Origin of the sequence: Rhodococcus sp. Leaf225 (assembly GCF_001426145.1) — a bacterium.
GTDB lineage: Bacteria > Actinomycetota > Actinomycetes > Mycobacteriales > Mycobacteriaceae > Rhodococcoides.
In genome coordinates this window covers 337,529-394,486 of the sequence record NZ_LMRN01000007.1, presented here as the reverse complement: position 1 = coordinate 394,486, position 56,958 = coordinate 337,529, and the positions used below count along the sequence as shown (strand labels likewise).

At 68.9% G+C, this 56,958-nt stretch carries 56 protein-coding genes and 1 tRNA gene (1 of these 57 running past the window's edge); 27 read left to right on the top strand and 30 right to left on the bottom strand.

The annotated features are described in order from the left end of the window. Positions 1 to 900, bottom strand: partial view of an MFS transporter gene (locus ASG69_RS01995; RefSeq protein WP_027504109.1) — the 5' portion only. The gene continues 432 nt to the left of window position 1, outside the view; the window shows 900 of its 1,332 coding nt (coding positions 1-900); its start codon is at positions 898 to 900; the stop codon falls past the left edge of the window. Positions 901 to 1,049: 149 nt separating this feature from the next. On the opposite strand from ASG69_RS01995, the gene ASG69_RS01990 reads away from it, so the two are divergent. Continuing rightward, positions 1,050 to 1,799 (top strand): 8-oxoguanine DNA glycosylase OGG fold protein, encoded by a 750-nt coding sequence (locus tag ASG69_RS01990; RefSeq protein ID WP_156380407.1) that lies wholly within the window; start codon positions 1,050 to 1,052, stop codon positions 1,797 to 1,799. 13 nt (positions 1,800 to 1,812) lie between these two features. Here ASG69_RS01990 and ASG69_RS01985 read toward each other — a convergent pair. The 5 genes from ASG69_RS01985 to ASG69_RS01965 form a co-directional block, all read right to left on the bottom strand. Then, positions 1,813 to 1,888 (bottom strand) — tRNA-Ala (locus ASG69_RS01985). A 62-nt stretch (positions 1,889 to 1,950) separates the two neighbouring features. Further along, positions 1,951 to 2,715 carry a divisome protein SepX/GlpR gene (gene sepX / locus ASG69_RS01980; protein WP_056447538.1) on the bottom strand — a complete coding sequence of 255 codons (765 nt, stop codon included), beginning with the start codon at positions 2,713 to 2,715 and terminating at the stop codon, positions 1,951 to 1,953. Positions 2,716 to 2,923: 208 nt separating this feature from the next. Beyond that, positions 2,924 to 3,574, bottom strand: coding sequence for a GNAT family N-acetyltransferase (locus tag ASG69_RS01975; RefSeq protein ID WP_027504111.1), 651 nt, complete (start codon positions 3,572 to 3,574; stop codon positions 2,924 to 2,926). 31 nt (positions 3,575 to 3,605) lie between these two features. Beyond that, entirely contained in the window at positions 3,606 to 4,862 is a 1,257-nt protein-coding gene (gene glp, locus ASG69_RS01970) for a molybdotransferase-like divisome protein Glp (RefSeq protein ID WP_056447044.1), read from the bottom strand. Between the two features lie 32 nt (positions 4,863 to 4,894). Beyond that, entirely contained in the window at positions 4,895 to 5,851 is a 957-nt protein-coding gene (locus tag ASG69_RS01965; RefSeq protein ID WP_051612960.1) for a UTP--glucose-1-phosphate uridylyltransferase, read from the bottom strand. 63 nt (positions 5,852 to 5,914) lie between these two features. On the opposite strand from ASG69_RS01965, the gene ASG69_RS01960 reads away from it, so the two are divergent. The 4 genes from ASG69_RS01960 to mscL all read left to right on the top strand — a co-directional run bounded on the left by ASG69_RS01960 (position 5,915) and on the right by mscL (position 8,237). After that, a complete protein-coding gene (locus ASG69_RS01960; RefSeq protein ID WP_056695662.1) occupies positions 5,915 to 6,514 on the top strand; it encodes a 5-formyltetrahydrofolate cyclo-ligase in 600 nt (199 codons plus the stop codon). Positions 6,515 to 6,607: 93 nt separating this feature from the next. Next, positions 6,608 to 6,943, top strand: coding sequence for an FmdB family zinc ribbon protein (locus tag ASG69_RS22025; RefSeq protein ID WP_081821044.1), 336 nt, complete (start codon positions 6,608 to 6,610; stop codon positions 6,941 to 6,943). 89 nt (positions 6,944 to 7,032) lie between these two features. Beyond that, on the top strand, positions 7,033 to 7,689 hold the full coding sequence (locus ASG69_RS01955) for an SAF domain-containing protein (protein WP_082544600.1): 657 nt from the start codon (positions 7,033 to 7,035) through the stop codon (positions 7,687 to 7,689). Between the two features lie 101 nt (positions 7,690 to 7,790). Continuing rightward, complete coding sequence (gene mscL, locus ASG69_RS01950; protein WP_037183963.1) at positions 7,791 to 8,237, top strand: large-conductance mechanosensitive channel protein MscL; 447 nt, start codon at positions 7,791 to 7,793, stop codon at positions 8,235 to 8,237. A gap of 80 nt (positions 8,238 to 8,317) precedes the next feature. Here mscL and ASG69_RS01945 read toward each other — a convergent pair whose 3' ends face one another. The 7 genes from ASG69_RS01945 to ASG69_RS01915 form a co-directional block, all read right to left on the bottom strand. After that, on the bottom strand, positions 8,318 to 8,740 hold the full coding sequence (locus ASG69_RS01945) for a hypothetical protein (RefSeq protein ID WP_056447534.1): 423 nt from the start codon (positions 8,738 to 8,740) through the stop codon (positions 8,318 to 8,320). Between the two features lie 247 nt (positions 8,741 to 8,987). After that, positions 8,988 to 9,629, bottom strand: coding sequence for an MspA family porin (locus ASG69_RS01940; protein WP_056447532.1), 642 nt, complete (start codon positions 9,627 to 9,629; stop codon positions 8,988 to 8,990). 803 nt (positions 9,630 to 10,432) lie between these two features. Continuing rightward, positions 10,433 to 10,927, bottom strand: coding sequence for a MogA/MoaB family molybdenum cofactor biosynthesis protein (locus ASG69_RS01935; RefSeq protein WP_197027709.1), 495 nt, complete (start codon positions 10,925 to 10,927; stop codon positions 10,433 to 10,435). A 95-nt stretch (positions 10,928 to 11,022) separates the two neighbouring features. Further along, on the bottom strand, positions 11,023 to 12,381 hold the full coding sequence (locus ASG69_RS01930; protein WP_082544598.1) for a S1C family serine protease: 1,359 nt from the start codon (positions 12,379 to 12,381) through the stop codon (positions 11,023 to 11,025). 41 nt (positions 12,382 to 12,422) lie between these two features. Further along, a complete protein-coding gene (locus ASG69_RS01925) occupies positions 12,423 to 13,895 on the bottom strand; it encodes a HAMP domain-containing sensor histidine kinase (RefSeq protein WP_231476140.1) in 1,473 nt (490 codons plus the stop codon). Between the two features lie 71 nt (positions 13,896 to 13,966). Continuing rightward, positions 13,967 to 14,653, bottom strand: coding sequence for a response regulator transcription factor (locus ASG69_RS01920; RefSeq protein WP_027504120.1), 687 nt, complete (start codon positions 14,651 to 14,653; stop codon positions 13,967 to 13,969). Positions 14,654 to 14,712: 59 nt separating this feature from the next. Further along, on the bottom strand, positions 14,713 to 15,858 hold the full coding sequence (locus ASG69_RS01915; protein WP_414891827.1) for a lipase family protein: 1,146 nt from the start codon (positions 15,856 to 15,858) through the stop codon (positions 14,713 to 14,715). 73 nt (positions 15,859 to 15,931) lie between these two features. On the opposite strand from ASG69_RS01915, the gene ASG69_RS01910 reads away from it, so the two are divergent. Both ASG69_RS01910 and ASG69_RS01905 read left to right on the top strand, forming a co-directional pair. After that, positions 15,932 to 16,171, top strand: coding sequence for a hypothetical protein (locus ASG69_RS01910; protein WP_027504121.1), 240 nt, complete (start codon positions 15,932 to 15,934; stop codon positions 16,169 to 16,171). Positions 16,172 to 16,578: 407 nt separating this feature from the next. After that, positions 16,579 to 18,132 (top strand): HNH endonuclease signature motif containing protein, encoded by a 1,554-nt coding sequence (locus ASG69_RS01905; protein WP_056447034.1) that lies wholly within the window; start codon positions 16,579 to 16,581, stop codon positions 18,130 to 18,132. A 62-nt stretch (positions 18,133 to 18,194) separates the two neighbouring features. Here the strand turns inward: ASG69_RS01905 and ASG69_RS01900 are convergent, their stop codons facing one another. Beyond that, a complete protein-coding gene (locus tag ASG69_RS01900) occupies positions 18,195 to 19,262 on the bottom strand; it encodes a cellulase family glycosylhydrolase (protein WP_235578808.1) in 1,068 nt (355 codons plus the stop codon). Between the two features lie 202 nt (positions 19,263 to 19,464). Between ASG69_RS01900 and ASG69_RS01895 the strand changes: the two genes are divergently transcribed. From ASG69_RS01895 to ASG69_RS01850, 10 genes are all read left to right on the top strand, one after another. Next, on the top strand, positions 19,465 to 20,184 hold the full coding sequence (locus ASG69_RS01895; RefSeq protein ID WP_027504123.1) for a GAF domain-containing protein: 720 nt from the start codon (positions 19,465 to 19,467) through the stop codon (positions 20,182 to 20,184). A gap of 160 nt (positions 20,185 to 20,344) precedes the next feature. Next, a complete protein-coding gene (locus tag ASG69_RS01890) occupies positions 20,345 to 21,826 on the top strand; it encodes a sugar transferase (RefSeq protein WP_268788534.1) in 1,482 nt (493 codons plus the stop codon). Between the two features lie 19 nt (positions 21,827 to 21,845). Next, entirely contained in the window at positions 21,846 to 23,219 is a 1,374-nt protein-coding gene (locus tag ASG69_RS01885) for an O-antigen ligase family protein (protein ID WP_056447025.1), read from the top strand. Continuing rightward, positions 23,129 to 24,181, top strand: a complete 1,053-nt coding sequence (locus ASG69_RS01880) for a glycosyltransferase family 4 protein (RefSeq protein WP_056447022.1) — start codon at positions 23,129 to 23,131, stop codon at positions 24,179 to 24,181. The genes ASG69_RS01885 and ASG69_RS01880 overlap by 91 nt, the downstream gene beginning before the upstream one ends. Further along, a complete protein-coding gene (locus tag ASG69_RS01875) occupies positions 24,181 to 25,731 on the top strand; it encodes a flippase (RefSeq protein ID WP_082544596.1) in 1,551 nt (516 codons plus the stop codon). The genes ASG69_RS01880 and ASG69_RS01875 overlap by 1 nt, the downstream gene beginning before the upstream one ends. Further along, a complete protein-coding gene (locus tag ASG69_RS01870; RefSeq protein WP_056447020.1) occupies positions 25,728 to 26,813 on the top strand; it encodes a glycosyltransferase family 4 protein in 1,086 nt (361 codons plus the stop codon). The genes ASG69_RS01875 and ASG69_RS01870 overlap by 4 nt, the downstream gene beginning before the upstream one ends. 211 nt (positions 26,814 to 27,024) lie before the next feature. Beyond that, the gene (locus tag ASG69_RS01865; protein WP_197027710.1) at positions 27,025 to 28,356 is read left to right on the top strand and encodes a hypothetical protein; all 1,332 of its coding nucleotides are present in this window, start codon (positions 27,025 to 27,027) and stop codon (positions 28,354 to 28,356) included. Continuing rightward, entirely contained in the window at positions 28,343 to 29,455 is a 1,113-nt protein-coding gene (locus ASG69_RS01860; protein WP_027504128.1) for a glycosyltransferase, read from the top strand. Before ASG69_RS01865 ends, ASG69_RS01860 begins: the two co-directional genes overlap by 14 nt. Next, positions 29,442 to 30,734 carry a hypothetical protein gene (locus ASG69_RS01855; RefSeq protein ID WP_056447018.1) on the top strand — a complete coding sequence of 431 codons (1,293 nt, stop codon included), beginning with the start codon at positions 29,442 to 29,444 and terminating at the stop codon, positions 30,732 to 30,734. The genes ASG69_RS01860 and ASG69_RS01855 overlap by 14 nt, the downstream gene beginning before the upstream one ends. Positions 30,735 to 30,740: 6 nt before the next feature. Then, positions 30,741 to 31,949, top strand: a complete 1,209-nt coding sequence (locus ASG69_RS01850; protein ID WP_235578806.1) for a lipase family protein — start codon at positions 30,741 to 30,743, stop codon at positions 31,947 to 31,949. A gap of 1 nt (position 31,950) precedes the next feature. Here the strand turns inward: ASG69_RS01850 and zwf are convergent, their stop codons facing one another. After that, the gene (gene zwf, locus ASG69_RS01845) at positions 31,951 to 33,408 is read right to left on the bottom strand and encodes a glucose-6-phosphate dehydrogenase (protein ID WP_056447015.1); all 1,458 of its coding nucleotides are present in this window, start codon (positions 33,406 to 33,408) and stop codon (positions 31,951 to 31,953) included. 124 nt (positions 33,409 to 33,532) lie between these two features. Between zwf and ASG69_RS01840 the strand changes: the two genes are divergently transcribed. The 3 genes from ASG69_RS01840 (at position 33,533) to ASG69_RS22015 (ending at position 37,863) form a co-directional block, all read left to right on the top strand. Beyond that, entirely contained in the window at positions 33,533 to 34,783 is a 1,251-nt protein-coding gene (locus tag ASG69_RS01840) for a L,D-transpeptidase (protein ID WP_056447012.1), read from the top strand. A gap of 134 nt (positions 34,784 to 34,917) precedes the next feature. Next, on the top strand, positions 34,918 to 37,302 hold the full coding sequence (locus ASG69_RS01835) for an ATP-binding protein (RefSeq protein WP_056447009.1): 2,385 nt from the start codon (positions 34,918 to 34,920) through the stop codon (positions 37,300 to 37,302). Between the two features lie 27 nt (positions 37,303 to 37,329). Then, the gene (locus ASG69_RS22015; protein ID WP_027504133.1) at positions 37,330 to 37,863 is read left to right on the top strand and encodes a J-domain-containing protein; all 534 of its coding nucleotides are present in this window, start codon (positions 37,330 to 37,332) and stop codon (positions 37,861 to 37,863) included. Here the strand turns inward: ASG69_RS22015 and ASG69_RS01830 are convergent. Genes ASG69_RS01830 through mrf form a run of 5 tightly spaced genes read right to left on the bottom strand, consistent with a single transcriptional unit; the run spans position 37,778 to position 41,186 of the window. Next, positions 37,778 to 38,953 carry a cation:proton antiporter gene (locus ASG69_RS01830; protein ID WP_027504134.1) on the bottom strand — a complete coding sequence of 392 codons (1,176 nt, stop codon included), beginning with the start codon at positions 38,951 to 38,953 and terminating at the stop codon, positions 37,778 to 37,780. The genes ASG69_RS22015 and ASG69_RS01830 overlap by 86 nt on opposite strands. Before the next feature lie 3 nt (positions 38,954 to 38,956). Next, complete coding sequence (locus ASG69_RS01825; protein ID WP_027504135.1) at positions 38,957 to 39,436, bottom strand: cation:proton antiporter regulatory subunit; 480 nt, start codon at positions 39,434 to 39,436, stop codon at positions 38,957 to 38,959. A 17-nt stretch (positions 39,437 to 39,453) separates the two neighbouring features. Further along, on the bottom strand, positions 39,454 to 39,630 hold the full coding sequence (gene rpmF, locus ASG69_RS01820; RefSeq protein ID WP_056447007.1) for a 50S ribosomal protein L32: 177 nt from the start codon (positions 39,628 to 39,630) through the stop codon (positions 39,454 to 39,456). A 3-nt stretch (positions 39,631 to 39,633) separates the two neighbouring features. Continuing rightward, positions 39,634 to 39,891: a type B 50S ribosomal protein L31 gene (locus ASG69_RS01815; protein ID WP_027504137.1), complete on the bottom strand. Its 258-nt coding sequence runs from the start codon at positions 39,889 to 39,891 to the stop codon at positions 39,634 to 39,636. Then, entirely contained in the window at positions 39,888 to 41,186 is a 1,299-nt protein-coding gene (mrf, locus tag ASG69_RS01810; RefSeq protein ID WP_056447005.1) for a ribosome hibernation factor-recruiting GTPase MRF, read from the bottom strand. Before mrf ends, ASG69_RS01815 begins: the two co-directional genes overlap by 4 nt. A 148-nt stretch (positions 41,187 to 41,334) precedes the next feature. On the opposite strand from mrf, the gene rpmB reads away from it, so the two are divergent. The 6 genes from rpmB to ASG69_RS01785 are packed head-to-tail and all read left to right on the top strand — an operon-like array spanning position 41,335 to position 43,788. Continuing rightward, on the top strand, positions 41,335 to 41,571 hold the full coding sequence (gene rpmB, locus ASG69_RS01805; RefSeq protein ID WP_027504139.1) for a 50S ribosomal protein L28: 237 nt from the start codon (positions 41,335 to 41,337) through the stop codon (positions 41,569 to 41,571). Between the two features lies 1 nt (position 41,572). Continuing rightward, entirely contained in the window at positions 41,573 to 41,743 is a 171-nt protein-coding gene (gene rpmG / locus ASG69_RS01800) for a 50S ribosomal protein L33 (protein WP_027504140.1), read from the top strand. Continuing rightward, entirely contained in the window at positions 41,743 to 42,048 is a 306-nt protein-coding gene (gene rpsN / locus ASG69_RS22010; RefSeq protein ID WP_082544595.1) for a 30S ribosomal protein S14, read from the top strand. Before rpmG ends, rpsN begins: the two co-directional genes overlap by 1 nt. Before the next feature lie 12 nt (positions 42,049 to 42,060). After that, positions 42,061 to 42,315, top strand: a complete 255-nt coding sequence (gene rpsR / locus ASG69_RS01795) for a 30S ribosomal protein S18 (RefSeq protein WP_027504142.1) — start codon at positions 42,061 to 42,063, stop codon at positions 42,313 to 42,315. 31 nt (positions 42,316 to 42,346) lie between these two features. Further along, positions 42,347 to 43,273, top strand: a complete 927-nt coding sequence (locus ASG69_RS01790) for an AEC family transporter (RefSeq protein ID WP_056447002.1) — start codon at positions 42,347 to 42,349, stop codon at positions 43,271 to 43,273. Between the two features lie 53 nt (positions 43,274 to 43,326). Then, complete coding sequence (locus ASG69_RS01785; RefSeq protein WP_027504144.1) at positions 43,327 to 43,788, top strand: hypothetical protein; 462 nt, start codon at positions 43,327 to 43,329, stop codon at positions 43,786 to 43,788. 6 nt (positions 43,789 to 43,794) lie between these two features. Here the strand turns inward: ASG69_RS01785 and ASG69_RS01780 are convergent, their stop codons facing one another. The 3 genes from ASG69_RS01780 to ASG69_RS01770 are packed head-to-tail and all read right to left on the bottom strand — an operon-like array spanning position 43,795 to position 47,546. Beyond that, positions 43,795 to 45,759: a vWA domain-containing protein gene (locus ASG69_RS01780; protein ID WP_056446995.1), complete on the bottom strand. Its 1,965-nt coding sequence runs from the start codon at positions 45,757 to 45,759 to the stop codon at positions 43,795 to 43,797. Next, positions 45,759 to 47,162, bottom strand: coding sequence for a sigma 54-interacting transcriptional regulator (locus tag ASG69_RS01775; RefSeq protein ID WP_056446992.1), 1,404 nt, complete (start codon positions 47,160 to 47,162; stop codon positions 45,759 to 45,761). Before ASG69_RS01775 ends, ASG69_RS01780 begins: the two co-directional genes overlap by 1 nt. Before the next feature lie 48 nt (positions 47,163 to 47,210). Then, complete coding sequence (locus ASG69_RS01770; protein WP_082544594.1) at positions 47,211 to 47,546, bottom strand: hypothetical protein; 336 nt, start codon at positions 47,544 to 47,546, stop codon at positions 47,211 to 47,213. A gap of 67 nt (positions 47,547 to 47,613) precedes the next feature. On the opposite strand from ASG69_RS01770, the gene ASG69_RS01765 reads away from it, so the two are divergent. After that, on the top strand, positions 47,614 to 48,105 hold the full coding sequence (locus ASG69_RS01765) for a glutathione peroxidase (protein ID WP_027504148.1): 492 nt from the start codon (positions 47,614 to 47,616) through the stop codon (positions 48,103 to 48,105). 56 nt (positions 48,106 to 48,161) lie between these two features. Here ASG69_RS01765 and purH read toward each other — a convergent pair whose 3' ends face one another. The 7 genes from purH to ASG69_RS01730 form a co-directional block, all read right to left on the bottom strand. Beyond that, positions 48,162 to 49,763, bottom strand: coding sequence for a bifunctional phosphoribosylaminoimidazolecarboxamide formyltransferase/IMP cyclohydrolase (gene purH, locus ASG69_RS01760; RefSeq protein WP_051612967.1), 1,602 nt, complete (start codon positions 49,761 to 49,763; stop codon positions 48,162 to 48,164). Next, a complete protein-coding gene (purN, locus tag ASG69_RS01755; protein ID WP_082544624.1) occupies positions 49,732 to 50,376 on the bottom strand; it encodes a phosphoribosylglycinamide formyltransferase in 645 nt (214 codons plus the stop codon). Before purN ends, purH begins: the two co-directional genes overlap by 32 nt. A 106-nt stretch (positions 50,377 to 50,482) precedes the next feature. Then, the gene (locus ASG69_RS01750) at positions 50,483 to 51,931 is read right to left on the bottom strand and encodes a cell division protein PerM (protein ID WP_056446989.1); all 1,449 of its coding nucleotides are present in this window, start codon (positions 51,929 to 51,931) and stop codon (positions 50,483 to 50,485) included. Between the two features lie 59 nt (positions 51,932 to 51,990). Then, a complete protein-coding gene (locus ASG69_RS01745; protein WP_056446986.1) occupies positions 51,991 to 53,244 on the bottom strand; it encodes a DUF5336 domain-containing protein in 1,254 nt (417 codons plus the stop codon). 99 nt (positions 53,245 to 53,343) lie between these two features. Further along, on the bottom strand, positions 53,344 to 54,468 hold the full coding sequence (gene sfnG, locus ASG69_RS01740) for a dimethylsulfone monooxygenase SfnG (RefSeq protein WP_027504151.1): 1,125 nt from the start codon (positions 54,466 to 54,468) through the stop codon (positions 53,344 to 53,346). Between the two features lie 38 nt (positions 54,469 to 54,506). Continuing rightward, complete coding sequence (locus ASG69_RS01735) at positions 54,507 to 55,742, bottom strand: acyl-CoA dehydrogenase family protein (protein ID WP_056447522.1); 1,236 nt, start codon at positions 55,740 to 55,742, stop codon at positions 54,507 to 54,509. A 68-nt stretch (positions 55,743 to 55,810) separates the two neighbouring features. Next, the coding region (locus tag ASG69_RS01730; RefSeq protein ID WP_082546980.1) for an HNH endonuclease signature motif containing protein at positions 55,811 to 56,958 on the bottom strand (1,148 nt) is incomplete at its 5' end.

Sequence of the window (56,958 nt, the reverse complement as noted above, 5' to 3'; positions counted from 1 at the left end):
CTTGTCGCTCAGCAGTCCGCCGAGTGGCTGGATCACCATGAGCAGCACCAGCGCCGCGAGGTTGATCCACGTCGCCGTCATGCCCTGATCGGCGTAGGTGCTCTTGACGATGAGCGGCCCGTTGACGCTGTAGGTGTAGAACGCGACGGTGCCGCCGAGAGTGACGAGGAAGCAGATGAGCAGCTGCTTCGGATACGCGGTGAACAGTTCGGTCATCGAGCCGCTGCGCTTGCCGTCGACCTCGGTCTGCAGGGATTCGTCCATGCTCCGACGCAGGAACAGCACGACCACGGCGCCGAGGGCGCCGATACCGAACGCGATGCGCCATCCGAAGGAGGCGATCTGTTCGTCGGTCAGGACGCTCTGCTGGATCAGCAGTGTGACCTGGGCGAGGACGTGACCGCCCACCAGGGTGACGTACTGGAACGAGGAGAAGAATCCGCGCAGCCCCGGCGTGGCCGCCTCGGACATGTAGGTCGCCGACGTGCCGTACTCGCCACCCGTCGCGAAGCCCTGCAGCAGACGGCAGAGGACGAGCATGACCACGGCGGCCGACCCGATGGACGCGGCCGTCGGGGTCAGCGCGATGAGCAGGGACGAGCCCGCCATGAGCGAGATGCTGAACACCAGCGCGGGACGACGCCCGTGCCGGTCCGCGTACCGACCGAAGAACCACGACCCGATGGGGCGCATCACGAAGGTGATCGCGAAGATGCCCATCGTGTAGATGCCCGCGTTGGGCTCACCGTCGGCGAAGAAGCTCGACTGCAGGTACGACGCGAAGACCGTGTAGACGTACACGTCGTACCACTCGACGAGGTTGCCGAGTGATCCGCGAATGGTGTTGAACACCGCCCGCTTCGTCGAGGGAGGCCCCGCGGGGATGGCTGTCGTGGCCATGGATGGTCACCTTTCGGTCCGGTGCAGGGGATGCACCGAACGAACACTAGGTGTGACCGGCGCCATATGAGGCACGGCTGCGGGCAGTCTTTACAGACACTTTGCAAACCCGACCGAGGCTGTCGGTGGGACCTGCCACCATCGCCGACATGACGACGACGCCGGCGCTACCCGAAGCGTGCCTCGCGTGGTGCAGCACCCGTTCGTACGAGTACGACGTGCTGGGTGATCTCGCGGAGATCGACCTCGACTGGTGGAACAGTCGTCTCACGAGCGCGCGCATCCCGGTGCGGGTCCGCGCCCGAGGTCTGGACGGAGACGTCGTCGAGACCGGCACCGGGTTCCTGCGGCGCGGCGATCTGCAGACCATCGGGAGCGGGTGCGATCTGACCACCGTCTACCACTGCGCCGCATGGCTCGTCGGTCATCGAGACCGAGACCGCGCTCGCCGCTTCCCCGATGCGCGGGACCTCGAGGAGCCGGCCGGCGACCGTCGGCTGCACGGTGTTCGGCAGGCACTGGACGAGTGCCGCCGCGCGCCGGCGCTCATCGACGTCGGTCCGCACCGGGACTGGTCGGGCTGGCCGAGGGCCACGGGATTCGGGCGCGTTCCGATGTCCCTGTACGTGTGGGCGATCGGGTCGGAGAACATGCTGCACCGCCCGCAACTCCTCGACCAGCAGGCGCTGTCGGAACTCGTGCACCTGGGGTGGGTGGACAATCCCTCGGTGTCGGCCATGACCGTGCGGCGCTACCTCGACTACTGCGAGGTGCTCGACGAGTGGGCGAGACTGGGCCGCGTACGGCCCGAGCTCGTCGAGATGTGGCTGGTGCGGTCGTGGCGGATCCGACGGGAGACGCCGTCGCCGTTCCTGGACGAGTTCCGCGATGCGCTGTGACGAGCGTCGAACGTGGTGGAGCTGAGGGGAATCGAACCCCTGACCTTCTCGATGCGAACGAGACGCGCTACCAACTGCGCCACAGCCCCTGACCCGGCGAACCAGGATCGTCTCGAACTCTAGCAGCCCCGCGGGACTGCCAGAAATCCGGTCACTCCCCCGCTGCGCGGCGCATGCGGACGTCGAGGTGGGAGTCGCCGACGCGCTCGTCGTAGTGCTCGAGATGGTCGAACGCCGGGTCCTCGTCGTCCACCTCGAGCACCACGGCGCCGGGGCGACGCAGGCGCTCGGGAGTGAGCTTGAGCTCCGGGTCGGTGCTGGACTCGACACCGAGGCGCGAGCGCTGCAGACGCTGCATACGACGACGACGGATGTCCTCCTCGATGCGCACCTGGCGGCGGAGGTAGAACAGGTAGGACGACAGTCCGACGATGGTGACGGCGAAGACCCACCAGAAGATCGGGCTCGCAAGGAATCCCAGCGCTGCGGACATCGCGATGACGAACACGGAGCCGAGCACCGTGCGCTGACGGAACGCGTAGCGGGCGGCGCGCGCGATGGCGTCGGCCTCGGGATCGAAGCCGCCGCGGCCGCGTCGCTGCGGCACGAAGTCCTCCGAGAAGTACTCGTCGACGTGCTCGTCGCTCTCGTGGCCGTGCTGGGTCTCCATCGGATCCTCCGAAAGCGAGTCGGTCGAGTGCAGGTCGTCGTCGGACGGGCGCCAGTCGGGGTCGCTGCGATGCCCTGCCGCGGGGCCGGGATCGACGCGGAGCCGCGCTCCGCCCCGGTGCAGGACCCGTGTCGCGAGCGCGACGTCGGTGGTGCGGCGGATACGCGGGCGCGATGTGACCACCATCGGCACGAGCACGAACAGCCAGATGGCGACGAGGCCGATCCAGATCACCGAATTGGGCACACCCACCACCTCCTGACGTGAATCACATTCATGTGAGCTTGCACGTCAGCGTAGTGGGGCGCGGTGAACCGCCGACGACGACGCGCCGAACACGAGTGCACTCATGTCACTCCAGTCACAGGCCGAACCTTCCCGCAGTGCTTGCGTGTTCCCGCGGACACTGCAGCACGCGCGGGAACACGGAACCCCTACGGGAACCTCGAGGCAACTACCGAGCCCACGCCGCCCGACCACTGCGCACCAGCACGTCCGCCACCGTCCCGGGCGTCTCCCCCACCGTCATGGCGACGAGGATGTGGTCGCGCCACGCACCGTCCACGTCGAGGTACCTCTGCAGCAGGCCCTCCTGGCGGAACCCGACGTTGCGCAGAACCGCTTGACTGGCAGCGTTTTCCGGCCGCACGGTGGCTTCGAGCCGGTGCAGCCCGGCCGACGAGAAGCAGTGGTCGACGCCGAGTGCGAGTGCTGCCGTGGCGACCCCCTGCCCGCCGACGTCCTTGGCCACCCAGTAGCCGATCCACGCCGATCGAAGGGCTCCGCGAACGATGTTGCCGACAGTCAGCTGCCCGACGAAGGTGCCGTTCAGTTCGATGGCGAAGGGCAGCATCATCCCGCGCCTGGCCTCGGCCTTGAGGCTCGAGAACAGGGGCGGCCACGACGACATCGCGTGCCGCATGTCCCACGGCGCCTCACCGGTGGGCTCCCACGGTTCGAGGTGCGCGCGGTTGTCGATGCGGGTCCGCGACCACACCGCGGCGTCGCGCAGACGCACCGGTCGGACCGTCACCTCGCCCGCGGGAACCACGAGAGGTCCCAGCTTCGCCGGCCATCCGGGATGGCTCGACCACGATCGCGGCATACTTCGAAACCTTAGCGAAGAGGACGGAGCGTCAGCCGCGCTGCGCGAGGAATGCGACGTCGACCTCTTCGCCGGTCCGCACCTCGGTCACCTCGGGGTCGACCATGACCAGGCAGTTGGCCTCCGCCAGCGTCGCCAGCAGGTGCGACGAGCTGCCGGGAGCACCGCCTAGTGCCTGCACGAGGTACTCCCCCGTGCCCTCGTCCCGCATGAGCTGGCCGCGCAGGTAGGCGCGGCGCCCGGCGATGGACGTGATGGGTCCGACGGTGCGGGCGGTGACGATGCGGCGCATGGGCTGGCGTCGACCGAGCGCGATGCGCACGAGCGGCCGCACCATCACCTCGAAGACGACGAGCGCACTCACCGGGTTGGACGGCAACAGGAAGGTGGGTACCTCGTCGCGACCGAGCTGGCCGAAGCCCTGCACCGATCCGGGGTGCATGGCCACGCGGCCGACCTCGATGTCGCCGAAGTCCTCGAGCGCCTCGCGGATCTCCTCGGACGCGCTGCCGCCGACGGCTCCGGCGATGACGACGATCTCGGAGCGGATGAGCTGCCCTTCCACCACCTCGCGCAGCCGCTTCGCGTCACCGCTGACGATGCCGATGCGGTTGACGTCCGCGCCCGCGTCCCGCGCCGCGGCAGCGAGGGCGTAGCTGTTCACGTCGTACACCTGGCCCTGGCCCGGTGTGCGTTCGATGTCGACGAGTTCGCCGCCGATCGAGATGACCGAGAGTCGGGGACGGGGATGCACCAGGACCTTGTCACGGCCCACGGCTGCGAGGAGCCCGACCTGCGCTGCGCCGATGATGGTCCCGGACCGCACGGCGACGTCGCCGGGCTGCACGTCGTCACCGATGCGGCGCACGTACTCCCCGGAACGCACGGGTGCGAGCACCTCGATGCGGCCGCGCGCGAACTTCGCTCGCTCCACGGGAAGAACGGCGTCCGCGAGGGTGGGCAGCGGTGCACCCGTGTCGACGCGCACCGCCTGCCGCGGCTGCAGACGGATGGGCTGACGCGACCCCGCCGCGACCTCGCCCACCACGGGCAGCGAGATGTCGACGGGCGCGCCGTCGTCGTCGGTGGCCGACCCCGCGGCAGCGATGTCCACACTGCGGACCGCGTAGCCGTCGATGGCCGCCTGATCGAACCCGGGCAGCGGGCGCTCGGTCACCACTTCCTCCGCGCAGAGCAGACCCTGCGCCTCGGAGATGGCGACTCGCACCGGCCGGGGGGCAACCGCTGCAGCCGTCACTCTCGACTGCTGCTCCTCAACCGAGCGCATCCGCACCTTCCGTCATCCGTGTCGACCGGGCGTCACTCGTAGGTCGTGAGCTCCGGTGCCCAGCTGTCGCTCAAGCGCTCCTGGAGCCACTCGCGCAATGCCGGACCGTAATCTTCGCGTTCCAGTGCGAAGTCAACCGCAGCGCGGAGGTAACCCCCGGGATTTCCGAGGTCGTGTCTCACTCCGCGGTGCACCACCACATGTACCGGATGACCCTCCTCGATGAGGAGAGCGATGGCGTCGGTGAGCTGCAACTCGCCACCGGCGCCGGGCTGGATGCGTCGCAACGCATCGAAGATGGCCCGGTCCAGAAGGTATCGGCCGGCCGCCGCGTAGTTCGACGGCGCGTCCTCCTTCTTGGGCTTCTCCACCATGCCGTTGACCTTGAGCACGTTGGGGTTCACTGCGTCGGGCACGATCTCGGTGTCGAACACTCCGTACGCGGACACCGCGTCCTCGGGAACCTCGATGGCGCACAACACGGTTCCGCCGCGCTTGGCACGCACCCGCGACATCACGTCGAGCACTCCCCGCGGCATCACCAGGTCGTCCGGGAGCAGCACTGCGATCGCGTCCTCGTCGTCGTCGAGCACCTCCTCGGCGCACGCGACGGCATGTCCGAGACCCAGCGGCTCCGCCTGGATCACCGACTGGACGTCGAGAAGACCGGGCGCGACACGGACCTTCTCGAGCATCTCGAGCTTGCCGCTCGCCTCGAGCTTGTTCTCCAGCACCAGATCCTCGACGAAGTGGGCGACCACACCGTCCTTGCCGGGCGAGGTGACGATGACGAGGCGCTGCGCGCCGGAATCGGCAGCTTCTCCGGCGACGAGCTCGATTCCGGGCGTATCGACCACCGGCAGTAGCTCTTTCGGTACCGTTTTCGTGGCGGGGAGGAAACGTGTTCCCATGCCTGCAGCGGGTACGACGGCCGTACGGAACGACGGCTTCTTGCCACCGGCCACGGACTCACTGTTTGCTGAGCTCATGCGCACACCCTATCCATGTAGACCGCGAATCGTCCTTCGCGAGACACTGGGGTTTCCCCCGTGATCAGTGACGACAAACTCGAGTGGAGGACACGCATACTCACTGCCCGCAAGCAGCGAGACGTCCACGCACGAGAGCGGGCATCAGAGGCACTCTCTCACGCCGTGTCGGTTTTGGCCTCCGATGCGCGGGAGCGCGGCGGCGACACTCTCGCCGCCTACGTACCGGTGGGTAGCGAGCCCGGTGATGCGAGCATGCTCGACTCCGCACTGGCCGCCGGACTGCGAGTGCTGCTGCCTGTCGCGCGTGAACCGGGGCCGCTGTCCTGGGCCGAGTACCGCGGACCCGACTCGCTCGTCGCGGCCGCGTACGGCTTGCGCGAACCGTCCGGCCCGACGCTTCCTCCCGAGACCGTCGCGGACGCGTCGATCGTGTTGGTACCCGCACTCGCCGTCGATCGCAGCGGCGGTCGCCTCGGCCGAGGTGCCGGTTTCTACGACCGGACGCTCGACGCCGTTCGGCCGGACGCCTGGCTGGTGGGCGTGGTGTACGACGACGACCTGGTCGACGCGCTGCCCACCGAGACGCACGACGTGCGGATGACCCACGTGTTGACGCCGCTGTCGGGGCTGCAGCGACTCGTCCGCGACGGTCGCGGCTGAGGAATAGCACCACCTGCACGGACGTTGCCTCGATTGCCGACGCTGGCACTGTCGACTGTAGAGTGCCAGTCAGGGACCGACAGCGGAGGAAACGTGCCTACCTACTCTTATGCGTGCACCGAGTGTGACAACCGGTTCGACATCGTCCAGAAGTTCACGGACGACTCGTTGACGGTCTGCCCCGCGTGCTCCGGCAAGCTTCGCAAGCTGTTCAACACCGTGGGCATCGTCTTCAAGGGCAGCGGCTTCTACCGCAACGACAGCCGCGGCAGTTCGAGCAGCAGCGAGTCGGGCTCGTCCGACTCCGGCAGCTCCTCGGACAGCAAGAGCTCGAGCGAGAAGAAGAGCGACACGAAGTCCGACTCGACCTCGACCACCTCGAGTGAGAAGAAGTCGACCAGCACCTCCACCCCCGCCGCCGCAAGCTGATCGTCCGACCCGGGGAGCGTTGAACCGCTGTCCCCGGGCACCGTGAAACCTGGCGGCGTCCTGCGTCGCCCGCGTTCTACGGTCGCGTCATGTCTCCCACGGTCGATCACCCGCTGAGCGCGCGCCTGTTCGACCGTATCCCGCCTCTCCCTCCGCGTCTGCGGTCATCTGCCGCTCGACGCATCCTCGCCGCTGCTCTCGTGGGGCTCGCTGTCGTCTCGGCCTATCGAACCGATCCGTCGCGGACCGAGGTCCCGGTCGTCGTGACCGCCACGGACGTCGCTCCCGGCACCTCACTCACGGCCGCCGACGTCACGGTGACCCGCGTCGATTCGTCCCTGCTCGCGGACGGAACGCTGCGGTCGGTGGACGACGCGGTGGGACGGACTGTCGCCGGACCCGTCCGATCCGGCGAGGCGCTCACCGATGTCCGACTGCTGGGGCCTCGGCTGGCGTCCGCCACCCTGCCGTCCGGTGATGCCCGCATCGTGCCGATCCGCCTCGCGGACCCCGAGCTGGCGCAACTGCTTCGAGCCGGCGACGTGGTCGACGTCGTGCGGGCGGCGCCGGACGACACGTCCTCGTCCGGGGTGATCGCCGAGAGCGCCACCGTGGTGATGGTCTCCGCCCCGGGCTCGGGCGTGTCTCGACGCGACCAGCTCGTTCTGGTCGCCCTGCGCGCGGACGACGCGTCGGCCGTCGCCGCTGCGTCGCTCTCCGATGCACTGACGGTCCTGCTGCGGTGACCGTCCCCGGGTCCCGGGCTTCGCCGCGCCCATCGAGACGCGCTGGTCGGTTACTCTCGTCGTGGCTCAATCCATGATCGACGAGAGTAGGGGCGGATCGCATGTTGAAGGGCTTCAAGGACTTCCTGCTGCGCGGGAACGTGGTCGACCTCGCGGTCGCAGTGGTCATCGGTGCGGCCTTCACGGCCATCGTCACCGCATTCACCACCAACATCGTGAACCCGTTGATCTCGTCCATCGGGGCGAGCAACGAGCTGGGCTGGGGCTTCCTGATCCGCTCCGGCAACGACGCGACATTCGTGAACATCGGGGCCGTCATCACCGCGGTGATCAACTTCGTCATCATCGCGGCGGTCGTCTACTTCGTGCTCATCCTCCCGGTGAACACCGCGAAGAACCGCTTCGCGACGAAGAAGGAGAAGGCTCTGAGCGATCAGGACATCCTGATCCAGATCCGGGACCTTCTGGCGGAGGGCCGGTCCGACGGCGTCAAGACCACCTCGGACGGCATCACCGGCAACACGACGCCGGGCACCACCACCACGTAGTCACCCGCAGACACGACGAAGGGCTCGTCCTCACCGTGCGGTGAGGACGAGCCCTTCGTCGTCTGTTCGAACGAGCGGGATCAGTTGAACTTGACCAGCGGGAACTCGTCGAGCGTGATCGCGGTGCCGGCCGCGGAGCAGGCATCGACCACGGCCGTCGAGTTGTCGACGAACGCCTGACCGGACGAGCTGTCCGGCTCGGTGAGTTCGAGCGAGTCGGCGGGCAGCGCACCGATGAGAGTGCTGAGCGAGGACTCGACGTCACCGGTGGCGGTGTCCGCGAGCGGCTGGAACTTCTGCATCTCGGCGGTCTTCGCGTCGGTCCAGGTCTGGACGTCCGTGTCGGCCGGGCCGGCCTTGACGAGGGCGGTGAACTGGTCGTACGTGGTCTCGAAATCGGTGCAGGCGGTGGCGTTCTCGGACGAGTCGTCGGACGTCCCGGAATCCCCGCTGCTGCAGGCGGACAGGCCCACCAGGGCCGTGAGGGCGAAAGCTGCAGTCATCACACGAGTCGCGGTACCGGAGTTCATGCCGACCATTCAACAGGATGCGTGGACGTCGGAACGCAGTGGGGCGGTGCACCTTCGGATGCTCGTGACATGCCACCGACCCCTGTCGCACGCCATTGTCACGCTTCACGAACACGACGAAGCCCCACCCGGATGACCCGGATGGGGCTTCGTCTGTGTTCAGATCTGCTGTGGCAGCGGACTACCGATCAGCAGGCAACTGATGCTGGCTGGGCCAGGATCAGTTGAAGCGCCACGGCTTGCCGTAGGTGACTGCGGTGTCGCCATTGCTGGAGACGACCTTCACGTACGGGCGAACCGAGACGTTGCCGGCGATGTTGGTCGCGGTGCCGTGCACGTTCGAGATCTGGATCTCGGTGCGCGCGCCCGAAGCCGAGCCGGTGCCGACCTCGACGTCCTCGATGCCGGGGCCCGGCTCGAGGGTGACCGTGGTGCCGACCTGCGGGAGGATGTCGGACACGGTGCCGCCGCCATCGAAGTCGAGCTCGAGCTGCGGGGTGCTGTAGCTGAAGGTCAGCTCTCCACCCAGCGAAGCCGGGTAGCCGAACTGGTAGCCGAGGGTGATGTCACCCTCGAAGTCGGCGGCGTCGGGGCCGGTGACCTCGACGATGGCGCGACCGTTGTGGAACCACTCACGGGTGAGGGGGCTTCCGTCGAGCGGGAAGACGCTGTTGATGAAGGTGTCGGCCTGCGAGACCGTGATGGTGTTGCCACCACCGTCGACGACGGAGTTCGAATCGTCGACTGCTGCAGATGCCGAGCCGCCACCGACGACCAGGCCGACGACTGCGGCACTGGCGACCACTGCGGTACGCATGGACTTGAGCCCCCGGCTGCGCCGCGGCTTCTGAATTACGGTCATGTACTTCCTCATCATGTTCGTCCCGCGGCGTGTTCGCCTCGGGTGCGCTGTCGGGCTCTGACGTCCTCCCGAGCGGTTCGCTTGCGAGCGAACCGTATCAGGCGGCGACTGCAAGCTCATGGCTTACGCGTCGGGCAGTGCAGGAACACAAGTTGGACGCGTCCTCGTATCGATTCAGCATCCACCGTTGAACCTGAGCGAAACCTTAGAGGGTGATTCGGACCGTGACAATCCCTACGTTCGCGGCGTTGCGTCCGAAAACCGCCGTCCACGTTTCGTGCGTGTGAACGTGCGTCACAAGCGTTTTGGCCGCACGACGCGCCGCAGCTCCAATGGCACGAAACGTCGTCGGACTGTGCTAACCGGGTGCCCGGGTGCCCGTGACGTGGGCGTTATTCGACTCGACCCCGAGCGGAACCACTGCTCGACGAGGGTTGCCAGTCACACCAGTCACATCTACCCTGCGGTAACTCGCGGGGAGGTCGTCCGGATTCAGGCGAATTCGCGGTTAACAGACAGGCAACACCGGGTTCGCACTGTGGTAACTCCCAGTGATGTGGATCACACAAAACTAGTCGTAATGCGGAGGCCTCTGGCTCCTCAACCACTCCTCCGAGCCCGAGGACGAATCACCTCGATGTGGTTCGCCCGACGTTCCGTCGTCTCGAGTCGACTCGGGAAGAACGTCGCCGAACACACGAGCGAGCCGGGCCCGTCGTGCACGGGCCCGGCTCGCAGTGTCCTCGGAGTCCGGATCGACGGGTGATGCGTCGCCGGCTCGAGGGTCGTTCTTCTGGGGGTCGTCAGCCGTCAAGGCTGGACAACTCACCGATGACATGGGCGGCGAGGGGCGTCAGCGTCGCCATTCCGTCGCGGACGGCCGCGCGGCTCCCGGCCAGGTTGACCACCAGCGTGCTGCCGGACACTCCGGCGAGCCCGCGGGACAGACCGGCGTCGAGCGACCCCGCCGCCAGTCCGGAGGAGCGGAGCGCCTCACTGATGCCGAGGAGTTCACGGTCGAGCACCTCGGCCGTCGCGTCCGGAGTGACGTCGCGCGGCGACGTGCCGGTGCCGCCGACGGAGACCACCAGGTCGACGCCGCCGATGACCGCGGTGTTCAGTGCGTTGCGCACGTCCACCTCGTCGTTGCTGACCACGACGACACCGTCGACGAGGAAGCCCGCCTCGGTCAGCAGTTCGTTGACCAGAGGTCCGGTCGAGTCGGCATCTCCGTGAGCCGTGCGATCGTCGACGATCACGACGAGCGCACGTCCGGCCACGGCTGCATCCATAGTCATGTCGCTCACCGTAATGCCCGGGCCCGACGGAGACTCGATGTGCCCGACGATGGGCGTGAGGTGCCCACGGTCACGGACGATCCGGGGTCGCTTCATCAGTTGCCCCCGCTCGGGGCCGTCCCGAGCGTGACCTGCACGGTCTGCTCGTTGCCACCCTGTGTGTAGGTCACCGAGACCTGGTCGCCGGGGGCGTGGGAGCGGACCGCCGCGATGAGTGCGTCGCCGCTGGCGATGACGCGGTCGTCGACCTTGGTGACCACTGCACCGGTCGGGATGCCCGCCTGCGCGGCCGGCCCGCCGTCGGTGACGGCCATGACCGTGGCTCCGTTGGCGTCGTCGCGGCTCGGGACGCTGATGCCGATGATCGCCTGCGTCGCCTTGCCGGTCTGTACCAGCTCGTCGGCGATGCGGCGGGCCTGGTCGACGGGGATGGCGAAGCCGAGGCCGATGGACCCGCTCTGCGACTCGGACGAGCTGGCGCCCGCTCCCAACGTCGCGATGGCGCTGTTGACGCCGACCAGCTTGCCGTTCATGTCCACGAGCGCGCCGCCCGAGTTGCCCGGGTTGATGGCCGCGTCGGTCTGGATCGCATCGATCACCGTGGTCTGGTCCGTCGACTCGCCACTGGTCGCGACCGGGCGGTTGAGCGACGAGATGATGCCGGAGGTCACCGTGCCGGCGAGGCCGAGCGGCGATCCGACGGCCACGACACCCTGACCCACCTGCAGACCGTCCGAGGTGCCGAGCTCGATGGGCGTCAGGTTGCTGCGACCCTGCGCCTTGATCACCGCGATGTCCGAGGACGCGTCCGCACCGACCACCGTCGCCGACGACGTGGATCCGTCGTTGAAGGAGACGGTCAGCTGGGCGTTCGCACCCGCGCCGGACACGACATGGTTGTTCGTCAGGATGAGGCCGTCGGAGGAGAGGATCACGCCGGACCCCTCACCCTCGGCGGTGCGGCCCGCCACCTGGATCTGGACCACGCTGGGGAGCACCTTGCCGGCCACGGCCTGCACCGAACCGTCGGGGGCGTTGGCGGCCGGGTTCGCCTGCGTGACGGGCTGATTGAGGGCGTTGGTCACGCCACCGTTGCCGCCGTCCGCGGCGATGGCGCCGACCGCGCCGCCGACTCCACCGCTCACCAGGGCCAGGGCGATGGCGCCTGCGACGAGGGCTGCACGCCCCGGCTTCCGCGACGTGGTCGCCGGCGCCGTCCCGCCGTAGTACTGCGGCTGCTGGTACGGGTTCTGCTGGTAGGGGTTCTGTCCCTGCTGATGAGGCTGCTGATACGGGTTGTGGGGCTGCTGGTGCTGACCGGCCTGGTGCTGACCGTCCCACCCGGTGTACTGGGGCTGTGTCTGTCCCCCGTACGCGGGCTGCTGCGCGGTGGGCTCCGATGCGCCGTCCCGGCCGTCGCGGCAGGTTTCACCAGTGGTGCGGTCCTCGTTCATGCGTTTCGCTCCATCTCCATGACCGGCTCGCACCGGTCACCTCACGTCGTCCTGATCGACGATGCTCCGCCGGACTGAGAGGGCGCTGAGATCATCGTGTCAGTGGCCTGTGGGTCCTGCGATCCTGTTCCCAGCAGATCCTGCGGACCGGCGGATTCCCCCGGGAGAACGATTCGAATCAGGGTGCCGCCGGTGACCGAGTCCTCGACCGCGATGGTTCCGCCGTGCTTGAGCACCACCTGGCGCACGATCGCCAGACCCAGTCCCGATCCGGGCATCGACCGCGACGCGGTGGACCGGTAGAAGCGTTCGAACACCAGCTCTCGTTCCTCGGGCGCGATACCCGGACCCGCGTCGGACACGGTGAGTTCGAGCAGGCCGTCGGGCCGGGCGATCATCGCCACGTGCACGGTGGCGCCCGACGGACTCCACTTGGCCGCGTTGTCGAGCACGTTGAGGACGGCGCGGGACAGACCTGCCTGGTCGCCGTACAGGATCCACGGTGTGGTCATCGAGTCGAAGTCGATCTCGTTGCGACGCCTGCGAACTCGCTCCAGGCTGCGTTCGACGACATCCGCCATGTCGACACGTTCGAAGACGTTCTCCGGGGCGTCCTCACGTGCCAGGTCGACCAGATCGCCGACGAGCGTGGACAGTTCCTCGATCTGCGCCACCACGTCGAGACGCAGCTCCGCCATGTCCTGCTCCGGGATACGCGGCGCACCCGGCCGACTCGACGCGATCAGCAGTTCCATGTTGGTGCGCAACGACGTCAGCGGGGTCCGCAGTTCGTGACCCGCGTCCGCCACGAGTCGACTCTGCCGCGCCCGCGACTCGGCGAGCGCCCGCAGCATCGTGTTGAAACTGTCGGTGAGGCGGGCGAGTTCGTCGTTGCCCGTCACCGGAATGGGCGTCAGGTCGTCGGTTCGGGCGACACGCTCGGCCGCCGCCGTCAGCCGTCCGATGGGTCGCAGACCGGTGCGTCCCACCGCCGTGCCGGCCACCGCCGCGAGGACGACGCCACAGCCGCCCACGACGAACAGCACCCAGGCCAGTCGATCCAGGACCTGGCCGGTGGGAGCGAGCCGCTGTGCGATCACCAGCGTGCTCCCGGTCTGCGTGCGCTCCGCGAGAACGCGAGCTCCCGAAGTGGTGCGCAGCGACGAGGTCGACTGTCCCAGCGCGACGTCCATCTCCGGGTCACCGATGGGCACGATCGAACCCGGCGGGATGTACTTCGTCAGGTCCGGAAAGATCAGCGCGACACTGACATCGGTGCTGTAGAGCGTGGCGCCCGCGACGTACCGGGGATCGAAGGCGACGAGGTTGGTCTCGATCAGCGCACTAGCCCGGGTACGCAGCTGGTTGTCGACGTCGCCGTACAGCGCGCGGGACACCACCGCGTACGCGGCGATCGCCATGACGGCGACCGCGATGGCCACCACGGACGCCGCGAGCAGCGTGACACGCCACCGCAGGGACACCGAGCGGGTGAGGGGCATCGGAGGACGCATGAGTCCGTCCTGTGCCGCGCGCCCCTTGTCGGTCCCGGCCTCGCCCCGCCGGCGGCCGAAGGGAGCAACCATCACGGAGGCGTTTCCCGCAGCACGTAACCCACACCGCGGACGGTGTGGATGAGACGAGTCTCGCCGTCGGCCTCGGTCTTGCGCCGCAGATACCCGACGTACACCTCGAGGGCGTTGCCCGACGTCGGGAAGTCGTAGCCCCACACCTCCTCGAGGATGCGGCTCCGGCTGAGCACCCGTCGGGGGTTGGCGAGCAGCATCTCGAGCAACGAGAACTCGGTGCGGGTCAGGCTGATGGGCCGTTCGCCCCGTCGCACCTCGCGCGTGACGGGGTCGAGTGACAGATCGGCGAACGTCATGGCCTCGCTGTCCGGACCCAGTTCCCCACCGGTGCGTCGCAACAGTGCACGCAGCCGTGCCAGCAGCTCCTCGAGCGCGAACGGTTTGGGCAGGTAGTCGTCCGCCCCGGCATCGAGACCCGCCACCCGCTCGGACACGGAGTCACGAGCCGTCAGGACCAGGATCGGCAGGTCGTCTCCGGTGCTGCGCAGGCGACGGCACACCTCGAGCCCGTCGAGCCGGGGCATCATGACGTCGAGGACCAGCGCGTCCGGTCGCTCGGCCGCGACCTTCTCGAGGGCGTCGAGACCGTCGGTGGCCAGGTCCACGGTGTACCCGTTGAACGTCAGCGACCGTCGCAGCGATTCTCGGACGGCACGATCGTCGTCGGTCACCAGTACACGCATGGGAACAGTGTCGCCCCGACGACTGAGACGCTGCTGAGAGGACACAGGGGCGGCCGGTGTCAGCGCCCGAACAGCCGGTCGACGAACGCGATCGCATCGGGCTGCGAGTCACGGAACGTCTGACTGTGGTCGCCCGGGTAGGTCCGGAAGGTCAGCGGTTCGCCGTTGGCCGTCATGGCCGCCGCGAGCGACAGGGCGGACGGTGCCGGCACATCGACGTCCCGCAGACCCTGGCCGATGAAGACGGGACGGTCGAACCCGGAGGTGGGCACACCCATGTAGTCGTTCAGCAGTCCGTACACGTTCGGGATCTGCGCCAATGGCCGCGAGAACATGTCGCCCAGTCGCAACCCGGACACCGCATCGTGGAACGGGTTCGCGCACTGCGTCTCGGCGGTGTCCACCCACTGCCGGCCGAGCGGAGTCAGGTAGGAGTTCAGATCGATCTCCGGATGGGCGGCACGCAACCCCGCCAGGATGTAGAAGACGTACGACGTCAGACCGTCCGGAATCGCGACGGGCGGGACTCCGGGCCCGAGCGGAAGCAGAACGAGTTCGATGTTGGCGGGCACGCCGGTCCCGACGGCGCCGAGGTAGTCCAGGCCGTCGCCGCCGTACTCGGTGGCGTACCGCGCGGTGGTCACCGCGGCGCCGCCGCCCTGGGACTGGCCGATCGCGACCCAGCGATTCGACAGCGTCGGCTCCAGTTCCCTTGCAGCAGCGACACTGTCGACGACGCTGTGCGCCTGCACCTTGCCGTCCAGGTACGGCATCACTCCGGGGGTACCGAGTCCCACGTAGTCCGTGGCGACGATCGCGTAGCCGCGGTTCAGCCACGTCTGGAGGTACGGGAAGTCGCGGTCCGGCAACGTGGGGCCGACGACCGACGGAGCGCAGTCGTCGCCGAGCCCGGACGTGCCGTGGGCCCACGCGATGACAGGCCAGCCACCTTCGGGCGCCTCGCCGGGCGGCAGATAGACGCCACCGGCACTCAGGGCCGGCTCGTTCTGCGAGCCCACCGACCAGTAGGTGATGCGCCGGGCGTCGACACTTCCCGGAATCGGGGCCGGTGATGCCGTCGATCCGACGAGAGCGCCCGGATGACGGTCCTGCGCCTGCGCCACACCCGTGAGGGTCAGCGCGACGGACGTCGTGGCGGTCAGGGTCACCAAGGCGCGCAGCAGGCGGCGGGAGCGGTTCGGCACGGCGTCACCGTACCGCTCCCGCACAAGATTCCGGACTAGAACATACGTTCGATCACGGCTACGCTCTTCAGTCATGGACGAGGTGGGTGCGACGCAGAGTTCGGTGAACGACAAGGTGCTCGAGCTGCGCGCGGTCGCGGACGAGCTCCGGGCTCTCGACGACCATCGAGTGGCCCTCGGCGACAAGCTGGTGGACCTCGAACACTGGTTCCGACGGGTGGGGTGCCTGGAGTTGTCCGACCACGCGCTCGACGTCTTCGTCTCCCGCTACGTGGGCCGGGTCTTCGAGCTGGCGGACGGCCTACGCGAGTAGCCGTGACCTCGTGTCACACTCAGTTGTGACCGCCGTCGCCCCGATCGGCACCACGTGGGGTGCCCCTCATTCCGGTGGAAACCACCTCGCAGCGGGCAATCATGGAGCACGGCGGGACACGCTCCCGCCGGGGCCGGTCAGGGGAACCGACCTCAGCACGATCGGAGGAAACACATGATGATCACACTGACACTCGTCGGCGCGGCAGCACTCGCGGTCGCACTGTTGTCCGGCGGACGCGACCTGGACTTCCGGGGACGCCAGATGTCGCACAGCTACCGTTCGCGCTGACACCGACGCACACCGACGACTGCCCACCGTTCACCTGTGAACGGTGGGCAGTTCTCTGTCCGTATTCGGTGACATCTACTATCGAACATATGTTCTAATTCATGTAGTCTGAAGTCATGGAATCGGGGGATCCAGGGTCGGCCTGGCAGGTGCAGATGGGCCGACGTGTCGGCGCGCTGCCTGCTGTGGCCGCACCTGTCGACGATCCCCGCGTGTGCGCGCTACTCGCCCAGCTCGGCTCCGCGGTCGAGGGCATCGCCATGCTCGACGCGTCGACGCTCACCAGCGAGGACCGACTGGCGCTGGTCTGCGGGGCCGAGAACACCCGGCGCCTGCTCACCGGCGCGTCACACACCTGGCTCAACGGCCTGGTGGCCGGCTCGGGATTCGACTCGGTGCTCGGTGCGATCGGCGCGAGCGGTGTTCCGCACGCACTGGCGCACATGCTGCGCATCACCACGGCTGCCGCGGCATCCCGCCTTGCCGTGGCACGCGATCTCGGCACCGGAACGACCATGACGGGTGAGACGCTCGATCCGCCGTTGACCCACACGGCCGCGGCAGCGCGGGACGGCGCGCTGGCCGACGCACACGTCTCGATCATCCGCTCGTTCCTGAAGAAGCTCCCTCACGCCGTCGATGCCGAGACGCGCGACGCCGCCGAGCAGACTCTCGCCGACCTTGCGCGCACGGTCGGACCGGAGGAGCTCACGGCCATCGCGACGCGCCTCACCGAATACCTCGATCCCGACGGAGCGGAGCCCGACGATCGCGACCGCGCCAGGAAGCGCTTCTTCGAGATCGACCCCCAGGGCCCCGATTCGATGTCGACCGGCCGCTTCTGCGTCGACCCGGTGCTGCGCGCCCTCCTCGACGCGTTCCTCGCCAAGTTCGCGGTACCCGGAACGAACGCTCCCGACGGTTCAGTCGATCTCGACGCCCCGCCCCCGAACGATGACACGACCCCCACCGACGCTGTCCCGTCCGGCGACGCAGGACAACCGGCCGACAGCGCGGAAGGGTCGGACGACCGCGAGGCCGAGTGGGACCACCGCACCCCCGGCCAGCGCAATCACGATGCACTGACCTACCTCCTGAAGGACGTGCTGGCCTCGGGTCGACACGGACAGCATCGTGGTCTGCCCCTGTCCGTGGTCGTGTCGGTGTCACTCGACCAGCTCACCGCCGCAGCGGGTCTCGGGCTCACCGCCACCGGATCCACAATGCCCGTGCCAGACGTGGTGCGCATGGCGGCCGAGGCGCACCACTACCTCCGCGTCTTCGACGGGGCCACCGGCAGCACGCTGCACTTCGCCCGAGCCCGCCGGTGCGCGAGCACCGACCAGCGGCTCGCCCTGTTCGCCCGCGACCGCGGCTGCACCGGGCCGGGATGCTCGGCCCCCGCGTCACGGTGCGAGGCCCACCATGTCGACGACTGGGCGGCGGGCGGCCTCACCGACATCGACGACCTCGCGCTGGCGTGCGACGTCCACCATCCGCTCGTCGGCGAACGTGCCGGCCAGTGGGCCACCAGCACCGCTCCCCCGAGCCATCCGTACCCGGGAACAGTGCTGTGGCATCCGCCTGCCGTCATCGACGAGGGTCGGCGCGGCATCCCGAACCACCTGAACTTCCCGGAACGGCACCTCGCGCCGCCCCCGGACGACTGATCGAATCCGAGACGGTGAGCCGAGGGCGACCTCAGGTTCGACACTGCGCCGGCCTGGCTCCGTCAGCCGGAATGTTCCGCCGTGAATTCCGTGATCTCGGCGAGCGCAGGCTTGGGCGAGAAATCGCGGCGCACCATTCCGAAATTCTGCTCCGTGTCGGACTCGTCGCTGCCCGAGTCACGCATGCTGTAGACGTACGCGGGCCCGAGCCAGGAATTGCCGAGAAGGGCATTGAGCATGATGCCGATGGACTCGGCCTGCCCCTCCTCGCTCATGGCATTCGCGTTCGTTCCCGTGGGGGCGCCCATCTCGGTGATCCAGATCTGCTTGCCGCCGTCACCCTCGGCGCTCATGACATCGTGCATCGACCACATCGCCATCGCCGTGTTCCACGGCGCCGTCGACAGATCGTTCGGAAGGAACGGCCACGTGTACGGGTGAACGTTGAAGGCATCGAAATAACGATTCGCTCCGAGGGTGTAGAGCGACGAGAGGAAAGCGGTCGGCGAGATGTTGGTGCCGTTGTTCACCGCGGGCGCCATACCGCCGGCGAGCACCAGCGCCTCCGGTTGCACCTTTTTGATGGCGCGGTACGTCGCGCGCAGCATCAGCGCGTACACCGTCGGGTCGGGCAGCGGCGTGAAGTAGGTGGTGATGTTCGGCTCGTTCCACACCTCCCACAACACGATTCGGTCGCGGTACCGCTCCGCGGCGAGTGCTGCGAAAGCCCCGAACGCGTCCGGACTCGCCGGCCGGGCGTAGGGCTGATCCCGAGCCGTCGCCACACGCGCCCAGGCAGGTGCGTAGGTCACGATGGCGTACGGGCACATGCCCCGAGCGACGATGGCGTCGACCACTCGGTCCGTCGACGACCAGTCGCGTCGACCGGGCTGCGGCTCCACCACCGACCAGTCGATGTCGATCCGGACCGAGAACATGCCGGCGTTCTTCGCGATGTCGAGTTCGCGTCCGAGGTCCTCGTCCGACAGGAACCCGAAGGAGCCGCCGGGTGATCCGCCCACCTGAACGCCGTCGGACGCTGCGACGCACCGCGGTACCTCGCCCGACGGAGCGCCGGACGCCGGTGTCGGCACACCGACGAGAACGAGAAGGACAGCGGCGCCGGACACGCTGCATCGCCGAAGAAACCCGACACCGGCTGCGCGCCGAGTCGGCCTCGAACGCGAAACAGACCGATCGGTGAGCACCGGCCCAGGCTAACAGCGGCGGCCGCGCGGGGCGTACCAGCGAAAACGGACACCGGCGAGGCTCCGGCTGCGATGATTCTCCACATCGCTCGATCCCGTACAAGCCTGCATTAGTATCGGCGAAATGACGACGGGAAACGACGGCTTCGACGCCCGCCTCAACGAGGTTCTGGAACAGCAGGCCGTGAGGGTGGGCGAGACGGTGCCCGCCTATGTTCGGCGCGCCGTCATGACACGCCTGGTGAAAGAACTTGCCGAGGCGGACGACACCGATCTCGGCCATCTGCTCAAGCGCCTCGAGTCGACGGCGGATCCGGTGCCCGACACGCCCGCGTCCACACCTCCGGCGGCATCCGACATGCCCGCGATCGTCACCGATCCCGATCGCGTGCGCGCCGTCGAGGCCACCGGGCTGCTCGACACCCCGTCCGAACCGGCCTACGACCGCATCGTGGCCATGGCCGCGGACGCGTTGTCCACGCCGGGCGCCTCGATCTCCTTGATCGACAAGGACCGACAGTTCATCAAGAGCGCTGTCGGTTTCGGGCCGGAGGAGGAACGACCTCGGGAGATTCCCCTCGAGGCCGGAATGTGCCGCCACACGGTGGCCCTGGGTGAACCACTGCTGGTGGAGGACGCCCGCCTCGACGAGAAGTTCATGAACCACCCCGGCGTGCTGGACAAGACCTTCATCTCCTACCTCGGCATCCCTTTGGTGGACGACGGCGGTCACGCGGTGGGCACGCTGTGCGTCTGGGACGCCGAGCCACGTCAGTGGACGACGGGGCACGTACAGGTACTGAAGGACATCGCGTGGATGGTTCGCGAGCGAATTTTCGAGTGAGCGAACCATTCCGGGCGTGATCTACATTTTCGCCTCGTTAGTCTGTCCATCGGTCGCTTTTCCGTAATGGCGCCGTGACCATTCTGAGAAGACAACTCCAAAGAATGGTCTAGTGTTGACCTCGGTCGGTCAACCACTAGGTCCGTACGGAGTGAATCCTGTGTCCGAAACACTGGAATCGCGAGATACGTTGCTACGCAACGCCCCTGCCACGAGGGTGTCCAATGAACGTGGAATAGCGGACCGTCTTCGCGTCGATCCCGCACACACGGTGGTCACCATCGCGGCAGACGCGACGGCAGCGATCGTGGCTGTTGCCGTGGCGAGGTTCTGGCCGGGAACGGGCGGCATCGACTACGGCTGGGTGCCGTGGTTGTTCGTGCCGCTGGTTCTGCTCATCCTGGCGTCCCGCTCGCTCTACCGACGCGGACTCCGCCGGAACTTCCTCGACGAGATCGGTCCCGTCGAGACGTCCGTCGCGCTCGCCACTCTGCTGGTGCTGACGATCTTGCTGGTCATCGGCACGGAGTACCGGCCCGGCCTCTTCATGGTCCGGGTGTGGATCGCCGCGGCGATCCTGGTGGCGGTGGCGCGGTTCCTGCGCACCGCGATCCAGCGGTACCTGCGGGTGAACCACAAGTCGGCGGCTCCGACGCTCATCATCGGCGGCGGTCCGATCGCCCACCAGCTGGCGTCGCGCATGCACCAGTTCCCCGAGTACGGCCTCGACCCCGTGGGCGTGCTCGACAAGGCACCCGCGGTCGATCCGCAGCCTGACACTTCCGAGGCACTGACCGTCCCCTACATGGGCACACCGTCCCAGCTCGCGCAAGCCATCGAGCAGACCGGCGCCGAGGAGCTCGTCATCGGGTTCTCGGACGTTCCGACCGAGAGTCTGGTCAAGGCCATCCGCACCGCCCACTCGAACGGAATGCGAGTGTGGTTGGTACCGCGCCTGTTCGACACCGTCGGCGTGCGGACCCGCGTCGAGCATCTCGGCGGGTTGCCCCTGATGGTGCTGCCGCACACCGACCCCAAGGGCTGGCAGTTCGTCGTCAAGGGCGTCATGGACCGCACCCTGGCCGGACTGGGCGTGCTGGTCCTGTCCCCCGTCTTCCTGGTGCTCGCGCTGCTGGTCAAGACGAGCTCCCCCGGACCCATCTTCTTCTCCCAGGAGCGCATCGGCCGTGACGGAAAACCGTTCGGCTGCCTGAAGTTCCGGTCGATGCGTCCGCCGCGTGCCTCGGACGCCGAGTTCACTCGCGTCGAGGGCGCCGCTCCGGGCGGCGTCGAGGGCGTGGATCGCCGGACCCGTATCGGCAAGATCATGCGCCAGACGTCGCTGGACGAGCTGCCCCAGCTCCTCAACGTCGTTCGCGGCGACATGAGCCTCGTGGGTCCCCGACCGGAGCGCCCCGCGTACGTGGATCTGTTCGAGATGCAGATCCGCCGCTACGGTGAGCGCCACCGGGTGAAGGCCGGTGTCACCGGGTGGGCGCAGGTGCACGGACTGCGCGGACAGACGTCCATCGCCGACCGCGCCGAGTGGGACAACTACTACATCGAGAACTGGTCGCTGTCCCTCGACATCAAGATCCTGTTCCTCACCATCGCCGCGGTCCTGAAGAAGGCGGAAGACTGACCGTGTCGGCGGTCCCGTCATGCTGATCGTCCTCGAGGGTCTCGCCGCGGTCGTCGTGCTGGTCGTCGCGTTCCTGGTGGCACGCGCGGTCTTTCACCGACCGCAGCTCGGGGTGCTGCTGCTGGCCGCGTTCGTCCCGCTGAACGGTCTCCTCGCCATCCTTCCGCTGCCCGGCTTGGTCGCCGGCTGGAAGGAGGGCCTGGTGATCTTCACGCTCGGCAGCGCCTGGATCCGGCGCAGTCGAGCGCTGGGCCCGCGTCGTCCGACACTGCTGATGCCCTGGTGGCCGGCCGCAGCCCTGTTCGTGGTGTTCGGGACCGCGTCGGCACTGCTGTCGTTCGGGGTCATCGGCTTCGTCGGCATTAAAGTGACGTTCTTCTACCTGCTGCTGGTGGCGATCCTGTGGCTCGCGCCGTTCGACGCCCGCGACCGGGACCACCTCGTCACCATCCTCATGGGCATGGGCGCGTTCACGTCCCTGGTCGGCATCGCCCAGCTGCTCGCGGGACCGGCGGCGCTCGTGGCGATCGGGTACGAGTACGGCACCCAGGTCCGGACGTCTGGCGGGCTGCTCCGCACGTTCAGCACGTTCAACCTGCCGTTCCCGTTCGGGCTCTACGTGATGCTGTCGCTGCTCGTCGGCGGAGCCGTGGCGCTCGCGAACCCCATGCGCCGGCGCAACCTGCTGTTCCTGTGCGCGAGCCCGTTCATGGTGGTCGCCATGTCGAGTGCCATCGTGCGAGCGGCGCTGCTCGGACTTGCAGTCGGGCTGATCTACATGACCATCATCCGGTTCCGTGCACTCGGCGGTCTGCTCGTGATCCTGGCGGCGCTCGTCGGCGCGATCCTGCCGTTCGTCCCCAAGATCACGTCGGTCTTCTTCTCGTCGAGCAGCCTGAACGAACGCGGCGGCAGGTGGAACGAGGTCATCGAGAAGGTGCGCACCCACTGGCTCGGCGAGGGGCTCGGGTCGAGTGGTGCGGCAGCGGACCGGATCTCGTCGGCGCAGGGTGAGAACATCACCGGGTCGCTCGGGCTGTCCACCAACTACCAGCCCGACAACTACTACGTGAAGACGGCTCTCGAACTCGGTCCGATCGGACTGTGGGCCGTCCTCGCGCTCCTGGTGACCGCCCTGATCTGGTGCACGCGACTCTCCCGCACCCTCCCCGGTCAGGACGGCGCGCTGACACTCGGTGTCGGCGCTTCCATCGTCGCGGCGATGTTCGCGTCGCTGGTGGCCACCTATTTCGAGATCTTCCCTATCGACGTCTATTTCTGGCTCTTGTTAGGAGTTGTGGGATGCGCAGCAGCACAACACGAATCGTTTTCGGGGCCCTCGCCCTCCGTCCCGGCGGCAGCGGCGTCCAGACGTACATCCGTGAGCTCCTGAGGGAGCTGCCCGGCCGTCTCCCCGGAACGGACCTCGCCGCCGTCGTCCAGAAGGACGCGATCGGCGAGCTGCCGACGGGCGTCGACGCGCTCCCCCGGCCGGTGTCCGGCGGTGCCGTCCGCGCGGTGCTCGGTGCGCTCCCGGTCGGATCGCACGACGTGGTCCACGGGCTCGACGTCGATCTTCCCCTCGTCGGCCGGGGCGCCACCGTCGCCACGGTGCACGACATCTCGGTCATCGACATGCCGTCCGCGTCGAGTCGCTTCCGCGCCGCCGGCGAACAGCGCCTCGTGCGACGGTCGCTGCGCAAGGCCGACCTGCTCATCGCCGTCTCGCAGTTCACCGCCGACCGCATCAAGGCCGTCAGCGGCCGCGACGCCGCGGTCGTCGAACTCGCCCCGGCAGCCTGGGCCGTTCCCCCGGAGGACGGCGCGGTGGAGACGGTGCGCGCGAAGTACGGTCTACCCGAACGCTTCGTCATGCAGGTGGGCACCGTGGAGCCGCGCAAGAACGTGCAGTTGGTCGCCGACGCCGCCGAGAAGCTGGGCGTGCCCTTCTTCCTGGCGGGCGCGGGGTCCACGGGCCCGGACGCACCCCGCTACGCGAACGGGCTCGGCTACGTCGACGTGGAGGACCTGCCCGCGCTGTACGCGGCGGCGACCGTCACCGCGTACGCGTCGCGCTACGAGGGCTTCGGGCTGCCCCCCGTCGAAGCGATGGCGTGCGGCGGCGCCGTGGTCGCGAGCGCGGTGGGCGCCCTGCCCGAGGTGGTCGGCAAGGGCGCCGTGCTGCTCGACAACGAGCGGGTCGACGACTGGGCGGAGGCACTGAGCCCGTTGATGTTCGACGAGACGGCGCGCGCGGACCTGGTGACCGAGGCCCTGCACGCGATGGCCGACCTGACGTGGGCCCGGACCGCCGAGCGCACCGCGGACGCCTATCGGGACGCAGGCCTGCTCTGATGGACGACGACATCACCGTCGAGGGTGCCGTGATCCCCGAACCCGAGACCCCCGAACCTGAGACGACGGCACCTGAGACCACTGCACCCGACTATCGCGCGCTCGCCGCCGATCCGAAGGCGGCGGCGCGGGCGACCGCGGCGGTGCTGATCTCCCGCGTGATCGTGGCGGGACTCGGCTGGGTGGGCAGCGTCATCGTGGCCCGCTCGCTGAGCCCCGAGGGGTGGGGTCAGTTCAGCTTCGTCTTCGCGCTGCTCGGACTCATGTCCGTCGTCACCGACCTCGGCGTCGGCCGCGTCGTCCTGGGCCGACTGATGGACGACGACGCCGAGGAGATCGGCCGCACCGCCTCGTCGTTCCTCGCACTGCGCACCGTGCTCGGACTCGTGGGGTACGTGCTCGCCGTCGGCTACGTCGTGGTGCTGCAGTACCCGGGTGAGGTCATCGCGGCGACCGCTCTGGGCGGCCTCGTCGTGGTGTTCGCGACGCCGTCCCACGCACTCTCCGTGCTGTTCCAGGCTCGCCATCGACTGTTGCTGGTCGCGGTCATCGAGAGCCTGGGCCAGGGCCTGCAGTTGGTGCTCACGATCCTCGCCGCCGTCTTCGCGCCGGTGCTGCTGATCTTCGTGCTGCCGGCCGTGCTCAACGAGGCGTTCCGCGCGGTCGGCAAGGGTCTCGCGGTGCGGCGGCGGTCGGTGGGCTTGCGCCCGTCTCGTCACATCGACGTCCACCGGTGGGGTGCCTACCTCCGCGAGGCGATTCCCCTCGCGATCGGCTTCGCGCTGACCATCGCGATGCTGAAGATCGACGTCCTGATGCTGAGCCTTCTCGACACCTTCGACGCGGTCGGCCTGTACTCCATCGGCTACAAGTTCTCCGACATGATGGACACCATCGCGCTGGCCGCCGTGGCGCCGGTGAGCACCCTCCTCGTGGCGGCCTGGCCGAGCGAGACGGCCACGTTCCGCGCCCGATCCCGTTCCGCGGGACTGTACTTCGCGACCTTCGGCGCCGTCGCCGTCGCCGGCTTCTGGCCCTCTGCCGAGCCGCTCATCCGCCTGCTCTACGGCGAGCGCTTCGCTCCCGGTTCCGACGCGGCACGGCTCCTCGTCCTCGGTGCCGCGATCATGTCGCTCATCCTGCTCGGCATCTTCCTGCTCGCCTCCGCGGGGATGCAGCGGCACTACCCGCTCGTCGCGCTGTTCGGCCTCGCTCTCAACATCGGCCTCAACGTCGCGCTCATTCCGAGGTTGTCCTACAACGGATCCGCCATCGCCACCGTCGTCACGTTCGGTGTCACGGTGATCATGCTGTGGGTCGTGATCGAGCGCAGCATGCCCATGTCGGGGCTGCTCGCCGTGTCGCCGATCCTCGTGCTCGCCGCCGTCACGGCCGCGGTGACGGTCGGGGCGACACTGCTCGTCGACGCGGCACCGTCCCTGTGGTTCCTGATCTCGGTCGTCGCGGCGCTCCTGGTCGCTGCGTGCGGGTTCCTCCTGACCAAGCGTGACTCGCGCAGCAACTCTCCTGCCCCGGAGGTCGCCTCGTGACTCCGGATCGCACCACCGTGTTCGTCGCGCACACCGCGAACATCTCGGGTGCCGAGAAGATGCTGCTGTCGCTGGTGTCCGAGGCACTGCGGGGGCCGGGCGGCGTCACCGTCGTCTGTCCCGTCGGGGCGCTGTCCGAGGCGCTGCCCGACGCCGCGGTGCACGTCGCGATCCCCGAGCTGGGCCTGGGCGGAGAGCAGGGAGTCGCCCGCATCGGCGCCGCGGCGAGGATGGCGGCGCGGTGGGTGTCGGCGGCACGGACGCTGCGTGCGGTGACGCGACGGCCGGCGACCCACACCGTCGTCAACTCGCTGTTCGCCCTGCCCGCAGCGCGACTCGCCCGGCCACCGCACGGTGTCGCCTGGCTGGTGCACGATGCGATCGCGGCGGGACGCCAGCGCGCCGTGGCATCGGCGAGTCGAGGCGCCGTCCGCCGCGCGGTCGCGTGCACGTCCGCCGCGGCGGCACCGGTACGCGACCTCGGCATCGAGGTGGAGATCGTGCCCTACGGCGTGCCGTGGCCCGTGGAGGATTTCGCCGCCCCCACGCACTCGCCGCCCGTCGTGGGCATGCTCGCGCTCCTCACTCCGTGGAAGGGGCACCTCGTCCTGCTCGACGCGGTCGCGAAGCTCGACGACGTGATGGTCGAACTTGCGGGCGGCAGCTTCTCCGGCGATCAGGCGTACGTCGACGAACTGCACACGCGGGCAGCACGTCCCGATCTCGCGGGACGTGTCCGCTTCCTCGGGCACGTCGATCCCGACAGCGCGCTGCGCCGGTGGGACGTCGTGGTGTCGGCCAGCGTTCTCCCCGAGGCGGGGCCCCTGTCCGTCCTCGAGGCCATGTCCCACGGGGTGCCGGTGGTGGCCACCGATCACGGCGGTCCCACCGAGTTCCTCGCTCGCGGGGAGGGCGTGCTGGTCCCGCCGGGTGACGCGGCGGCACTGGCCGACGCTCTGCGAAGGGTGCTCGGCGACGACGCGGCGCGCGCGGACATGGGAGCACGCGCGCGGGACACCGTCGCGACGCGTCACGACATCTCGATCACCCTCCCCCGACTGTTGACGGAATTGACCGCATGAATGCCACGACAGAAAGAGCCATCAGCCATTCCTCACGCGCCCAGAATGGGTACCGCGTCGGTTTCACGACGGCCCGCGAACCGATCTCCCGAACGGTGACACACGGCAATTCACCTACGCAGGAATGGTCTCCGTCCCTGCGTAGTATCGAATGGGACATGCCGTCGACCGGGCATGACCGCACGCGCACCAGCAACTCGAGGAGATTCGGTTGGCGCCCGTAGACGACCCCGTGCACCGCGGAGACGTACCTCCGCCGATAGATCTCGCCGGGCACATGCGGGAACTGGGACGCGCGTTCCTTCCCGCTCTGATCATCGCGCTGATCGTCGGCGCCGGCGTCTTCGCCCTCCGCGAGTACGGCACCGAGAAGCAGTACGCGGCATCCGTCGTGACGGAGATCCGGGCGACCGGCGAGGTGATCCCCGGCGACGCGTTCATCGAGCAGCTGCGCGCCCCGTTCATCGGGCTGGCCGCGGACAACGACGTGCTCGATCAGGTGCTGTCGCAGGTCGACACAGGCTGGGACGCCGGTGAGCTCGCCTCCCACCTCGAGCTCGCCCCGGGAACGTCGCCGGCGCTGCTCACCTTCACCGTCACCGCGGACTCCCCCGAGCTCGCCCTCGAGGTCGCCCGCACCACGGTGACCACGGTGTCGCAGGCGTCGTCGGCCAACGCCGCCCGCAACGCACAGGGGCAGCTCGAGCAGGTTCAAGCCTCGATCGCGGCCGAGGAAGCCCGCAACTCCCAGCTCATCCCGGGCGACCCCGCCCGCTCCGCGTCGGACCAGTCGCTCGCCGACCTCCGCGACCAGCTGACACAGCTCCAGAGCACGGGCGGCGGGAACCAGCTGGTGGTGCTCGCCGTGCCCGAGCAGAGCACCGCCCCCGTCTCACCGATGCCGGCCTCGGAGGCCTCCGTCGCGGGTCTGGTGGCGTTCATCGTCGCCGCCGAGCTGATCGTGTTGCTGCGCAGTCGACTCGGGCGTCGTCCGCGGCCCGCGTGGGCCCGCCGCGTCGCTCGCAAGTACCAGGCCGACTTCGATCCGAAGGTGACCACGGGCCTGCCGCCCATCGTCGCCGCGACGGTGGCCGCGTCGGACCGGGGCGCGTCGTCGTCCAACGGGAACGGCAGCAACGGCAACGGCACCCGGTCGGCCGGCGCTCGCCACGCCGCTCACGGTCGCATCGAGCAGAACGTGCTGGTACTCGTCGGTGACGACGCCGTGTATCCGGCTCCCACCTCCCTCTCCACGGGCGGGCAGCCCCGCCACCCGGACGCACTCGTCGGGGCCGACCTCACGAGCGAGTGGTGGACCTTCGTCGACGTGCACGACGTCGAGACCGCGGTGGTACTACTGTCGTCCGGTGGACGCGACCGCCGAGCTGCCGAGGGAGTGCTGAAGCAGCTGCGGACGTTCGGCATCCACACTCACCTCGTCGTGCAACCGTCCGGCCGCAAGCGCCGGTCCGATCCCGCCCCGGGTGGACGCACGGCCTCCCAGCGCCCCGAGGAACAGGTCGGACACAATGCCAGACACTGACAAGATCGCGATCGTCCACGAGCGCTTCACCGAGATCGCCGGATCCGAGCACGTCGTCGAACAGCTCGCTCTGCAGTGGCCGGGCGCGCGCGTGTACGCACCCATCGCCCGTCCCGAGGGAACTCCCGCCGGGCTGACCACGCCGCCGAACACCACGTGGCTCAACTCGATCTACAACGGCATCGGTCAGCGGTCCTACGCCCCGGTCCTGCCGCTGATGCCGACGGCGTTCCGTCGTCTGCCGTTGCGCGACGCCGAGGCCGTCGTCGTGAGCCACCACGCCTTCGCGACGCAGGCCGTGCACGCGACCGACGCTCCCGTCATCGCCTACGTGCACAGCCCGGCGCGTTGGGCGTGGGATCCGGAACTGCGGGCGGGTGAGGGCGGCGGCCGCGCAGGTGCCGCGATCCTCACGGCACTGTCGGCCGTCGCACGGCGCTGCGAGACAGGAGCCGCGCCGCGTCTGACCACCGTCGTCGCCAACTCGACCGCCGTCGCGGACCGCATCTCGCGCTGGTGGGGACGAGACGACGCCGTGGTGGTGCACCCACCCGTCGACACCGAGGGCTTCACTCCCGATCCGACGGTGGAGCGTGAGGACTTCTTCCTGCTCGCCGGTCGCCTGGTGCCGTACAAGCGTCCCGACATCGCGATCCGTGCGGCAGCCCTGGCGGACGTACCGCTCATCGTCGCCGGCGACGGCCGCGCGATGGAGCAGTGCCGCGCCCTCGCCGGACCGAAGACGGTGTTCCTCGGCCGCGTCTCGCACGAGAAGCTGCTCGAGCTCCACCGCTCCACGCGTGCACTGCTGATGCCCGGCATCGAGGACTTCGGCATCGTTCCCGTCGAGTCGATGGCCACCGGTACCCCGGTCATCGCGCTCGGTGAGGGTGGTGCCGTCGACTCGGTCATCCACGGCACCACCGGATTGCACGTGCAGCCCGGTACCGACGACGAGATCGTCACCGGTTTCGCCGACGCCATGACGTCGTTCGACCCGGCCCAGTTCGATCGAGCGCAGATCCGCGTCTGGGCGGAAGGCTTCTCGCGAGCCAACTTCCGCTCACGAATGCAGGAGGTGATCGATGCCGCAGTCTGAGTACCCGTCGACCGAACTCGACCGCACCTTCGCGTCCGCGCAGACCCTCGCCGTCGTCGGGCCGACGGCGGGTCTCGACGTCGACGCCGCGCGGGCGATGCTCGCCGCGGCGGAGAACGCGTCCCCCACCTCCCGCATCCGGCTCGATCCCCGCTCGGACAGTCGGAACTGGGCGTACCGCACCGACATCGGCGCCGGCACTGCCGTCACCAGCAGACCGGATCTGGCCACCGACGACCTCGGTGAACTGATGGACCGGGTGCGCACCCGCGACGGTGTACGCGCCCCCGTGGAGATCGTGCTGTGCGGTGACTACGCCGTGGTCCACTACTCCCACGGCGTGGGCGACGGTCAGCTCGGTGTACTGCTGGTCGGCGCCGCCGCGTGCGACCCCGGCTTCGCGATCGCACGCAGCATGGCGCCGTCGCTGCCGAGAAGCGCCACGTGGAGTGCTCTGCGGCGGCACTACCGATCCAACCCTCGTGCCCTGCAGGACTTCCGGCGCCTACGCGCCGTCCACAAACGGCGTGACGCGACTGCCGACGGGGCGCCGACGCGCCGTATCGAGCACTGGGAATCGTCGAAGACCACGCGCGCGGCCTACATGCGTCCCGAGCAGGTGGCGGAACTGCGATCGTGGTCGAAGGCGAACGCGCCGGGCGCCACCGGCGCGTCGGTGTCGGTCGCTCTGCTCGTCGCCGCTCTGCGCTCCGAGGGTGTCCCCCTCGACGAGCACGTCATGATCCTCTTCAACTGCCGCCGGTACCTCGACGAGAAGCACCGCGCGGAACACGGCAACTTCGCGATCGGTATCCCGGTCCGCCTGCCCGTGCTGCCGACGCCGGGTGACGTCGCCGGTGTCATGAAGCAGGTCATCGACTCCGGCTGGCCCATCGCCGTGCTCGGAATGGCCGATGCCCGAGCAACTCTCAAGGGTCACCGGACGGCCCCGGCACCGGCGCCGAGCGAGGACGTCGTCACGGTGCCCGACCGACCGCGACTCGCGGTGAGCGACCTGGGCACCCTCTCGATCTACGACCACCTTCCCTGGCTCGACGACGGTCGGCCCCGTCAGATGACGGCTTCTCTCGAACCCGACGGCCCGGACGGCATCTCGATCCTCGTCTCGCAGGTCCAGGGCGGACGTTCGTACTCGGCGTCGTTCTGCAGCGGCATGATCGAGACCGAGACGGTCGACCGTGCCCTCGCCCGCGCGTGTGCCGATCCTGTCGGTTTGCTGAGCCGGAACACGGCCGACCTGCGCTCCGACGGGGAGTGACGTGCGGTGGCCGCGATCATCGGGACGACGACCGCGCGCCGCCAGGTCGCGCTGACCTGGCTGTCGGTGCTGGCCGTCCTCTGCGCGAGTTGCGCTGGGCTGCCGGGAGAGTCGGCCCCGGAGACGGCCGTCGACTCTCTCACCGACGTCGCCGCGGGCTCACTGCTGGGCACCCCTCGTGACTTCGCGGGCTATCCCGCACTCGCCACCCTGACAGCGGTGTCGAAGACGGTGCTCTACCGTTCGACCTCCGGCATCGACGGCTCCGCCACCGAGGTGAGCGGGCTGGTCCTCGTTCCTCGCGGCGACCCACCGGCGGGTGGGTGGCCGGTCGTCGCCGTCGGCCACGCGACCACCGGTACCGACAGTCGGTGCGCGCCGTCCACCCACATCGGGCTGCTGGGGGCGCTCACCACCGTGATCCCCTTCCTCGCCAACGGTTACGTGGTCGCCATGACCGACTACGAGGGCCTGGGCACCCCGGGTCCGCACCCGTACCTCGATGCCGCCACGGCCGGCAACAACGTGATAGACGCGGTGCGCGCAGCGCGCGAGGTGGAACCGACGGCGTCCGACTCCTGGATCGGCTACGGCGTCTCCCAGGGCGGGCAGGCGGTGTGGGCCGCCAACGAACGGGCCGCCGACTACGGCGAGGGACTCCGCCTCGTCGGCACGATCAGCATGTCCCCCGCGACCGACCTGAGCCCGCTCGTCGACGCGATGGTGGCCGGAACACTCACCGCCGAACAGGTCGCGCTGGTGCCGTCGGTCCTGACAGGGCTGTCCGTCGCGCACCCCGACCTCCAGGTGACCGACTACCTCCGCGGTGTGCTGTACGAACGCCGGGACGTCTTCGCCGCCTGCGAGGGCGAGAACGACGGGCTCGAGAGCGCGATCGCCGAGTCCGTCACACCGGCGGACTACGCACCGGTGGACGAGGCCGCCGCAGATCGTCTGCGCGCGTGGCTCACCGAGGCCGGAGTGCCGGGCGCCGCGGCGACCGCGCCCATGTTCGTCGGCTACGGCGAACTGGATCGACTCGCACTCCCGGAGTGGACGGTGGCCGCGGTGCAGCGAGCGTGCACACTCGGCGACACCATCGAGCTCCGCGAGGCACCGGGGCAGGGCCACGGCATCCTGAACCTCGGAAGTGCGCCGGCGGAATGGCTGGACGGCCGGTTCGCCGGGACACCGGCGCCGAGTACCTGCAACTAGGTCACTCCCCGCGCCACTCGCGCTCGAACGGCAGCCGCCACGCATCGGGCGCGACCAGACTGTGGATCGCGTTGGGACCCCACGATCCCGGCGCGTAGGACCGGACGGGCGGCGGGTCCTCGAGCAGCGGTGCCGAGACCTCCCACAGCCGCTCGATGCCCTCGGACGTGGTGAACAGCGTGTGATCCCCGTGCATCGCATCGAGGATCAGCCGCTCGTACGCCTCCAGAACGTCTGCGGCACTCTCCGTCTCGTGCAGCGCGAACTGCATGCTGAGCTTGTCCAGGCGCATGCCCGGGCCCGGCCGCTTACCGTAGAAGGAGAGCGACACCTTCGACGAGTCGGTGAGGTCGAAGGTCAGGTGGTCCGGCCCCTGGGCGCCGACGCCGGAGCCCGCCGGGAACATCGACTTGGGCGGCTCCCGGAACGCGATCGAGATGATGCGCTGCCCCTCGGCCAGCTTCTTGCCGGTCCGGAGATAGAACGGCACACCCGCCCACCGCCAGTTGTCGATGTGGCACTTCAGGGCGACGAAGGTGTCGGTGTCCGAGTCGGGGGCGATGTCCTTCTCGCTGCGGTAGCCGGAGTACTGGCCGCGCACGACGTTCCGCGGATCGAGGGGAAGCATGGAGCGGAAGACCTTGTTCTTCTCCTCCTTGATCGCCTCGGGTTCCAGCGCGGTGGGCGGTTCCATGGCCGTGAAGGCCAGTACCTGGAACAGGTGGGTCACCACCATGTCCTTGAAGGCACCCGTCGACTCGTAGAAGCCGGCGCGGCCGTCCAGTCCCAGAGTCTCGGGCACGTCGATCTGCACGTGTTGGATGAACGTGCGGTTCCAGATCGGCTCGAAGAGACCGTTGGCGAAGCGGAACGCGAGGATGTTCTGCGCCGGCTCCTTGCCGAGGAAGTGGTCGATGCGAAAGATCTGCTCCTCGGCGAAGGTCTCGTGCACAGCCGCGTTGAGCGCGACCGCGCTGGCGAGATCGGTGCCGAACGGCTTCTCCATGATGATGCGGGCCCGCTCGACGAGCGTCGCCTCGGAGAGCATGTCGATGACGGCGAGCGCCGCGGACGGCGGTACCGACAGATAGTGCAGCCGCTGCACGCCGTCCCCGAGTTCCTTCTCCGCCGCTGCCACCGCGTCCGACAACGCCTGCGGGCCGGCGGTCTGGGGCACGTAGGTCAGGCGAGTCGCGAAGCGATCCCACTCGTCCTCCGTCGGTGTGCGCGTGGAGAACTGCTCGATCGCCTCCTTCGCCATCGCCCGGAACTCGTCCGACGTCATCTCCTGCAACGACGTACCGACGACGCGCATCCGCGGCGCCAGTTCGGACAGGACGAGGTGCATCATCCCCGAGAGCAGCTTGCGTTTGGCCAGGTCTCCGGTGGCACCGAAGAGGACGACCACCTGGGGCGGCAACGCGTCCGGGACGGAGGATCGGCGGCGAGTCGTGGTCATGCCCGCGATGCTTCCATCGAACCCGCACTCCCGCTCGGCGGGGGTGAGCGCCGCGCACGCGCTACCGTGGTGGTCAGCGCCGTGTCGTCGCGCTGCCCGATTCCGCACCTTACGGAGCACCCGCATGTCGTCCCGTCCTGCCCTTCTCCGCACCGTTCTCCTGGCGTGCCTCGCGTTCGTGATGCTGCTGGCCTCGGCCTGCACCATCGGATCGAGTGACGGCGGCTCGGGAGGTGATTCCGGCGGCGCGCCGGAGACGACGCAGGCCGCACCCGCGCCGACCCTCACCCTCGACCCGCCGGACGGCGCGGCCGACGTCAACCCGCTCGCGCCGGTGAGCGTGACGGCGTCGAACGGCACCATCACCGCGGTGCGGATGACGAACGCGGACGGTGTCGTCGTCGACGGGGTCGTGACACCCGACGGATCCACCTGGAAGCCGGCCACCACGCTCGGCTACGGGAAGCAGTACTCACTGGAGATCGACACCGAGGCGACCGACGGCACCGCGCACGAGCAGACGAGCACGTTCACGACCGTGGAGCCGGACAACTACACGCTGCCGTCCTTCGTGACGTCGGGCGGCAACCTGCTCACGGACGGGGGCACCTTCGGCGTCGGCATCGTCGCGGTGGTGCACTTCGACGAGCCCATCGGTGACCGCGCCGCCGCCGAGCGCACGCTGTCCGTCCAGACCACGCCCACCGTGACCGGATCCTGGTACTGGGCCGACGACCAGAACGTCCACTGGCGGCCGGAGAATTACTACACGCCCGGAACCGCGGTGACCATCTCCGCGAAGGTGTACGGCGTCGAGGTCGGTGAGGGCCTCTTCGGACAGGAGGACGTCACCACGTCGTTCACCATCGGCGACTCGCACGTCTCCGTCGCCGACGACGACACCAAGCAGGTCGAGGTGTACGAGAACGGCACGCTCGTGCGCACCATGCCCACGTCGATGGGCATGGGAGGCAGCGAGACCGTCGGTGGCCAGACGTTGACGTTCTGGACTCAGCCCGGCGTGTACACCGTGCTGGACAAGGCGAACCCGGTGATCATGGACTCCTCGACGTACGGGCTGCCGGTGAACTCGCGCCTCGGGTACAAGGAGTCGATCAACTACGCGACGCGCATCAGCAACGACGGCATCTACCTGCACGAACTCGAGGACACCGTGTGGGCGCAGGGCAACACCAACGTCTCGCACGGCTGCCTCAACCTGAGCCGGGCCAACGCGTCCTGGTTCTACGACTTCTCGGTGCCCGGCGACGTCGTCGAGGTGCGCGACACCGGCGGTGCACCGCTGCAGCAGTGGCAGAACGGTGACTGGAGCGTCCCGTGGTCCGAGTGGCTCGCCGGGAGTGCGCTGGCCTGATCCGCTCGAAGTCGTCACCACCCCGCGCGCACCTTTACACTGTACGGAGACGCGAGGAAGGTTCATCAGGAATGCCGGGGACGACGACAGCACACAGCGCATGACGGGTGTGCTCGCATGATGCACGTGGTCGCGTGACGACCCGCGACGAGCTGTTCCCCGGCACGGACGCCACCTCGACCGCCCATCGCGAGTTCGACTGGTCGACGACGTCACTCGGACCGGTCGAGAACTGGCCGGACGCACTGGTGACCGCCATCCGCACGCTGTTCCCGTCCGAGGTGGGACAGCTCGTGTGGTGGGGCGAGGATCTGGTCCAGCTCTTCAACCACGCCTACACCCCGATGGCAGGCGACCTGTTTCCCGAGGCCGTGGGCCAGCGCGCCGCGGACTGCTGGCGCGTCGGCTGGGAGCAGCTCGGCCCGTTGGCGCACGACGCCCTGCGCGGCACCGCCGTCCATCGCACCCGTCAGCGCGTCCTGCTGGACCGTTTCGGCTACCTCGAGGAAACGTTCTTCACGTTCTCCTACAGCCCGATCCTCGGTTCCGGCGACACGGTGAACGGGGTCTTCGTCGCCACCACCGACGTGACCCAGCAGGTGCTGGCGGAGCGCCGCATGTCGGTGCTGCACGAGCTGGGCTCGATCTCCGTGGCCTCCCGCGACATCGACGACGTCTGCCGGGCGTCACTGGACCTGCTCGCCGGCAACGAGGCCGACGTGCCGTTCGCGTCCATCCACCTCCGCACCACCCACGACGCGGAACTCGGCGAGATCCGTCCCGTCGCCTCGACGTCCGCGACGCTCCCCGGTCGGCCGCACACCGCCACGACCGTCGATCGCGGCGTGATCGATCGCGTCAGCACGAGCGGTGTCGGCGAGATCGTGGGCACGACCGCCGTCGTGCTCCCCCTGCACGCGTCGTCGGGCCGACCCGTCGGCGTTCTCGTGGCCGGCATCAGCGCGTTGCGGCGCTTCGACGAGCCGTACCGCGTGTTCCTCGATCTGGTGGCCGGACGCATCTCGACGGCGCTGACGGATGCGTACTCGTATGCGGCAGAACGCCGCCGGGCTCGCGACCTGGAAGAGCTGGATGCTGCCAAGACCCGGTTCTTCGAGAACGTCAGCCACGAGTTCCGCACCCCGCTGACACTGCTCCTGGGTCCGTTGGGCGACGTGGTGGACGACCAGGAGAACCCACTGCCGCCGCACCGGGTGCGATCGCTGCAGACCGCGCGGCGCGCGGCACTGCGACTGCAGCGACTGGTGGACACCCTGCTCGACGTCGCCCGCGGCGATGCCGACGGATTCGTCGTGTCTCTCGAACCGACCGACATCGTCTCGCTCACCACGGACTGCGCCTCGATGTTCCGCGACGCGACGGCGCGGGCCGGCGTGGAACTGCACCTCGCACTCGACGGCGTCACCCACCGCTTCGCCGAGATGGACCGCACGATGTGGACTCACGTGGTGATGAACCTGGTGTCCAACGCGGTCAAGTTCACGACGGCGGGATCGGTGACCGTGAGCCTGCGAGACGACGCGGACACGGTGACGTTGACGGTCACGGACACGGGACCGGGTGTCCCCGAGGCCGACCGAGCGAAGATCTTCGACCGGTTCTATCAGGTCGCGGCCGCCGCCGGTCGCAGCCGCGAGGGGTCCGGCGTCGGACTCTCCCTGGTGCGCGACCTCGTGGCCGCCCTGCACGGCACCATCGACGTGAGCGACGGCCCGGACGGCACGGGATCCACGTTCACCGTGACGCTTCCCCGCACGGTGGCGTCCGCGCCGCCCGCCTCCGACGCCACCACACAGGAGGTCGCGGAAGCGTTGGGCGCCGGGTACATCGGTGAAGCCGACACCTGGCGACCGCTGGACGGCGTCCGGACCGATCCGACACCCGATCAGCGCCAGGTGGTGCTCGTCGAGGACAACGCCGACATGCGCGACTACCTCGTCGGACTGCTCCGCGAACAGAACTGGCACGTGACCATGTTCGCCGATGTCGACTCCGCGATGGCGCACGCCCGCGCCCACCCGCCGGACGTCATCCTCAGCGACATCATGCTGCCGGGACGCTCCGGTCTCTCGCTCGTCGACGAGGCGAGGTCCGACGGCCGGCTGGTGCGCGTCCCGATCGTGTTGCTCAGTGCACGTGCGGGATCCGAGTCGGTCGTCGAAGGCCTCCGCCTCGGTGCGGACGACTACGTGACCAAGCCGTTCCAGCCGGCGGAGCTCGTCGCACGTGTCCGGGTGCACCTCGAGCTCGCCCGGTTGCGGGAGCAGCTGCTCGGCAGCGCGCAACGCGAGGTGTCCTCGCTGCGCACGGCGCTCGACAGCCGCAGTGTCCTGAGTCAGGCAGTGGGCCTGCTGATGGTCACGCAGCGGATGTCGCCGGAGGCGGCCTTCGACCACATCGCGACGATGAGTCAGGCCGCCAACGTCAAGGCTCGGGTGATCGCGGAGCAACTGGTCCGCGACTTCGTGGAGGAGCTCGGGTCCGACCCCGTCGGATAGGCACAGCAGCGCAGGAGGTCTCGTCGCATGACGGAACGCAAGCCGTCGGACATCAGTGTCCAGACGTGGGTGGACCGGCAGATCGCGTCCGCTCAGGAGAACGGCGCCTTCGAGAACCTGCCGGGCCTCGGCAAGCCGATCCCGCCGTCGAGCACCGACGAGTTGTCCTGGGTGCGGGGGTATCTGAAGCGCGAGAACCTCTCGGGCGATGCTCTTCTGCCGACGCCGCTCCGCCTGCGCAAGGAGGTCGAGCGTCTCCCGGAGGCGCTGCGGGACGTACGGTCCGAGGACGCGGTCCGTGCGATCGTCAAGGATCTGAACGCGCGCATCATGGACTGGCTGCGGGCGCCCGTGGGACCTCAGGTACCCATCGGCCGCGTCGACGCCGACGAGGTGGTCGCGCAGTGGACCCGGGACCGGTCAGCGGCTCGGGCAGCGCTCGCGGCGAAGAAGGCATCGCTGCAACAGGCCGGTCTCATGACGTCGGACCCCGCGCCGCCAGCACGCGCAGCGTCACGGGCTCGACGACCCTGGCTGCGATGGGTCCGGCGACGGCCATGATCAGCACGTAGGCCGTGGCGAGTGCGGCCAGCTCGCTCTCCACGGCGCCGGCCGCGACGGCCAGACCCGCGATGACGATGGAGAACTCGCCGCGCGCGATCAGTGCTGCCCCGGCACGCATCCGGCCCAGCTGTCCCACGCCGATCTGCTTCGCGGCCCACGCGCCGGTGGCCACCTTGGTCACCGCGGTGATGACCGCGAGCAGCACCGCGTACCCGAGGACGGGCGGGATCGAGCGCGGGTCGGTGTTGAACCCGAACACGACGAAGAAGATGGCCGCGAACAGGTCACGCAAGGGCTCGAGCACCCGGGTGGCGGCCTGGGCGGTGGATCCCGAGATGGCGATCCCGAGCAGGAACGCCCCCACGGCCGCGGACACCTGCATCGCCGACGCGATTCCGGCCACCAGGAGGGCGAGCCCGAAGACTTTCAGCAGCACCACCTCTCGGTCCCGGCTGGCGACCACCTTCGACACCACCCACCCGTACCGCAGTGCGACGACCAGCACGACGGCGACGACCAACAGGGAGATCCCCACGGCCTCGGCGCCGCCGAGAATGCTGACGCCGCCGAGCACCGCGGTGAGGATCGGCAGATAGAGCGCCATCATGAGGTCCTCGAACACCAGGATGGACAGCACGACGGGCGTCTCGCGGTTGCCCAGTCGGCCCAGGTCACCGAGCACCTTGGCGACGATGCCGGACGACGAGATGTAGGTGACACCGCCGAGCACCAGGGCGCCGATCGGTCCCCAGCCGAGAATCAGCGCTGTCACCGCACCGGGCACGAAGTTCAGCACCAGGTCGACCAGGCCCGCGGTCCACGACCGTTGCAGCCCGGTGACCAGTTCGTTCGCGGTGTACTCGAGTCCGAGGAGCAGGAGCAGCAGCACCACGCCGATCTCGCTCGCGAGATGGGTGAAGTCGTCGATGCCGTCGAGCTCGACGATGCCGCCGTTGCCGAAGAACAACCCGGCGAGCAGATAGAACGGGATGGGGGACATGCCGATCCGCGAAGCGAGCCTGGCGAGCAACCCCAGCGCGAAGAAGACAGCGCCCAGCTCGGTCAGTCCGAGCGCAGTCTCTCCCACCCGTCAGCTACCGAGGATCTTCGCTGCGTGATCGAGACCGTCGCTCGTTCCGACGACGACGAGCAGGTCGCCCGAGACGAGGGTGAAGTTCGGCGGCGGCGACGGCTGGACCTGCCCCGCCCGCATGACCGCCACGATGGACACCCCGGTCTTGGTCCGCATGGCGGTGTCGCCGAGAAGTCGGCCGTCGAAGCGGGATCCCTCGTGGATCGGCAACTGCCGGGTCCGGATACCGGGGAGGTCGCGGTGCTCCTCCCCCAGCTGCGCGACGAGTTGCGGCGTGCCCAGCAGGTTGCCGAGCGCCGCCGCCTCCTCGTTCGTCAGCGTGATTGACGCCTGCGTCGAGTCCGGGTCCTCCTTCTTCGACACGATCAGCTCGTTCGTGCCGTCCTTGCGCGTGATGACCCCGATGCGTCGCCCCGTGGACAGCGCGAAATCCTTGCGTACCCCGATGCCGGGAAGCAGGGTGACGTCGACGTTCATGCGGCGATGCTAGCCCCTCAGGTCAGTCGTGACGGGTCCAACAGTCCCGTCTGCACCGCCTTCACCAGCCGACGCGGCACCCGGTGCGTCACGCCGCCGACGGTGACGGACACCAGATCCGGCGGCGTCGCCTTCCACTGCGAGCGTCGACTGCGCGTGTTCGAGCGGGACATCTTCCTCTTGGGAACAGCCACGGGTCAGGCCTTTCTCGTGCGGGTGCCGTAGCGACGCTCGAACTTCTCGACGCGTCCCTGCGTGTCCATCACCCGCGCCGCGCCGGTCCAGAACGGGTGCGACTCGTTGGTGACGTCGACGACCACCAGCGGATATGTGCGACCGTCCGAGTACTCGACGGTGCGATCGCTGGTGACGGTCGACCTCGTCAGGAACATCGATCCCGTCCCGGAGTCCTGGAATACGACCGGATGGTAGTCCGGATGTACGTTCTTCTTCACTGTGCAGCCCTTCTGTCGTCGTCCGCCCCGACGGCGGAACTGTCTGTCTCGCAGGGATCTTCGTGGTACTGCCCGAAAGGGTCGGCCCACTCGGCCCAGAGCTCGGGAGTCTCGAGCTCGTCCGGCGTGAGCAGCGCGTCGGACAGCGCCGCGTACACGTGCTCGGGATCTGCCTCGTGCACCAGCACCACCAGCGACTGCGCGCGGTCCCCGTACTCCTCGTCCCATGCGAGTGCGGCGAGAGCGCGGCGGGCGGTGGGCGCCTCCTCGTAGTCGTCCGGTGCCATGGCCGCGAGCCACGAGCCCGCGGAGGCAACCCGGAGCCCACCGCCGGCGGACTCGAGCCACAGCACGGCGTCGGGTTGCGTGGCCACCCACAGCCGACCGCGGGTGGCGACGACACCGTCGAGGAGAACATCGATCGCGTCGTGCAGCCGGCCCGGGTGGAACGGCCGTCGGTCCGTGAACTCGACCAGGGTGACGCCGCACTCCGCCGACAGCGGCGGCTGCCCGTCGAGCAGTGGCGCGTGGGCGTCGTCGACGAGTCCTCGCCGCGCCGTCGCCGGAACGCGGGCCAGCAGGTCTCGCGGACGTTCGCCCGGCAGGATCCAGACCCGCGGCGCGCGTGGTGCGAGCCGCGCCAGTACCGCGTCTAGGCGCGCGGCGTCCCACCGATCGACTCCGGTGTCCGCGACGACCAGCAGATCGGACCCTCGAACGGTGCCGACGGCGACCTGCGCGACGGTGCGGTCGTCGAGAAGATCCACGACCTGACCGCCGTCGGGCCCGGGCGGGAACGCCCGTTCGCCGACGAGCTCGTCGCCGGTGGCGTCGGACAACCAGGTCGCGCCGTCGACGCAGCCGACGACCGCCTCGATGCGCACGTCTCGCGACGCCGTGGCGTCCACCCGGCCGACCATGCCGGTGACGACGGTGTTCTCGATCGCCCAGCAGATCGCCTCGACCTCCAGCGAGGGATCGACCCGGACGACGATGCGTCGCACGGACGAGTCCGCGGAGACCGATCGCAGCAGGGGGAGCAGATCCTCCCGCAGCAGGCAGGAGACGCAGCACCCGAGACCCGCCAGGTCGACGACCCGGGTGGTCGGCGTGGCGTCGTCGTCCACCCGGACCGTCCGCCGCCGCACGACACCGACGGTGGCGTCGGAGAGGTCGTGGTGCAGGACGATCGTGCCCGGCTCCTGGAACGTCGCGCTCACCGCGGCGCCGAGATCCTCCGGCCCGCACACCACGACCAGGGGCGTTCTCCTGTCGGGCGCCTCGAGGTTCTCCATCGGCACTGCACGTCCTTTCGGTTCTTCGAGTTGTCGACAACGATTGTCAGTTACCGGCGTCCGAGCGTACAGTTCCGATACAGCGCTTGTCGACAACTGTTGTCGATAAAGTCACCGGTCACCAGTCGACAGAGAGGAAGGGTTCGCGATGTCCGCGCACTGCGACGTCACAGGACGGGTCCCGAGCTTCGGGAAGTCCGTCTCGCACTCCCACCACCGCACGAGTCGGAGGTGGAACCCCAACGTGCAGCACAAGACCTACTTCGTACCGAGCCTCGGCCGACGAGTGCGGCTGACGGTCTCGGCGAAGGGGATCAAGACCATCGACCGCGACGGCATCGACTCCGTCGTCACGCGGCTCGTCGCGGCCGGAAAGAAGTTCTGACATGGCGAGCAAGAGCACCGACGTCCGGCCGATCGTGAAACTGACGTCGACCGCCGGCACCGGCCACACGTACGTCACCCGGAAGAACCGGCGCAACGATCCCGACCGACTGGTCCTGCGCAAGTACGACCCCGTCGTGCGTCGACACGTCGATTTCCGGGAGGAACGCTGATGGCCAAGAAGTCGAAGATCGCCCGCAACACCCGGCGGGCCGAGATCGTCGCCCGCCACGCGGCACGTCGCCACGAGCTGAAAGAGCTGATCCGGAGGCCCTCGACGAGCGACGAGGACCGGTTCGCGGCGCAGCGGGCTCTCCAGCGTCTACCGCGCGATGCGAGTCCGGTAAGATTGCGCAATCGAGACGCTGCGGACGGTCGCCCGCGCGGGTACCTCCGAAAATTCGGACTCTCCCGCATCGGCGTTCGAGAGAGAGCACATCGCGGGGAACTTCCCGGCGTCCACAAGAGCAGTTGGTGAGATGGAGAACTCATGGCAGTGAAGAGGGGCCCGTCCAAGAAGGATCGGGTCGAGAAGGATCGCAAGCCCAAGAAGAACCCGCTCATCGCGGCGGGCATCACCGAGGTCGACTACAAGGACGTGAACCTGCTGCGTCAGTTCATCTCCGATCGCGGCAAGATCCGTAGCCGCCGTGTCACCGGGCTGACCCCCCAGCAGCAGCGTCAGGTCGCCACCGCCGTGCGCAACGCACGCGAGATGGCGCTCCTTCCGTTCACCACCCGCTGAGTGTCGACCGGTAGGGGCTGACAGGCCCCCCGTGTCAGGAGTTCTCGCCGGATTCACCGTCATCTTCGTGGTCGTCTTCATCGGCTACGTCGTCGCCCGTACGGGCGTACTCGGTGAGTCCGGCGGACTCGTTCTGGGGCGGATGGTGTTCTTCGTCGCCACTCCGGCGCTGCTGTTCGACACCCTCGCCCGCGCCGACCTGTCGGTGATCTTCTCCCCCACACTCGCCATCACGGCCGTGGGGGCTCTGCTGGTCGGAGCCCTGTATCTGGTGATCGCCCTGACGATCACGAAGCGCACGGTCCCCGAGGCCACCATCGGGGCACTCGCCGCGTCCTACGTCAACGCGGCCAACCTCGGCATCCCCATCGCCGTGTACGTCCTGGGCGACGCCTCGTTCGTCGCGCCGCTGCTGCTCTTCCAGATCATGATCTACTCGCCGCTGGCCCTGACGATCCTGGACGTCTCGACGTCGTCGCGCGGCACCTCGCTGGTCGGTGTCGTGGCAGCCCCGTTCACCAACCCGATCGTCCTCGCCGGCCTCGCCGGACTGGCGCTCGCCGTGACGGGTCTGAGCCTGCCGGACCCCGTGATGCAGCCGTTCGCACTGCTCGGCGGCGCCAGCGTTCCCGGCGCCCTTCTCGCCTTCGGCATGTCGTTGCAGGGCGTACGCGTGCTCGAGCGGGGAGCCGGACCGCGCCGCGACGTCGCGCTGGCGACCTTTCTCAAGATGGCCGTGCTGCCCGTCCTCACCTACGTCCTGGCGCGGTGGGTGTGGCGCATCGACGGCCACGACCTCTTCGCCGTGGTGGTCATCGCAGCGCTTCCCACCGCGCAGAACGTGTTCATCTACGCCACCCGCTACGGCCGCGGAACCGTGCTGGCACGCGACACCGCGTTCGTCACGACGCTGGTGTCCGTTCCCGTCATCGCCCTCGTCGCCGCGCTGCTCGCGTGACCGTGGGAGCGAGCTCGGCCGGGCCCGCGCGCGGCCGCGCTACCGTGGAGGTCATGAGGTCGTTCGCCCTGGGGCTGCTGTTGTGTGTCGCACTCGGCGGATGCGGCTCCTCCGACCCCGGCGACGCCGGCGACCTCGAGACCGGCGCGGCGTCCCCCACCGACCTCGTGCCCGTCCCCGGCTCACCGCCGGTTCCCCACGAGGTGGCCGCGGACCAGGTGGGCACCGAGTTCACACCCGGCGCGTCGCTGGTGATGGCGCAGTCCACGCCGTTCGAGGCGTGGACCGCGCTGCCGGGCAACCGGATCGCGGTGCACTTCGTCACCGGCACTCCCGAATGCTACGGCGCCGACGCGACCGTGGAGGAGACCGAGGAGACGGTGGTGGTCACCGTCCGGACCGGCACCCTCGAATCCGCGAAGGACAAGTCCTGCATCATGATCGCCGTGTACGGGACCATGGAGCTGCAGCTCGCGGCCCCGGTGGGCACCCGCACGGTGCTCAACGGGACCTGAGCCGGCTCAGCGCTTCCTGCGGGCGCTCAGATAGTCGCTCACCACCGCGGCACCGAGTCCGTCCAGATCGGGTGCGACGACCCGCCCGCCCACGCGCTGGGCCATCCGGTCCACGACGCGGGCCAGACCGGGATCGTCTCCCAGCCGGAAGATCGTCACCTGCGCACCGATCTTCGCCAGGGTGTCGAGCTCCCTGACCGTCAACCCGAGGGTCCGCGGATGCGGCGGATAATCGAAGAAGGCGTGGCCGTCCGGTTCGAGATGGGCGGTCGGCTCGCCGTCCGTGACGATGAGCACCACGGGTTGGGCGTTGGGATTGCGCCGCAGGTGCGCCGTGGCCAGCATCAGCGCGTGGTGCAGGTTGGTGCCCTGGTCCCACGCGCCGTCGAGCCCCGCCAGTTCCGACGGTGTGAGCGTCTGCGCGTGTCGTCCGAAACCGATCATCGTCAGATCGTCGCCGCGGAACCGCGTGCTGACGAGGTGATTCAACGCCAGCGCCGTCCGCTTCATCGGAACCCAGCGACCCTCCATCACCATGGAGAACGACGTGTCCACCAGCAGGGCCACCACGGCCTGTGACCGTAGCTCGGTCTCGCTGATCTCGACGTCGGTGACGGCCAGACGCACTCCGGTCTCGCCGTCTCCGCGAGGTTCCGTCGCGGTGCGCAGGACGGCGTTGGTCACCGTCCGGACGACGTCCCACGGCTCGGTGTCGCCGAACTCCCAGGCGCGCGACGCACCGGTGGGCTCGCCCATCGCGCCCGCTCGGCGGGTGTCACGCTCACCGCGGCGCGATGCCATGCCGCCCGCGACGTCCTTCAGAGCCGATTGCCCCAACTGCCGCATGGCCTTCGGGGACAGGCGCCACTGTCCGTCGGCCCCCTTGTCGAGGAAACCCTCCTGCTGCAACGCCTTCTCCAGGTCCGCCAACGTCCGCGCGTCCGCGGCCGCCTCCGGACCCAGTTGGCGCAGCAACGCATCGGCGTCGATGTCGTCGAGCGCCGCACCGTTGTACTGCTGCGAGAGCTGGTCCCCCAGCTCCTCGAGTTCGGCGATGTCCTGCAGCACACCGGTCCCGTCGCCGAGTCCCATGCCCTCCTGACCGCGGAACTTCTGGGCGGAGTCCCAGTCCTCCCCCGGCCGGGCCGACTGCAGATTCGCGTCGAGTCGCGACAGCTGGTCCATCAGGTCCTGGCTGCCGAAGGCCTGCTGCGCCAACGCGTCCAGCTCGGCACGCTGCTCCGCGGAGAGCGAGTTCCGCAGCCTCTGCGCTGCCGCGGACCGCTCCGCGAGAGCATCGATCAGGTCGTCGATGGTCTCGGGATTCTCGGGGAAGAACTCACCGTGATCGCGCATGAACTTCTCGAACTGCTCGTCGGTGTTCTCCCCGCGCGCATGGGCGTCGAGCATGTCGTTGAGATCGGACAGCATCTCGGCGACCCGAGCACGGTCCTCCTCGGTGGCCCCCTCGAGTGCCTGCTTCATGCCCTTGAATCGTTGATCGAGCACCTCGCGGCCGAGCAGATCCTTGATCTTCTCGTAGTTCTCCCGCGCCTCGCTGCTGCGCCAGTCGTAGTCGGCGAGCTCCTGCACGGCCTGCGCCGTCGACGGAGGCAGTTCGGCGATCTGCATCTCCTGGAAGCGGGCGTCGTCGTCCAGCGCACGGGCCAGGGTCTTGCGCTCCTCGAGGACCGCCTCGTCCAACAGCTCGCGCACCTCCTGCAGGGTGCCGTCGAGGTTCTTGTTCTTCAGCAGTTCCCGCCGACGACGGTTCGCCCGCGCGGCGAGATCGTCCAGGCCGCGCATGTTCTTCGTCCCGCGACGCAACATCTCCTGCATCGCGCGGCGCGGCGACGCACCTTCGAGAACGTCCTGACCGATCGCGTCGAGCGCCTCCCGCAGATCGACGGGTGGCGCCAGCGGATCCGGACCGTCGACGTACGGCCCGTACCGGGAGTTGTGGCCCGCCATCAGCTGTACACCGTCTGCCCGTCGTCGCCGGTGTCCTTGCCGATGCGACGTGCGAGGTAGAGACCCTCGAGCGCGAGCTCGACAGCCGCGGCGCGCTCACCGTCGGAGGTCGCGCCCAGACGCTCGGCGATCTCGTCGATGACAGGAAGATCCGGCAACTCGTTCAGGAGCACCTTCGCGGTGACTCGATCACCGGTGATCACGGGCTCACCCTGCTCGACGGCCGTGACGAGAGGGCCCAGGTCGATACCGCCGAGCGAGTCCCGTGCGGTGTCGGCTGTGGCCCGCCGCAGCAGGTGGTTCAGAACCTCGATCTCCCGTCCCTCCTCGCCCGACTCGAACTCCACCTTGCCCCGCAGGACGTCGACGATCGTCTGGGTGTCGACGGGTCGAGCCACCGGATCGGACTCGCCCAGCACGGCGGCACGGTGCACGGCGGCCGCGCCGACGGTCTCGGCGGCGGCGACGGCGAACCGAGCCGAGACGCCGGAACGCTGGTCGACCGACGGCGATTCACGCAGCAGCCGGGTGAACCGCGCCAGCACCTCGAGCACGTGCGGCGGCACGACTGCGGTGAGGTCGGCCTCCTGCTCGATGACCGCGATCTCGTCGGTCAGCAGGATCGGATAGTGGGTGCGGATCTCGGCGCCGAACCGGTCCTTCAGCGGAGTGATGATCCGACCGCGGTTGGTGTAGTCCTCCGGGTTCGCACTCGCGACGAGGAGCACGTCGAGGGGCAACCGCACCGTGTAGCCACGGATCTGGATGTCGCGCTCCTCCATCACGTTGAGCAACGACACCTGGATGCGCTCGGCGAGGTCGGGCAGCTCGTTGATCGCCACGATTCCGCGGTGGGTACGCGGCACGAGGCCGAAGTGGATTGTCTCCGGATCGCCCAGGCTGCGGCCCTCGGCGACCTTCACGGGGTCGACGTCGCCGACGAGGTCGGCCACCGACGTGTCCGGGGTCGCCAGCTTCTCCGAGTACCGCTCGGAGCGATGGCGCCAGGACACCGGCAGATCGTCGCCGAGTTCGGCTGCCCGGCGGATCGAGGCGGGGGTGATGGGGTCGTAGGGATGCTCACCGAGCTCGGAGCCGTCGATGACGGGCGTCCACTCGTCGAGCAGCGTGGCGAGGGTTCGGAGCAGGCGGGTCTTGCCCTGCCCGCGCTCGCCGAGGAGAACGACGTCGTGCTGGGCGAGGAGTGCGCGTTCGATCTGCGGAAGGACGGTGCTCTCGAATCCGAGAATGCCGGGCCATGCGTCGCGGCCCTCGCGCAGGGCGTCGAGCAGGTTGTCGCGGAGTTCGTTCTTGACTGTCTTCTGGACGTGTCCCGACGCGCGGAGTTCACCGAGGGTGGTCGCGCGCGGGTGTGGATCTCGACTACTGGGAGACTGGGTCACCCTTCCAACGTACGAGCGTCGAGCCGTTTCGGCACGTGCACAGCTCGATCAGTGCCCCGACGGGTCCGTCAGGTCCTTGCCCTCGGCGTTCTTGACGCGCTTGCGTTCGAGCAGGATCAACGTCAGACCGGCGGCCCAGAGGATCACGGTGGCCGGGAACAGGATCATCACCCACCCCTCGAAACCGCCTCCTGCGGCAGTGAGCCCGAGACCCATGGCCCCGAGGCCCAGTGCGATGAGGAAGTAGCCGGGCCAGTTCCGGGCATCGGCGATGGCCTCGCCGGCGTGTGCGCGGAAGGTCCGCTCGTCGTCGCGAGGCTCGCGCTCCGAGCTGCCCTCCTTCATTCCGCCGTCCGGGTCGCCGTCACGGTGGTCCTGAGTCATGGCCCGCGTCTACCCTCGCCGAGAACAGACCAAACACGATGTGGCCTCCTGCCGGTAGCGTCGAGCGGTGACCGAGACCAGTGCATACGACTTCACCGCCACGACCATCGACGGCGAGCCCGTCGACCTCGCCGCCTACAAGGGCAAGCCGCTCCTCATCGTCAACACCGCTTCGCAGTGCGGATTCACGCCGCAGTACGAGGGCCTCGAGGTGCTGAACAAGACGTACGGGCCGCAGGGGCTGGTGGTTCTCGGCTTCCCGTGCGATCAGTTCGGGCACCAGGAGCCCGGCGACGCCGACGAGATCAAGAACTTCTGCTCGCTGCGGTACGACGTCACGTTCCCGATGCACGAGAAGATCGAGGTGAACGGCGACGGCGCGCACCCGCTCTACAAGTGGCTGCGCGACCAGAAGTCGGGCGTGCTGGGCAGCCGGATCAAGTGGAACTTCACCAAGTTCCTCATCGACGCCGACGGCAAGGTGGTCGACCGTTTCGGGCCGACCACCAAGCCGGAGAAGCTCGCGAAGCCGATCGAGAAGGTCCTCGCGAAGAACTGAGCCAGGGGGGTCGAAGTTCGGGGGGTCGAAGTTCGGGGGGTCGAGGTTGGGAGAGGTCAGTGTGCGAAGTGGCGTGACCCGGTCAGGTACATGGTCACGCCCGCCTCGCGCGCTGCCTCCACGACCTCGGTGTCGCGGATCGATCCGCCGGGCTGCACCACCGCCGCCACCCCCGCTGCGGCGAGGATCTGGAAGCCGTCGGGGAACGGGAAGAAGGCGTCCGACGCGGCCACGGCGCCCGTGGTGCGGTCGCCGGCGCGGCGCACGGCCAGTTCGGCGGAATCGACCCGATTGACCTGTCCCATGCCCACTCCCACGGACGCACCGTCCGCGGCGATGAGGATGGCGTTGGACTTGACGGCGCGGCACGCCTTCCAGGCGAACTCGAGGTCGGCCAGCACTGCCTCGTCGGCGGGCTCGCCCACGGCCAGGGTCCACCCCGACGGATCGTCGCCCGCGGCGTCGAGACGGTCACGGTCCTGCAGCAGCAGGCCGCCCGAGATCTGCTTGATCTCCGGCACCGCCGTCGGCGGCTCGCACACGAGGACGCGGATGTTCTTCTTGCGCTGCAGCACTCCCAGCGCGCCGTCGGCGTAGGACGGGGCGATGATGACCTCGGTGAAGATCTCGGCGACCTGCTCGGCCATCTCGACGGTGATCTCGCGGTTGGACGCGATGACGCCGCCGTACGCGCTCACCGGATCGCAGGCGTGCGCCTTGCGATGCGCCTCGGCGATGGAGCCGGACGCCGACACCGCGATGCCACACGGGTTGGCGTGCTTGATGATCGCCACGCACGGGAGATCGTGGTCGAACGCGGCACGCCAGGCGGCGTCACCGTCGGTGTAGTTGTTGTACGACATCTCCTTGCCGTGCACCTGCTCCGCCTGCGCGATGCCGGCGGGAGCGGACGGGTCGACGTACAGAGCGCCGGCCTGGTGCGGATTCTCGCCGTAGCGCAGAACCGAGGCGCGCTCGTAGGTCGCGCCCATCCATGCCGGGAAGTGCTCGGACTCGTCGGAACCGCCGGCGACGAGGACGTCGGTCATCCAGGACGCCACCGCGACGTCGTATGCTGCGGTGTGCTGGAACGCCGTGGCGGCCAGCGCGATTCGCTGCTCGAGCGTGAAGCCGCCACCCTGCACCGCGGTCAGCACGTCGGCGTAGCGAGCGGGATCCACCACGACCGCCACCGACGGATGGTTCTTCGCCGCGGCGCGGACCATGGACGGGCCACCGATGTCGATCTGCTCCACGCACTCGTCCGGACTCGCACCGGACGCCACCGTCTCGGTGAACGGGTAGAGGTTGACGATGACGAGCTCGAACGGAGCGACGCCCAACTCGTCGAGCTGCGCGAGGTGTTCCGGCTTGCGCGTGTCCGCCAGGACGCCGGCGTGCACGCGCGGATGCAGCGTCTTCACGCGGCCGTCCAGGGTCTCGGGGAAGCCGGTGAGGTCTTCGACCCGAGTCACCGGTACGCCCGCCGCGGCGATGCGCCCGGCGGTCGATCCGGTGGACACGATCTCCACCCCGGCGGCGTGAAGGCCCACGGCCAGCTCGTCCAGACCGGTCTTGTCGTAGACGCTGACGAGTGCGCGCGAGACGGCGCGCGTGTTCTCTGGGTTAGTCACTGGGGATCTGGGCCTTTCGTCCATCGGTGATGACTCCGCGTGTGGCGACGGCGGCGACCACGTCGATCAGCAGCCGTCGTTCGACGATCTTGATGCGCTCGTGCAGCGACTCCTCGGTGTCGCCGTCGAGCACCGGAACAGCTTCCTGCGCCACGATGGGCCCGGTGTCCACACCGTCGTCCACAAGGTGGACGGTGGACCCGCTGACCTTCACACCGTGGGCGAGGGCGTCGGCCACCGCGTGCGCGCCCGGGAACGACGGCAGCAGTGCGGGGTGGGTGTTGACGATGCGGCCACCGAAGCGTGCGAGGAACACCGGCCCGAGGATCCGCATGAATCCCGCACTCACGACGAGATCCGGTGACCAGGAGTCCACGACCTCGGTGAGGGCGGCATCCCACTCCGCACGCGAACCGTGGTCCGACACGGCCACTCGCCGGGACGGCAGCCCTGCGCCCTCGGCGCCGCACGGGCGATCCACCACCACGGCGACGACCTCGGCCGGGAACTCGGGAGCGGACGCGGCCTCGACCAACGATCCGAGCAGTGATCCGACCCCCGAGGCGAGGACGACGACGCGGGCCGGGAGGTCCCGCCCGGGTGTCGAACGCGGGGCAGACAGCGTGCTTCTCCTCAGCTGCTCGGGCGGGTCAGGTGCTCTGTCGGCGTGGGATCACGCCGACAGGAAGCCTAGACGGCCGCCGTTCGCCTCCTCGATCGGCCTCACTCGGGGAGGACGCGCGTCAGGGAGCGGTGTCGGTGCCGCCGGGCTTCTCGGGCTCGGCCGACTCGTCCGGCAGGTCGACGATCTCGGCGTCGACGACGTCCGCCTCCACGGCATCGTCTTCGGTCTCGACGGTGTCGGTGTCGGTGGTCTCGGCTTCGGTCTCGGCTTCCACGATGTCCGTGTCCGTCGGCGCGGCGTCCGGGGCTGCGGGGAGGGCGGCCGGCTCACCGAGCATCGATGTGCCCGCGGAGTCGTCGGATTCACTCTCCTCGGCTTCGTTGTCCTCGTGCCATCCGTGGATGTCGTGGCGCCGCATCGACCAGGCGGTGACGGCCGCGGTGAGCGCGCCCACCACGAGGCACCACGCGAAGGTGGTGACGCCGAGGAGCGGCGCGTCGACACCGAGATGGCCGAACGTTCCCACCGAGCCACCGGCGACGACGCCGATCAGGACGGCCGCCACGCTCACGCAGACCGCGGCGGCGGCGGCACTGCGCACCGCGTCCGCCAGGGACGTCGTCGCACGAGCACACGCACGCCCGAGCACCACGGCGGCGAGTGCGGGGACGACGAGCATGACCGGCCACCACACCTGGGCCGACGATTCGGGCATGACTGCCAGCACCGGGACGGCAGGAAGCTGACCGCCGGTCGTCTCGGTGACGGAGACCATCGCCGCGCCCACGTGGGCGGACGACCCGGTGACGACCGACGACGCCGCCACCACGATGTTGGGCAGATACAGCACCGAGGTCGCGGTCAGACCCAGCGCTCCGCCGATCCCGCCGCCGGACTCGAGCAGCGTGCCGAGCGTGGAGAAGGACAGCACGAGAGAGGTGGCGACGACGACGGCGCCACCGGCGAGCAGCACCGCGCCGGCACGCGCCGCCGGAGCGAAGGACGCTGCGAGCCACGGCGGCAGGACCACCGTGCGCATGAGTGCGGGCCAGGTACCGCGGATGCAGCCGATCGCCGCACCGATGCCGTGCACGAGGATGACCCACCCGAAGGTGGCGAGTGCGTTGGGCGTGCTCAGGGCGATGACGGTGGACGCGTCGTGAATCATCGCGAGCATCACCGCCGCCATCGCGAGCGGACCCGCGATCGCCGCGCCGACGACCCATCCGATGTCGCGACGGGTGGAGGCGTCGGTCAGTGGCCGCGCGACCGCCGACGACACCGCGTGCACCAGCACGAGAGTGGGCAGCAGCGGAAGGATCGACAACGTCGCACCGGCGATGCCCAGCGGCACCTGATGCACGGCCAGCCACGTGGCGGCCAACGCGCCGAACGTCCCCGTCAGGTCGCTGTTCGCGGAGACGAGCGTCACCAGCACCACGGCCGTGACGACGGCCAGGAGTAGCCCGACGGGCCGGAACGCCACGGTGAGCAGCATTCGAGCCTCGTCGGGACTCGGACCGAAACGGCCCCGCGTGTGCGGTTCGCGATCGAGTAGTGAGGTCATCACCGATCAGGTTCTCACCGTCGGCGCGGTGGAGAACCTAGGCGCGCCGACGACGTGGTTCAGCGGCGGTCGTCCGACCGATCGCCGAAGTCGAGTGCGCGGGTGGCTTCCGGTGCCTGCTGCTCGGGCGCCTGCTGCTCGGGTGCCTGTTGCTCGGGTGCCTGTTGCTCGGGTGCGTGCCCCTCCGTGCTCGGCTGCTGCGCGGACGACTGCTCACCGGTGGGAGGTGTCGCGGACTCCGCCGATGCGGCGTGCGCGGGGGCGGTGTCCGCGGCGATCTGGCCGACCGGCTGCCCGTAGCGCTCGGTCGGGGCGCTGTAGGGCGATCCGTAGCCCTGCGGCTGGCCGTACCCCTGCTGACCGTAGGCGCCGGGCTGCGCCTGACCCTGCTGGCCGTATCCCTGCGGCTGCCCGTAGGCACCCGGCTGGCCGTAACCCTGGGGCTGCCCGTAACCCTGCGGCTGCCCGTATCCCTGCGGCTGCCCGTAGGTACCCGGCTGCCCGTACCCCTGGGGCTGGCCGTAACCCTGCGGCTGGCCATAGCTCTGCGGCTGCCCGTAACCCTGCTGGCCATAGGCGCCCTGCTGGCCGTATGCCTGTTGGCCGTATGCCTGCTGCCCGTAGTTCTGCTGGCCGGGACCCTGCTGTCCCGGGCCACCCGGCTGGCCGAACTGCTGCTGCTTCGGACGCGGCGCCGGAACCGTCACGACTCCCGAGTCGACGAGAAGCGCACCGACGGCCGCGGCCACCTGCACGATGGCCAGGATCAGCACCAGGATCGACCCGATGCCGATACCGACGCGGACGGTCTCACCGAAGGCGGTGAACGCCGCCCCGCGGTTCACCAGCTGGAAGATCAGCGTGAGCAACGCGGTGACGGACAGCGCCGCGACCAGTCCCCGCGACGTCGTCTGCCGCGGCAGGAGGCCCGCGGCCGTGACGAGCGCAGCGAGGAGGAGCAGCGCCACGGACGTCGGGTCGCCCAGCTCGCGTTCGAAGAAGTTGGAGGACTCACCGCCGAGCGCGAACTGCGCGGACAGACCGAGCAGGAACGCGAGGACACCGGTGCCGATGACGACGTACGACGCGATACGGGCGACCTGCGTCGTGCGCGCCGCGATCTGCTCGGTCGTGTTGTCGTCGGCGCCGGCCGCGTCCGCGTCGACGGACGGGGTCGCAGCGCCGTCAGTGCGGTCGATCGACGCTGAACGGTCGTCGACCTGCCCGGTCTCCGTGGACGGGTCTCCGAAGGTGGTCGTCCGCGGGTCCGTCCGGCCGTGGTCGTGGTCGGGTCCCCCTGGTGAGAAGGTCATCTCGATTCCTCTTCCTCGGTGCTGGTCGTCGGTCGGCCGCCGACTGCGGCGGCCGCGCCGCTCACCAACACTACGGACCCGCGGTGAGTGACTCCTCGCTCAGGCGACGCCGACGGGTTCGCGGTCACTCGCCCGCGCGGCCTCGATCTCCCGCACCAACGGCAGAATCTTCGCTCCGAAGTACTCGATCTCCTCCTGGAAGTGCAGGAAACCGCCGAGGATGAGGTCCACGCCGCGGTCGCGGTAGTCGACGATGCGCGTCGCCACCTGTTCGGGCGTACCGATCAGCTGGGTCTTGAAGCCGTCGTTGTACTGCACGAGGTCCTCGAAGCTCGAGTCGGCCCACATGCCCTTCTTGTCCGACGTCGAACTGCCGGCCTGCTGCACGGCACCGCGGAACCCCTCGACTGCTGGCTTGTTCGCCTTCTCGATGATCTCGCGGAGGGTGTCCCTCGCCTCCTTCTCGGTGTCGCGGGCGATGATGAAGCCGTTGAGACCGAACTTCACTTCACGCTGATGGGCCTGTGCGACGCGCCGCACGTCGTCGATCTGCTCGGTGATGCCGTCGAAGTCCTTGCCGTTGGAGAAGTACCAGTCGGAGTACCGACCTGCGTTCTCCCGTGCCGCCGACGAATTACCACCCTGGAACAGTTCGGGATTGGGACGCGCGGGCGTGTTGAGCGGTTTCGGCTTGAGCGTGAAGTCGTGGATGCGGTAGAAGTCGCCGCGGAAATCGACGTCGTCCTCGGTCCAGATCTTGCGCAGCACCTGCAGGAATTCGGCGCTGCGTCGGTAACGCTCGTCGTGTTCGAGCCAGGGCTCACCGAGATGCGTGAACTCGTCTTTGAACCATCCACTCACCACATTGACGGCGAAGCGTCCGTTGGACAGATGGTCTGCTGTCGCACCGAGTTTCGCGAGCACGGCCGGTTGCCAGAGCCCGGGATGCACGGCGGCGATGACCTTGAGGCGCTCGGTCGCGAGGAGCAGTCCCAGACTGAAACTCGTGGACTCGTGTTGAAACTCGGCTCCGTAGCTGGCCTCGTACCGGACCTGGCTCAGCGCGTACTCGAACCCGTTGTTCTCCGCCGTCTGCGCGAGCTTCTTGTTGTACTCGAACTCCCAGCTGGTGCGTTGCTCGATGTCGCTGGTGACGAGGCCACCACTGACGTTGGGCACCCAGTAGGCGAACTTCACTTCGTCGGCGATCTTCTCTGTACTCATGCAGTCCTCGGTTCGATAATAGTGCGCGACATATGATTTCAGGAGTACCAGGTGGGCTGGGGCAACTCGCCGGTGAGCACGTGGCGGCCGACCTCGCGGCGCTTGTAGGCCACCGGATCGTGCAACGTGTGCGTGCGCACGTTGCGCCAGAAACGGTCGAAACCGTGACTCGACGCGGTGGCGCGGGCGCCGAGCCCCTCGAAGATGCCCGACGTGATCTCCAGGGCGACCTCCGTGGCGCGTGCCTTCGCCGCGGCGACGCGCACCTCGTGCTCGCCGCGCTCGTGCTCGGTGACAGTCCAGGCGTTCTCGTGGATCCGCTGCTGCTCCGCGGCCACGGCGTCCGCGAGAGCCTCTGCGGCCCAGAGCTTCGCGGTCAGGTCTCCGTACAGGTCGATGATGTAGGGCTCGTCGAGCGCGTTGTCCACGGTGCTGTGCAGCCACGCTCGCGTGGTGGTGCGCGTGTAGTCGGCAGCGGTCTCGAGGGCTCCGCGTGCGATGCCGAGGTAGAAGTTGACGAACACCAGCTGGATGATCGGGACGTTGAGGGTGTTGTAGACCCGCGGCTCGAACGCCTTGTTCGCGAATCCGGCGGCCGAGCTCCAGTCGGTGCGGACGTGATCGATGGTGACACTGCCACTCTCGGTGCGACGCTGACCGATGTTGTCCCAGTCGTCGTGGAATGTCAGGCCCTCGGAGTTCGACGGAACGATGGCGAAGACGTGGGTGTCGGTACCGGCGAGCACCCCCTCGAGCACGGTCACGTCGGAGACACGACTGCCCGTGGAGAACGTCTTGGCACCGTTGTAGACGATCGTGTCGCCCTCGTCGGTGATCTCGACGTCGTTGTCGCGCGGGTTGACCGCGCCGCCGAAGAACCAGGTGTTCTCGGTGGCGGCTTGTTCGACGGCAGCGATCTGCTCCTTCGTCCCGACCAGACGTGCCGCCCAGAACCACAGCAGGTGGTAGCCGAGCAGCTGTCCGATCGACCCGTCGGCGGCGGCCACGGCGCGGATCACCTGGTAGGCGGTCTCCCAGGTCTGCCCGCCACCACCGAACTCGGTCGGCCCGAGGATCGTGACCAGACCGGACTCCTTCAACAACGTCACCTCCTCGTGCGGCGCCTCGGTGGCGCGATCACGGGCGACGGCGTCGACGGCGAGGATCGCGGCCACCTCGTGGGCACGGTCGATCCATTCCGCGGACGTCGTGGGAGCGGTGGTCCAGCGCGGTTCGGTGGCGGCGCCGGCGGGGCGGGTGTCGGTGATCGTCATGCCCGGAAGTACATCGCCCGGGTCGATGCGGAACCACCGTTGCGCTCTGGGTGATTCGAACGGTTCGCTCACTCGCCGGGTGCGGTGAGGTAGTCGGTGCCGTGCGAGTCGCGGACATGGACGATCCCGTCCCGGAGCATGCGGTGGTGCCACTGCCGCCGGGTCTTCAGGCCGTGGTGCCGACGGCACAGCGGCGCGAGGTTGCCGGTGACGGTCCAGCCGCCTCTCTCCGGGTCGGTGTGGTCGAACGGGACGACGTGGTCGAGGTCGCAGTCCTCTTTGGGTACCGCGCATGCCGGGTGGACGCACGTCGGATACAGCGCTGTCACCAGCGCCGCGACCGCCTCGGACGGCCGGTAGGTCAACGCCCCGGCCGGGGGCACGGCGAAGCCCCCATGTCCGTCGGGGTTGGCGACGGCACGGTCCACCGCCGATGGTGGGAGCGTGCGAAGATAGTCGACCTGCTCCCTGGCTTTGCGGGCTGTCGTGCTGCCCAGTTTCCCGGTGGTCGGTGTCCAGCCTGCGGGCATGCGGGGGGTGCGGCGGACTTCCCGCCCGGCGGCGGGCACCGGCGGGCCCGGTGGTTCGGAGTCGGTCCGTGGGTCGTGTTGTGGGCATCGGCAGCTGCACCCCGCCCGCGGTTCAGTTCCGCGGGCTGCGGTGATGAGTGCCTGCCACGTCGCATCCCCGGCGATCCTCCGTGCCACGTCCGCAGGAACCGGACCCCAGCCGACGAGGTGACCGGGTTCCCCTGCCAACCCCGCCGCCGTGGCGGCGTCGAGGACGATGACGGCATGATGGGCCGGTGCGGGCGGCGACGGCGCGTGGGCGCAACTCTCGTCAACGCAGTCGCACGGCAGAGGTGTGCCGGTGATGATCGCGTGCGCAGCGTCGAACAACCGCGCCGGCAGCGAACTCGGATCGGTCACCCCTCGGGCCGCCTCGACGATGGCCCGCTTCATCCCGGCGATCTGCTCTGCGGGGCCACGAACTTTCAGCTCGGCTTGACCTCGCGGCAGTTTCCTGACCGAGACGTACCGTTCCGTCGTCGCGCGCTCCCGAGCGATGCGGTGCCATTCCGCGTCGAACTCCGCGAGAATCCGATCGACCGCCGCTGCCACCGCACCCGGAGTGCACCGCGACGCGGCAGCGATCACCCGCTGCAGCAGTGCCTCGGTGGCGTTCGGAACCCCGGCCACCGACCTGCACACCGTCC

Bases quoted from the DNA above. Each gene is read 5' to 3' on its own strand.
- ASG69_RS01990 (WP_156380407.1), top strand. From the start codon at position 1,050: ATGACGACGACGCCGGCGCTACCCGAAGCGTGCCTCGCGTGGTGCAGC.
- ASG69_RS01975 (WP_027504111.1), bottom strand. From the start codon at position 3,574: ATGCCGCGATCGTGGTCGAGCCATCCCGGATGGCCGGCGAAGCTGGGA.
- glp (WP_056447044.1), bottom strand. From the start codon at position 4,862: ATGCGCTCGGTTGAGGAGCAGCAGTCGAGAGTGACGGCTGCAGCGGTT.
- ASG69_RS01965 (WP_051612960.1), bottom strand. From the start codon at position 5,851: ATGAGCTCAGCAAACAGTGAGTCCGTGGCCGGTGGCAAGAAGCCGTCG.
- ASG69_RS01955 (WP_082544600.1), top strand. From the start codon at position 7,033: ATGTCTCCCACGGTCGATCACCCGCTGAGCGCGCGCCTGTTCGACCGT.
- mscL (WP_037183963.1), top strand. From the start codon at position 7,791: ATGTTGAAGGGCTTCAAGGACTTCCTGCTGCGCGGGAACGTGGTCGAC.
- ASG69_RS01945 (WP_056447534.1), bottom strand. From the start codon at position 8,740: ATGACTGCAGCTTTCGCCCTCACGGCCCTGGTGGGCCTGTCCGCCTGC.
- ASG69_RS01940 (WP_056447532.1), bottom strand. From the start codon at position 9,629: ATGACCGTAATTCAGAAGCCGCGGCGCAGCCGGGGGCTCAAGTCCATG.
- ASG69_RS01935 (WP_197027709.1), bottom strand. From the start codon at position 10,927: ATGACTATGGATGCAGCCGTGGCCGGACGTGCGCTCGTCGTGATCGTC.
- ASG69_RS01930 (WP_082544598.1), bottom strand. From the start codon at position 12,381: ATGAACGAGGACCGCACCACTGGTGAAACCTGCCGCGACGGCCGGGAC.
- ASG69_RS01925 (WP_231476140.1), bottom strand. From the start codon at position 13,895: ATGCGTCCTCCGATGCCCCTCACCCGCTCGGTGTCCCTGCGGTGGCGT.
- ASG69_RS01920 (WP_027504120.1), bottom strand. From the start codon at position 14,653: ATGCGTGTACTGGTGACCGACGACGATCGTGCCGTCCGAGAATCGCTG.
- ASG69_RS01910 (WP_027504121.1), top strand. From the start codon at position 15,932: ATGGACGAGGTGGGTGCGACGCAGAGTTCGGTGAACGACAAGGTGCTC.
- ASG69_RS01905 (WP_056447034.1), top strand. From the start codon at position 16,579: ATGGAATCGGGGGATCCAGGGTCGGCCTGGCAGGTGCAGATGGGCCGA.
- ASG69_RS01895 (WP_027504123.1), top strand. From the start codon at position 19,465: ATGACGACGGGAAACGACGGCTTCGACGCCCGCCTCAACGAGGTTCTG.
- ASG69_RS01885 (WP_056447025.1), top strand. From the start codon at position 21,846: ATGCTGATCGTCCTCGAGGGTCTCGCCGCGGTCGTCGTGCTGGTCGTC.
- ASG69_RS01880 (WP_056447022.1), top strand. From the start codon at position 23,129: ATGCGCAGCAGCACAACACGAATCGTTTTCGGGGCCCTCGCCCTCCGT.
- ASG69_RS01875 (WP_082544596.1), top strand. From the start codon at position 24,181: ATGGACGACGACATCACCGTCGAGGGTGCCGTGATCCCCGAACCCGAG.
- ASG69_RS01860 (WP_027504128.1), top strand. From the start codon at position 28,343: ATGCCAGACACTGACAAGATCGCGATCGTCCACGAGCGCTTCACCGAG.
- ASG69_RS01855 (WP_056447018.1), top strand. From the start codon at position 29,442: ATGCCGCAGTCTGAGTACCCGTCGACCGAACTCGACCGCACCTTCGCG.
- zwf (WP_056447015.1), bottom strand. From the start codon at position 33,408: ATGACCACGACTCGCCGCCGATCCTCCGTCCCGGACGCGTTGCCGCCC.
- ASG69_RS01840 (WP_056447012.1), top strand. From the start codon at position 33,533: ATGTCGTCCCGTCCTGCCCTTCTCCGCACCGTTCTCCTGGCGTGCCTC.
- ASG69_RS22015 (WP_027504133.1), top strand. From the start codon at position 37,330: ATGACGGAACGCAAGCCGTCGGACATCAGTGTCCAGACGTGGGTGGAC.
- ASG69_RS01825 (WP_027504135.1), bottom strand. From the start codon at position 39,436: ATGAACGTCGACGTCACCCTGCTTCCCGGCATCGGGGTACGCAAGGAT.
- mrf (WP_056447005.1), bottom strand. From the start codon at position 41,186: ATGGAGAACCTCGAGGCGCCCGACAGGAGAACGCCCCTGGTCGTGGTG.
- rpmB (WP_027504139.1), top strand. From the start codon at position 41,335: ATGTCCGCGCACTGCGACGTCACAGGACGGGTCCCGAGCTTCGGGAAG.
- rpmG (WP_027504140.1), top strand. From the start codon at position 41,573: ATGGCGAGCAAGAGCACCGACGTCCGGCCGATCGTGAAACTGACGTCG.
- rpsN (WP_082544595.1), top strand. From the start codon at position 41,743: ATGGCCAAGAAGTCGAAGATCGCCCGCAACACCCGGCGGGCCGAGATC.
- rpsR (WP_027504142.1), top strand. From the start codon at position 42,061: ATGGCAGTGAAGAGGGGCCCGTCCAAGAAGGATCGGGTCGAGAAGGAT.
- ASG69_RS01785 (WP_027504144.1), top strand. From the start codon at position 43,327: ATGAGGTCGTTCGCCCTGGGGCTGCTGTTGTGTGTCGCACTCGGCGGA.
- ASG69_RS01780 (WP_056446995.1), bottom strand. From the start codon at position 45,759: ATGGCGGGCCACAACTCCCGGTACGGGCCGTACGTCGACGGTCCGGAT.
- ASG69_RS01770 (WP_082544594.1), bottom strand. From the start codon at position 47,546: ATGACTCAGGACCACCGTGACGGCGACCCGGACGGCGGAATGAAGGAG.
- purH (WP_051612967.1), bottom strand. From the start codon at position 49,763: ATGGACGAAAGGCCCAGATCCCCAGTGACTAACCCAGAGAACACGCGC.
- ASG69_RS01750 (WP_056446989.1), bottom strand. From the start codon at position 51,931: ATGACCTCACTACTCGATCGCGAACCGCACACGCGGGGCCGTTTCGGT.
- ASG69_RS01745 (WP_056446986.1), bottom strand. From the start codon at position 53,244: ATGACCTTCTCACCAGGGGGACCCGACCACGACCACGGCCGGACGGAC.
- sfnG (WP_027504151.1), bottom strand. From the start codon at position 54,468: ATGAGTACAGAGAAGATCGCCGACGAAGTGAAGTTCGCCTACTGGGTG.
- ASG69_RS01735 (WP_056447522.1), bottom strand. From the start codon at position 55,742: ATGACGATCACCGACACCCGCCCCGCCGGCGCCGCCACCGAACCGCGC.